This window comes from Amphibacillus cookii (genome assembly GCF_016908375.1).
GTDB lineage: Bacteria > Bacillota > Bacilli > Bacillales > Amphibacillaceae > Amphibacillus_C > Amphibacillus_C cookii.
On sequence record NZ_JAFBDS010000005.1, the window covers coordinates 57,672 to 115,342 of the forward strand.

Annotated in this window: 54 protein-coding genes, 1 pseudogene and 1 riboswitch (1 of these 56 only partly in view); of the genes and pseudogenes, 11 read left to right on the forward strand and 44 right to left on the reverse strand. The window is 37.5% G+C overall.

Annotated features, from left to right (window positions below; all coding sequences use genetic code 11):
* From JOE23_RS08370 to JOE23_RS08415, 10 genes and pseudogenes are all read right to left on the reverse strand, one after another.
* A pseudogene (locus JOE23_RS08370) lies at nt 1–909 on the reverse strand (IS1182 family transposase) (it extends 565 nt beyond the left edge of the window).
* 533 nt (nt 910–1,442) lie between these two features.
* A complete protein-coding gene (gene sufB / locus JOE23_RS08375) occupies nt 1,443–2,840 on the reverse strand; it encodes a Fe-S cluster assembly protein SufB (protein WP_204437535.1) in 1,398 nt (465 codons plus the stop codon).
* A gap of 27 nt (nt 2,841–2,867) precedes the next feature.
* Nucleotides 2,868–3,308 carry a Fe-S cluster assembly sulfur transfer protein SufU gene (sufU, locus tag JOE23_RS08380; RefSeq protein WP_204437537.1) on the reverse strand — a complete coding sequence of 147 codons (441 nt, stop codon included), beginning with the start codon at nt 3,306–3,308 and terminating at the stop codon, nt 2,868–2,870.
* On the reverse strand, nt 3,298–4,518 hold the full coding sequence (locus JOE23_RS08385) for a cysteine desulfurase (RefSeq protein WP_204437538.1): 1,221 nt from the start codon (nt 4,516–4,518) through the stop codon (nt 3,298–3,300). Before JOE23_RS08385 ends, sufU begins: the two co-directional genes overlap by 11 nt.
* Nucleotides 4,519–5,826: a Fe-S cluster assembly protein SufD gene (gene sufD, locus JOE23_RS08390; protein ID WP_204437539.1), complete on the reverse strand. Its 1,308-nt coding sequence runs from the start codon at nt 5,824–5,826 to the stop codon at nt 4,519–4,521.
* A gap of 16 nt (nt 5,827–5,842) precedes the next feature.
* Nucleotides 5,843–6,628, reverse strand: coding sequence for a Fe-S cluster assembly ATPase SufC (gene sufC, locus JOE23_RS08395; RefSeq protein ID WP_204437541.1), 786 nt, complete (start codon nt 6,626–6,628; stop codon nt 5,843–5,845).
* A gap of 479 nt (nt 6,629–7,107) precedes the next feature.
* Nucleotides 7,108–7,296 carry a YuzK family famiily protein gene (locus tag JOE23_RS08400; RefSeq protein WP_204437542.1) on the reverse strand — a complete coding sequence of 63 codons (189 nt, stop codon included), beginning with the start codon at nt 7,294–7,296 and terminating at the stop codon, nt 7,108–7,110.
* A 185-nt stretch (nt 7,297–7,481) separates the two neighbouring features.
* Nucleotides 7,482–8,303, reverse strand: a complete 822-nt coding sequence (locus JOE23_RS08405) for a MetQ/NlpA family ABC transporter substrate-binding protein (protein ID WP_204437543.1) — start codon at nt 8,301–8,303, stop codon at nt 7,482–7,484.
* Nucleotides 8,304–8,375: 72 nt separating this feature from the next.
* Nucleotides 8,376–9,041: a methionine ABC transporter permease gene (locus tag JOE23_RS08410; RefSeq protein WP_204437544.1), complete on the reverse strand. Its 666-nt coding sequence runs from the start codon at nt 9,039–9,041 to the stop codon at nt 8,376–8,378.
* Nucleotides 9,034–10,059, reverse strand: coding sequence for a methionine ABC transporter ATP-binding protein (locus JOE23_RS08415; RefSeq protein ID WP_204437545.1), 1,026 nt, complete (start codon nt 10,057–10,059; stop codon nt 9,034–9,036). Before JOE23_RS08415 ends, JOE23_RS08410 begins: the two co-directional genes overlap by 8 nt.
* 128 nt (nt 10,060–10,187) lie before the next feature.
* Nucleotides 10,188–10,299: riboswitch (SAM riboswitch) on the reverse strand.
* 120 nt (nt 10,300–10,419) lie between these two features.
* On the opposite strand from JOE23_RS08415, the gene JOE23_RS08420 reads away from it, so the two are divergent.
* On the forward strand, nt 10,420–10,833 hold the full coding sequence (locus JOE23_RS08420) for a redoxin domain-containing protein (protein WP_204437546.1): 414 nt from the start codon (nt 10,420–10,422) through the stop codon (nt 10,831–10,833).
* 384 nt (nt 10,834–11,217) lie between these two features.
* Here JOE23_RS08420 and gcvH read toward each other — a convergent pair whose 3' ends face one another.
* Together gcvH and JOE23_RS08430 are read right to left on the reverse strand one after the other, a co-directional pair.
* Nucleotides 11,218–11,604, reverse strand: coding sequence for a glycine cleavage system protein GcvH (gcvH, locus tag JOE23_RS08425; RefSeq protein ID WP_204437547.1), 387 nt, complete (start codon nt 11,602–11,604; stop codon nt 11,218–11,220).
* 11 nt (nt 11,605–11,615) lie between these two features.
* A complete protein-coding gene (locus JOE23_RS08430) occupies nt 11,616–11,969 on the reverse strand; it encodes a Spx/MgsR family RNA polymerase-binding regulatory protein (RefSeq protein ID WP_204437548.1) in 354 nt (117 codons plus the stop codon).
* 155 nt (nt 11,970–12,124) lie between these two features.
* On the opposite strand from JOE23_RS08430, the gene JOE23_RS08435 reads away from it, so the two are divergent.
* Together JOE23_RS08435 and JOE23_RS08440 are read left to right on the forward strand one after the other, a co-directional pair.
* Nucleotides 12,125–12,379 carry a spore coat protein gene (locus JOE23_RS08435; RefSeq protein WP_204437549.1) on the forward strand — a complete coding sequence of 85 codons (255 nt, stop codon included), beginning with the start codon at nt 12,125–12,127 and terminating at the stop codon, nt 12,377–12,379.
* 16 nt (nt 12,380–12,395) lie between these two features.
* Nucleotides 12,396–12,716, forward strand: a complete 321-nt coding sequence (locus JOE23_RS08440) for a spore coat protein (protein WP_204437550.1) — start codon at nt 12,396–12,398, stop codon at nt 12,714–12,716.
* Between the two features lie 277 nt (nt 12,717–12,993).
* Here JOE23_RS08440 and JOE23_RS08445 read toward each other — a convergent pair whose 3' ends face one another.
* The 4 genes from JOE23_RS08445 to JOE23_RS08460 all read right to left on the reverse strand — a co-directional run bounded on the left by JOE23_RS08445 (nt 12,994) and on the right by JOE23_RS08460 (nt 16,511).
* On the reverse strand, nt 12,994–13,998 hold the full coding sequence (locus JOE23_RS08445; protein ID WP_204437551.1) for an RnfABCDGE type electron transport complex subunit D: 1,005 nt from the start codon (nt 13,996–13,998) through the stop codon (nt 12,994–12,996).
* A gap of 1 nt (nt 13,999) precedes the next feature.
* Entirely contained in the window at nt 14,000–15,328 is a 1,329-nt protein-coding gene (gene rsxC, locus JOE23_RS08450) for an electron transport complex subunit RsxC (protein ID WP_338021906.1), read from the reverse strand.
* A 642-nt stretch (nt 15,329–15,970) separates the two neighbouring features.
* A complete protein-coding gene (locus tag JOE23_RS08455) occupies nt 15,971–16,174 on the reverse strand; it encodes a copper ion binding protein (protein WP_204437553.1) in 204 nt (67 codons plus the stop codon).
* Nucleotides 16,175–16,199: 25 nt separating this feature from the next.
* On the reverse strand, nt 16,200–16,511 hold the full coding sequence (locus JOE23_RS08460; RefSeq protein WP_204437556.1) for a metal-sensing transcriptional repressor: 312 nt from the start codon (nt 16,509–16,511) through the stop codon (nt 16,200–16,202).
* A 489-nt stretch (nt 16,512–17,000) separates the two neighbouring features.
* Between JOE23_RS08460 and JOE23_RS08465 the strand changes: the two genes are divergently transcribed.
* On the forward strand, nt 17,001–17,408 hold the full coding sequence (locus tag JOE23_RS08465; protein ID WP_204437558.1) for a Fur family transcriptional regulator: 408 nt from the start codon (nt 17,001–17,003) through the stop codon (nt 17,406–17,408).
* A gap of 141 nt (nt 17,409–17,549) precedes the next feature.
* Here JOE23_RS08465 and JOE23_RS08470 read toward each other — a convergent pair whose 3' ends face one another.
* The 11 genes from JOE23_RS08470 to JOE23_RS08520 form a co-directional block, all read right to left on the reverse strand.
* A complete protein-coding gene (locus JOE23_RS08470) occupies nt 17,550–17,969 on the reverse strand; it encodes a universal stress protein (RefSeq protein ID WP_204437560.1) in 420 nt (139 codons plus the stop codon).
* Between the two features lie 62 nt (nt 17,970–18,031).
* Nucleotides 18,032–18,952 (reverse strand): M14 family metallopeptidase, encoded by a 921-nt coding sequence (locus JOE23_RS08475; RefSeq protein ID WP_204437562.1) that lies wholly within the window; start codon nt 18,950–18,952, stop codon nt 18,032–18,034.
* Nucleotides 18,953–19,008: 56 nt separating this feature from the next.
* On the reverse strand, nt 19,009–20,172 hold the full coding sequence (locus tag JOE23_RS08480; protein WP_204437564.1) for an acyl-CoA dehydrogenase family protein: 1,164 nt from the start codon (nt 20,170–20,172) through the stop codon (nt 19,009–19,011).
* Nucleotides 20,173–20,599: 427 nt separating this feature from the next.
* The gene (locus JOE23_RS08485) at nt 20,600–21,832 is read right to left on the reverse strand and encodes a methyl-accepting chemotaxis protein (RefSeq protein WP_204437565.1); all 1,233 of its coding nucleotides are present in this window, start codon (nt 21,830–21,832) and stop codon (nt 20,600–20,602) included.
* 112 nt (nt 21,833–21,944) lie between these two features.
* Complete coding sequence (locus JOE23_RS08490; protein ID WP_204437566.1) at nt 21,945–22,301, reverse strand: response regulator; 357 nt, start codon at nt 22,299–22,301, stop codon at nt 21,945–21,947.
* Nucleotides 22,302–22,322: 21 nt separating this feature from the next.
* A complete protein-coding gene (locus tag JOE23_RS08495; protein ID WP_204437567.1) occupies nt 22,323–22,784 on the reverse strand; it encodes a chemotaxis protein CheW in 462 nt (153 codons plus the stop codon).
* 130 nt (nt 22,785–22,914) lie between these two features.
* Nucleotides 22,915–23,379, reverse strand: a complete 465-nt coding sequence (locus JOE23_RS08500; protein ID WP_204437568.1) for a chemotaxis protein CheX — start codon at nt 23,377–23,379, stop codon at nt 22,915–22,917.
* A gap of 194 nt (nt 23,380–23,573) precedes the next feature.
* The gene (locus tag JOE23_RS08505) at nt 23,574–24,557 is read right to left on the reverse strand and encodes a siderophore ABC transporter substrate-binding protein (RefSeq protein WP_204437571.1); all 984 of its coding nucleotides are present in this window, start codon (nt 24,555–24,557) and stop codon (nt 23,574–23,576) included.
* A 417-nt stretch (nt 24,558–24,974) separates the two neighbouring features.
* Nucleotides 24,975–25,733, reverse strand: coding sequence for an iron ABC transporter ATP-binding protein (locus tag JOE23_RS08510; protein ID WP_204437573.1), 759 nt, complete (start codon nt 25,731–25,733; stop codon nt 24,975–24,977).
* Complete coding sequence (locus JOE23_RS08515) at nt 25,727–26,674, reverse strand: iron chelate uptake ABC transporter family permease subunit (protein WP_204437576.1); 948 nt, start codon at nt 26,672–26,674, stop codon at nt 25,727–25,729. The genes JOE23_RS08510 and JOE23_RS08515 overlap by 7 nt, the downstream gene beginning before the upstream one ends.
* Entirely contained in the window at nt 26,667–27,617 is a 951-nt protein-coding gene (locus JOE23_RS08520; RefSeq protein WP_204437577.1) for an ABC transporter permease, read from the reverse strand. Before JOE23_RS08520 ends, JOE23_RS08515 begins: the two co-directional genes overlap by 8 nt.
* A gap of 261 nt (nt 27,618–27,878) precedes the next feature.
* Here JOE23_RS08520 and JOE23_RS08525 point away from each other — a divergent pair, with 261 nt between their 5' ends.
* Complete coding sequence (locus JOE23_RS08525) at nt 27,879–28,304, forward strand: BrxA/BrxB family bacilliredoxin (RefSeq protein ID WP_239585333.1); 426 nt, start codon at nt 27,879–27,881, stop codon at nt 28,302–28,304.
* Nucleotides 28,305–28,396: 92 nt separating this feature from the next.
* On the opposite strand, the gene addA is transcribed toward JOE23_RS08525, so the two are convergent.
* A complete protein-coding gene (gene addA, locus JOE23_RS08530; RefSeq protein WP_204437583.1) occupies nt 28,397–32,122 on the reverse strand; it encodes a helicase-exonuclease AddAB subunit AddA in 3,726 nt (1,241 codons plus the stop codon).
* The gene (gene addB, locus JOE23_RS08535; protein WP_204437585.1) at nt 32,122–35,589 is read right to left on the reverse strand and encodes a helicase-exonuclease AddAB subunit AddB; all 3,468 of its coding nucleotides are present in this window, start codon (nt 35,587–35,589) and stop codon (nt 32,122–32,124) included. Before addB ends, addA begins: the two co-directional genes overlap by 1 nt.
* 388 nt (nt 35,590–35,977) lie before the next feature.
* On the opposite strand from addB, the gene JOE23_RS08540 reads away from it, so the two are divergent.
* The gene (locus JOE23_RS08540) at nt 35,978–36,640 is read left to right on the forward strand and encodes a transposase (RefSeq protein WP_204437588.1); all 663 of its coding nucleotides are present in this window, start codon (nt 35,978–35,980) and stop codon (nt 36,638–36,640) included.
* 630 nt (nt 36,641–37,270) lie between these two features.
* On the opposite strand, the gene lepB is transcribed toward JOE23_RS08540, so the two are convergent.
* Together lepB and JOE23_RS08550 are read right to left on the reverse strand one after the other, a co-directional pair.
* Nucleotides 37,271–37,807 carry a signal peptidase I gene (gene lepB, locus JOE23_RS08545; RefSeq protein ID WP_204437590.1) on the reverse strand — a complete coding sequence of 179 codons (537 nt, stop codon included), beginning with the start codon at nt 37,805–37,807 and terminating at the stop codon, nt 37,271–37,273.
* A 27-nt stretch (nt 37,808–37,834) separates the two neighbouring features.
* On the reverse strand, nt 37,835–38,485 hold the full coding sequence (locus JOE23_RS08550; RefSeq protein ID WP_239585334.1) for a TVP38/TMEM64 family protein: 651 nt from the start codon (nt 38,483–38,485) through the stop codon (nt 37,835–37,837).
* A 176-nt stretch (nt 38,486–38,661) separates the two neighbouring features.
* Here JOE23_RS08550 and JOE23_RS08555 point away from each other — a divergent pair, with 176 nt between their 5' ends.
* A complete protein-coding gene (locus tag JOE23_RS08555; protein WP_204437592.1) occupies nt 38,662–39,087 on the forward strand; it encodes a YhjD family protein in 426 nt (141 codons plus the stop codon).
* A 169-nt stretch (nt 39,088–39,256) separates the two neighbouring features.
* Here JOE23_RS08555 and JOE23_RS08560 read toward each other — a convergent pair whose 3' ends face one another.
* From JOE23_RS08560 to liaF, 7 genes are all read right to left on the reverse strand, one after another.
* Nucleotides 39,257–39,793 (reverse strand): competence protein ComK, encoded by a 537-nt coding sequence (locus JOE23_RS08560; RefSeq protein WP_204437594.1) that lies wholly within the window; start codon nt 39,791–39,793, stop codon nt 39,257–39,259.
* A 385-nt stretch (nt 39,794–40,178) separates the two neighbouring features.
* A complete protein-coding gene (locus tag JOE23_RS08565) occupies nt 40,179–41,174 on the reverse strand; it encodes a lipoate--protein ligase (protein ID WP_204437597.1) in 996 nt (331 codons plus the stop codon).
* A gap of 69 nt (nt 41,175–41,243) precedes the next feature.
* Complete coding sequence (locus JOE23_RS08570) at nt 41,244–41,972, reverse strand: MBL fold metallo-hydrolase (RefSeq protein ID WP_204437598.1); 729 nt, start codon at nt 41,970–41,972, stop codon at nt 41,244–41,246.
* A gap of 703 nt (nt 41,973–42,675) precedes the next feature.
* Complete coding sequence (locus JOE23_RS08575) at nt 42,676–44,856, reverse strand: PBP1A family penicillin-binding protein (RefSeq protein ID WP_204437600.1); 2,181 nt, start codon at nt 44,854–44,856, stop codon at nt 42,676–42,678.
* Between the two features lie 147 nt (nt 44,857–45,003).
* Nucleotides 45,004–45,630: a response regulator gene (locus JOE23_RS08580; protein ID WP_204437602.1), complete on the reverse strand. Its 627-nt coding sequence runs from the start codon at nt 45,628–45,630 to the stop codon at nt 45,004–45,006.
* Nucleotides 45,627–46,685 (reverse strand): sensor histidine kinase, encoded by a 1,059-nt coding sequence (locus JOE23_RS08585; protein ID WP_204437604.1) that lies wholly within the window; start codon nt 46,683–46,685, stop codon nt 45,627–45,629. The genes JOE23_RS08580 and JOE23_RS08585 overlap by 4 nt, the downstream gene beginning before the upstream one ends.
* Nucleotides 46,686–46,699: 14 nt before the next feature.
* Entirely contained in the window at nt 46,700–47,467 is a 768-nt protein-coding gene (gene liaF, locus JOE23_RS08590) for a cell wall-active antibiotics response protein LiaF (RefSeq protein WP_204437606.1), read from the reverse strand.
* A gap of 173 nt (nt 47,468–47,640) precedes the next feature.
* Here liaF and JOE23_RS08595 point away from each other — a divergent pair, with 173 nt between their 5' ends.
* Entirely contained in the window at nt 47,641–48,804 is a 1,164-nt protein-coding gene (locus JOE23_RS08595; protein ID WP_204437608.1) for a M20 metallopeptidase family protein, read from the forward strand.
* Nucleotides 48,805–49,080: 276 nt separating this feature from the next.
* Here JOE23_RS08595 and JOE23_RS08600 read toward each other — a convergent pair whose 3' ends face one another.
* Both JOE23_RS08600 and JOE23_RS08605 read right to left on the reverse strand, forming a co-directional pair.
* Complete coding sequence (locus JOE23_RS08600) at nt 49,081–50,289, reverse strand: ABC transporter permease (RefSeq protein ID WP_204437610.1); 1,209 nt, start codon at nt 50,287–50,289, stop codon at nt 49,081–49,083.
* Nucleotides 50,290–50,293: 4 nt separating this feature from the next.
* On the reverse strand, nt 50,294–51,028 hold the full coding sequence (locus JOE23_RS08605) for an ABC transporter ATP-binding protein (protein WP_204437613.1): 735 nt from the start codon (nt 51,026–51,028) through the stop codon (nt 50,294–50,296).
* A gap of 312 nt (nt 51,029–51,340) precedes the next feature.
* Between JOE23_RS08605 and JOE23_RS08610 the strand changes: the two genes are divergently transcribed.
* The 3 genes from JOE23_RS08610 (at nt 51,341) to JOE23_RS08620 (ending at nt 53,132) form a co-directional block, all read left to right on the forward strand.
* Nucleotides 51,341–51,769: an HIT family protein gene (locus JOE23_RS08610; protein WP_204437615.1), complete on the forward strand. Its 429-nt coding sequence runs from the start codon at nt 51,341–51,343 to the stop codon at nt 51,767–51,769.
* A gap of 107 nt (nt 51,770–51,876) precedes the next feature.
* The gene (locus JOE23_RS08615) at nt 51,877–52,401 is read left to right on the forward strand and encodes a tryptophan transporter (RefSeq protein WP_204437617.1); all 525 of its coding nucleotides are present in this window, start codon (nt 51,877–51,879) and stop codon (nt 52,399–52,401) included.
* A gap of 365 nt (nt 52,402–52,766) precedes the next feature.
* Entirely contained in the window at nt 52,767–53,132 is a 366-nt protein-coding gene (locus tag JOE23_RS08620; protein ID WP_017472416.1) for a YtxH domain-containing protein, read from the forward strand.
* A gap of 317 nt (nt 53,133–53,449) precedes the next feature.
* Here the strand turns inward: JOE23_RS08620 and JOE23_RS08625 are convergent, their stop codons facing one another.
* The 4 genes from JOE23_RS08625 to JOE23_RS08640 all read right to left on the reverse strand — a co-directional run bounded on the left by JOE23_RS08625 (nt 53,450) and on the right by JOE23_RS08640 (nt 57,565).
* The gene (locus JOE23_RS08625) at nt 53,450–54,346 is read right to left on the reverse strand and encodes a glycine betaine ABC transporter substrate-binding protein (RefSeq protein ID WP_204437936.1); all 897 of its coding nucleotides are present in this window, start codon (nt 54,344–54,346) and stop codon (nt 53,450–53,452) included.
* A gap of 195 nt (nt 54,347–54,541) precedes the next feature.
* On the reverse strand, nt 54,542–55,465 hold the full coding sequence (locus JOE23_RS08630) for a glycine betaine ABC transporter substrate-binding protein (protein WP_204437620.1): 924 nt from the start codon (nt 55,463–55,465) through the stop codon (nt 54,542–54,544).
* A gap of 68 nt (nt 55,466–55,533) precedes the next feature.
* Nucleotides 55,534–56,376, reverse strand: coding sequence for an ABC transporter permease (locus JOE23_RS08635; protein WP_204437621.1), 843 nt, complete (start codon nt 56,374–56,376; stop codon nt 55,534–55,536).
* Nucleotides 56,369–57,565: a quaternary amine ABC transporter ATP-binding protein gene (locus JOE23_RS08640; protein WP_204437623.1), complete on the reverse strand. Its 1,197-nt coding sequence runs from the start codon at nt 57,563–57,565 to the stop codon at nt 56,369–56,371. Before JOE23_RS08640 ends, JOE23_RS08635 begins: the two co-directional genes overlap by 8 nt.
* Nucleotides 57,566–57,671 lie beyond the last annotated feature (106 nt).

Here is a 57,671-nt window from a genome sequence, read left to right on the forward strand (position 1 = left end):
GTATCAAATGCCATCCCATTTTCTTTACTCTTCTTGATAAGATCCTGCAAATAATTCGCATCACTTTTTTCTCCTGTTGTTACGGTTGCGGCTGTTATCATCCGTTCATCTGACATTGCCATATGGGTTTTATAGCCTAAAAAAGAGGAATCAGAAGATTTATAACCTTTACGAGCATCTGGATCAGAAGAATAGGTTATTTCTTCTTTTACATCTTCCATGACCTCCGTCACGACGTTTATTTTCTCTTTGATGGCTGGTAGATGGGGAAGGGTTGGATGTGCTTCAATGATCGTAAGGAGTTCCCTAGTATACGCCACTTCTTCATCTAAACCAGTAGTCGTTGGTTTTGCAGGAAACTTTTCTTTCATCGTATCATCATGACTATAAACCCGTTTGCGTAGTGCCTTTGATTTCCCTTGCAGGTATTCCGTAGCCGATTTCGAATGAAACCCGTGAGAGGGTATGCGTTGCATCTACCATGATCGTTTTACTTGATAAAAGGTTATGTTCCAGTGCTATTTTAACTGTTTTTTGGACTAAGATATCCATTAAGTTTTTATCATGAAGACGCAGTCTGCGAAACTTGGTTAAGGAGGTAGAATGAATCACGTGATCTTCAGGGGCTATATCTAAAAAATACTTGAAAGATAAATCAAATCGCGCACGTTCCACGAGGTCTGCATCAGACAGATTGTAAATCTGTTTTAACAATAAGTATTTAAACATGCGAATAGGTGGCTCTGCAGTTCGTCCGTTATCTAGACAATACTTATCTTCTAATTCCTCTTCAACAAAACGGAAGTCAACAAGATCGTGCATTTGACGAAGAAAGTTGTCTTTTGGAATAAGCGCATCATAAAGTTGCGTATAAGGACTTAACGAAAGGGATGTTTGTTGTTTTAACATCATTTTAACCGCTCTTTTCTTATTACTTTCTCTTTCTATTATACCAAAAAAAAAGAGATTAAAACGGATTATTGTAAGGTGTTTAGTAAGATTAGATCGCTAATAAAACGGAAGTGAAAGACGACGACTCCAGCGGGAATAGCACGCGTCCGAAGATCCACTTCTCCTCGCGTTCTTGGCTAGGAGAAGTTAGCTGAGGCCGTGCCCGCGGAAAGCGATCGTCTGTAACTGGAGTGGAATACACCATACTTTAATTATAAAATACCTCCATGGGTTAGTTTTTCAGCAGTCTCGAATAGCACGAGCTGAAGATCCACTCATGTGCGTGTTTTGTGCGCACATGAGTTAGCTGAAGCCGTGCCTGCGGAAAGCGAATCACTGGATGACTGAACCCATTTCTATTTTTAGAGAAATAGAAATGACGTTAACGAAAGTCTATCCCCCATTTCACAAACGCATGAAATGGAGAATTCCCTTCACCAACGTCAAATAGTATACAACCACTAAAGATATTGATATATAGGTTTTGTATATTAACCGATTGAACCTTCCATCTCAAACGAGATTAATCGATTCATTTCTACCGCATATTCCATTGGTAATTCTTTTGTAAAGGGTTCGATAAAGCCCATTACAATCATTTCAGTCGCTTCTTCTTCTGAAATCCCACGACTCATCAGATAGAATAGTTGTTCTTCTGATACTTTAGAAACTTTAGCTTCGTGTTCTAATGAAATATTTTCGTTAAGAATCTCATTATACGGAATTGTATCTGAAGCGGATTTATTATCCATAATTAACGTATCGCATTCAATATTAGAACGTGCACCTTCTGCCTTACGCCCAAAATGAACAATACCTCGATATGACACTTTACCACCTTGTTTAGCAATGGACTTAGATACAATCGTCGATGATGTATTCGGTGCAAGGTGCATCATTTTTGCCCCAGCATCTTGATGTTGGCCTTTGCCAGCAAGCGCAATAGAAAGCGTCATACCACGAGCACCTTCACCTTTCAGTAAAACAGCTGGATATTTCATCGTTAATTTCGATCCGATGTTTCCATCGATCCATTCCATCGTTGCATTAGCATCACAAGTCGCACGTTTAGTTACCAGATTATAAACATTATTTGCCCAGTTTTGAATGGTCGTGTATCGACAGTAAGCATCTTTTTTAACGAAGATTTCAACAACAGCACTATGAAGTGAGTTGGTCGTATAGACTGGTGCTGTACAACCTTCTACATAGTGTACAGAAGCTCCTTCATCAACAATGATAAGCGTTCGTTCAAATTGCCCCATATTTTCTGAGTTAATTCGGAAATATGCTTGTAACGGTGTATCTGTTTTTACACCTTTAGGCACATAAATAAATGATCCACCTGACCAAACCGCAGAATTTAATGCCGAAAATTTATTATCGGTATAAGGAATAACTTTACCAAAGTATTCTTTAAACAATTCTTCATTTTCCTTTAAAGCCGTATCGGTATCCTTAAAGACAATACCTAACGCCTCTAAGTCTTCTTTCAAATTATGATAAACAACTTCCGATTCATACTGTGCCGATACACCCGCTAAATATTTTTGCTCCGCTTCAGGAATACCAAGCTTATCAAACGTTTGTTTAATTTCATCTGGTACTTCATCCCAAGAGCGCTCTGAACGTTCTGATGGTTTAACATAATAAGTGATTTCATCAAAGTCTAGCTCAGATAAATCACCACCCCATTGTGGCATAGGTTTGCTATAAAAATGTTCAAGTGCTTTTAAGCGATAGTCCAGCATCCATTGTGGCTCTTCTTTCATTTTAGATATTTCTTCAACTACTTTTTTCGTTAATCCTCGTTCCGTTCGAAAAATCGATACGTCTTTATCATGAAAACCATATTTATATTCGCCTACTTCAGGTGCATTTTTAGCCATGATAGCTCCTCCTTATTTCATATAATCTTAATTCGAATCCTGATCAACAGCCTTCTCCATTGCCTTCCAAGCTAATGTTGCACATTTAATACGGGCCGGGAATTTAGCCACGCCTTGAAGGGCTTCAATATCTCCTAATTCTAAGTCCGCTTGGTCTTGCTCTTTACCAAGCATCATATTTGAAAAATATTGGGACATTTTCAACGCATCTTCTACAGGTTGACCTTTGATCGCTTGTGTCATCATAGACGCTGAAGCCAAACTAATCGAGCAACCTTCGCCTTCAAACTTTGCTTCCTTCACACGATCATTCTCAATCAGTAAATGTAATTGAATACGGTCACCACACGTTGGGTTATTCATTTCTAATGTTAAGGCCTCTTCAGATAATGATCCGCGATTTCTGGGATTCTTGTAATGATCCATAATCACTTGCCGATATAACGTATCCAAGTTATTAAAAGACATCTCCGAAAAACTCCTTCGCTTTCTTTAATCCATTAACGAAACGATCAACATCATCTTCGGTATTATAAATATAAAAGCTGGCTCGAGCCGTTGCAGTAACATTCAACCATTTCATTAAAGGTTGAGCACAATGATGTCCAGCTCGAACAGCTATTCCTTCACTATCTAAAACAGTCGCAGTATCATGCGGATGAACATCGGTTAGATTAAATGTAATTAAACCTGCGCGTTTTTTAGGACCATAGATATCAATCCCGTCTATTTGTTCTAACTGGTCAATCGCATAAGCCGTTAGCTGTTGTTCATAAGTCATAATTTGGTCAAGGCCTATCACTGTCAAATAGTCGATCGCTGCTGCCAGTCCAACCGCCCCAGAAATAATCGGTGTACCGCCCTCGAACTTCCACGGTAACTCTTTCCATGTTGAGTCATAAAGATCAACGAAATCAATCATCTCTCCACCAAACTCAATCGGCTCCATTTGTTCTAGCCATACTTTCTTTCCATATAACACGCCAATACCTGTTGGCGCACACATCTTATGTCCCGAAAAAGCATAGAAATCACAATCCAATGCTTGCACATCTACTTTCATATGTGGAACCCCTTGAGCACCGTCAACTACAACAATCGCCCCATTTCGGTGTGCAACCTCAGCTATCTCTTTAATTGGATTGATTGTACCAAGGACATTAGACACATGGGCGATCGCAACAATCTTAGTAGCTTGGGTAATCGTCTTTTCAACATTGGCTAGCGTTACGGTGCCATCATCCTCTAATGGAATGAACTTCAATGTTGCCCCCGTCGCCTTGGCTACCTGTTGCCAAGGGATAAGATTACTATGATGCTCCATTTGTGTAATGACAATTTCATCACCTTCAGTCAAATTGGCTCGACCATAGCTTGTAGCGACTAAGTTGATCGCAGTTGTGGTTCCACGTGTAAAGATAACTTCTTCAACATATTGTGCATGAATAAATTGCTTAACACGCTCTCTAGCCCCTTCATATTGCTCAGTTGCTCGTGTTCCAATTGTATGCACACCACGATGTACATTAGAATTATTTAAACGATAATATTGATTAATTGCATCAATCACCTGAGTTGGTTTTTGTGATGTGGCAGATGAATCCAAATACACAAGTGGATGACCATTAACTTCTTGATTCAAAAGAGGAAAGTCAGCACGAATCGCTTTCACATCCATTTAGTATACTTTCCCTTCAATAACATCGGTTAACTGCTCTCTCACCTCAGGAATTGGAATTTCATTAACAACAGGTGCGAGGAATCCATGAATGATTAAACGTTCTGCCTCTTGCTTAGAAATCCCTCTACTCATCAAGTAATAGAGTTGAACAGGGTCAACACGACCAACAGATGCAGCATGCCCTGCTGTAACATCATCCTCATCAATCAATAGAATAGGATTGGCATCACCTCGCGCATCTTTACTTAACATTAGCACACGAGATTCTTGCTCTGCGTTTGCCTTCGTTCCACCATGCTCGATCTTACCAATACCATGAAAAATCGCTGTAGCACTGTCTTTCATAACTCCATGTTGTAAAATAATCCCGTCTGATTGCTTACCATGATTAACGATCTTAGCGGTAAAGTTCTGTGTCTGATCACCACGCCCAACCGATACCGCCTTGGCATAACAAACCGAATGATCACCTAATAGGTGGGTAATATTTTCAGAAACCGTATTCCCATCATTCATTTGTCCAAGTGCCCACTCAATTTTAGCATCCCGTTTGGCCACACCACGGCGATTCATGTATGTCGTTGTTCCATGAGCAAAGTGATCAACAGAGCCAAATGATACCGTTGCGTTATTTTCAGCGATAACTTCTGTAATGACATTGGCTACTGTTTTTGTTTCATTGTGGCTTGATAAATAGTTTTCTACATAAGTCACTTGACTATTTTGTTCAGCCACAATAATCACATGGTTGAATAAAGCTAACTGCGGATCTTCCTGCCAAAAAATGGCCTGTAACGGTTCTTCAACCACAACATCTTTCGGTACATAAAGGAAGACACCCCCGTTCATTAATGCAGCGTGTAAAGCTGTCAATTTATGTTCATCAATTGATACGGCTTCTGTCATGTAATATTTTTGTACAAGATCAGCATGCTCATGTAAAGCTGTAAAAATATCTGTGAATATGACACCTTGTTGCTTTAATGTTTCAGACAGATGTTGATAGCTTTTTGATTGATTACGTAAAATAACTAAATTTTGTTGGTTCGCTTTCGTATTAACAAATTTTTTAATGTTTTCTGGTAGCTTATCTAAACTTGCAATAGCTTTACCTTCTGCTTCATGAGCAAAATCAGAAAAGTTCCAACGCGTTATATTCGTTTTATCCGGTTTTGGCATATCAAGCTGTTCCGCTTTAGTGAATGCATTTTTACGAAAACGTTGCATCCATTCCGGTTCATTATATTTATTTGAAAAATTTTCAACATATTCTATATTATACTGATTTGATACCTCAACAGACATACAATCCCTCCTTACTTTAAGCGTCTACGCCAACAGTTTCGTCTTCAATGCCTAATTCTTGTTTAATCCAATCATAGCCTTCACTTTCTAACCGTTCAACCAACTCTGGACCACCTGATTTAACAACACGTCCCTGCATCATCACATGAACATAATCTGGCGTCACATAATTCAATAAACGTTGATAATGTGTAATAATTAAACAACCAAATGCTTCATTACGTAATTTATTAATCCCTTTCGACACCACTTTAAGTGCATCAATATCAAGACCAGAATCGATTTCATCCAAGATCCCAATCGCTGGTTTTAATAACATCAACTGAAGGATTTCGTTACGTTTCTTCTCCCCACCAGAAAAACCTTCATTAAGGTATCGTTGAGCCATGTTTTTATCCATATCAAGATAATCCATGACTTGATCCATTTCTTTAATAAATTTCATTAATGGAATTTCGTCTCCTTCTTCACGATGGGCATTAATTGAAGAACGAAGAAAGTCAGAAGTCGTTACACCACTGATTTCACTCGGATATTGCATCGCTAGAAATAGACCTGCTTTAGCACGTTCGTCTACTTCCATCTCAAGCACATCTTCACCATCCATTAAAATGCTACCTTTTGTTACTTCGTATTTGGGATGTCCCATTATCGCCGAAGCTAATGTTGATTTCCCTGTCCCATTTGGTCCCATTATTGCATGGAATTCTCCACCTTTAACCGTTAAATTTACACCTTTTAATATTTCTTTACCTTCAATTTCTACATGAAGATCTTTAATTTCTAAAGTTGATCCACTCATACCTATACCTCCAAGAAAAATAATATATAATATTTTGAAGAATAGTTTAATTTTAACTTTAACCATTCTCACTTTATTCTCATTACAATCTTATACTATTTCAAATCTAATATCAAGATTTTAAAACGCTAATCAATCGCTTTTTAAACCTAAAAGTAAAAAAAGTTTTGTTATTTTCTATTTTAACATAGATACGTCTTTTGTTCTCTTTATTATACTATAAACTGAAACGATACATCCTATCCTTAACATAGTATCTTTGTTGAATGCTTGGATGATACTTATATATATGTATAGACACTATAACGACTACAGGGAAAGTCTTTTCACACCCGTTCACTTTTATTAGACCTCCACTTAGAAATTTCGACTTTATCACCCCCTCGCATTTTCTCCTTTCATAACGCACAAAAAAGGCTACTCCACTACAAAGTCATATTCGCTGACATTGTTGAGGAGAGCCCCCTTAAACTACATTATTAACGATGTACTTGCCGATTCATCTCTTTTACAAGATACATACCCTGTTGATGACTTTTTTCTCGTTTTTTTTCTACTTCGATACGCTTCTCAATATCTGCTTCATATTTAGCAAAGCAACAATTGTGTGTTTGATGCATTGCTTTTTCCATTTCAGTTGTATAATTTAGTTCTAATTTACTAACCATTGTGAGATAATCTTCCTTTCTTTTCACTGACAACAATTAGTATAACATTTAGAAAAACGATAGCCAAAGCGGATTAAGAAGCACTTGAACCGATTTAACTTATTAACCGTTCACTTAACAAAAATATAGATTGAATGGTTAGAAAATAAACATTTTCCTTTAATTTCGTTCGATTTTCTTACAAATTACCCTTCAGATCCTACAGCAACAACTTCACCATCGTACTTTTCAGTAATAAAATTCTGAATAGCTTCAGACTGTAAGACTTCGACTAACTTTAATAGATTTTCGTTGTCTTCATCCTCAGCACGTGCTGCTACAATATTTACATATAACGAATCAGAGCCTTCTACAAATAAGGCATCATCAAGCGGTGAAAGACCCGCTTCAATCGCATAATTTGTGTTAATAGCAATCAGGGCATCTTGATCGGATTGATAAGCCTCAACCAATAGTTCTGGATTGACATCTGGTGAGAATTCAAGCTCTAGTGGATTGTCAATAATATCATCTACTGTCGCTTCTGATCGTTCAACATCCTCAGCTAACGTAAGTAAGCCATTCGCTTCAAATAATGCTAAAATGCGACCATGATCAGGGACATTTCGACTAATAACAACCTCTGTTCCAACTTCTATATCGTCAATACTCTCTATATTTTGTGAATAGACACCCATAGGCTCAACATGAACACCACCTAAGTTAACAAGATCATAATCATTTTCTGCAATTGATGTCTCTAAAAACGGCACATGTTGAAAATAATTTGCATCTAATTCGCCTCTTGATAAATCTTCATTTACCAAACCATAGTCTGTATATGTTTCAATTGTTAAAGTTATCCCCTCTTCTTCTAAAATAGGTACAGCTTCCTCCAACACTTCAGCATGTGGAACACTTGTTGCTCCCACTTTAATTTCGTTTGTATCTACAGTATCTTCGCCACCGCATGCAACGAGTACTAAACTAATTAAAGCAAATACTAACACTATTAATCTTTTTTTCATTTTTCATTTCCCCTTTTCTGTTTTTTATCTATGTTTGCCCTCATTAAAAGGCTGACACACTATTGATCTTCACTAGCGCTTATCTAAACGCTTGGTCATCCAATCTCCAATAAATTGAAAGATAAAGACGATAATGACAATAAGAACGGTACAAACAAAAACAATATCGAAATTTCGGCGTGTAAACCCATAGAAATACGCATAATCACCTAAACCACCAGCTCCAATCATGCCTGCAATAGCTGTATAACCAACTAAAGCAATCGATGTCACAGTTAACCCTGACACTAGAGCAGGAATGGATTCTTTTAACAATACTTTAAAGATTATAGTTGACGTTTTCGCTCCCATCGCTTGAGCGGCTTCGACCACACCTTTATCAATTTCCCTTAATGCTATTTCAACTAATCGACCATAAAATGGTGCCGTTCCAACAATTAAAGCGGGAATGGCTGGTGTTGTTCCGCGAAACGTTCCAAATAAAAAAATAGTAACTGGGAAAAGCAAGAAGATTAAAATAGCAAATGGGATCGCTCGAAAAACATTGACAAATGTAGCAGTAATAATATGAATATATTTATTTTGCCAAAGCCCTCCTGGTGAGGTTAAATAAAGCAATAACCCTAATAGTAAACCAAGGATAAGTGCACCTATTAATGCAACTATTGTCATGTAAAAAGTTTCACCGGTTGCTATCATTAAATCGGGCCAATCTACATTTGGAAATAAATCAGTCATTTGCAACAACCTCCACTTCTATTGAAGTAGAATCCATATATGCGATTGCTTGACTAACCACTTCATCAGTGCCCGTGACTTGAATATATAGTGAGCCATAAGCACCGGCTTGAGTTTGTTTAATGTTACCTTGTAAAATATTAAGTTCAACATCATATTTTTTAGCGACTTGACTAATAAAGGCTTGATTTGTTGATTCACCAATAAATTGTAGCTTTAAAACTTTTCCTGAATTAACCTGTTGAATAAAGATGTCATCAGCAACTTCATTATCTGGCTTACCCATCACTTGCTCAACGAACTTTTTCGTTACCGGTTGTTTTGGATGCGAGAAAACATCGAGTACGGATCCTTGTTCAACAATACGACCATCTTCCATAACCGCAACATTATGACAAATCTTTTGAATGACATGCATCTCATGTGTAATTAGAATAATTGTTAATCCTAATTTTTCATTAATATCTACTAACAACGATAAAATTGAATCTGTTGTCTCCGGGTCCAGTGCTGAAGTGGCTTCATCACACAATAGAACTTTAGGATTATTAGCTAATGCACGAGCAATGCCAACACGTTGCTTTTGCCCACCACTTAATTGAGCTGGATAAGCGTCTTCTCTTCCTGTCAAACCCACTAATTGAATTAATTGATCGACACGCTCACTGCGTTCAGTTTTAGATAAGCCTGCTATTTCTAAAGGAAAAGCAATATTTTCTCTTACGGTTCGAGACCATAATAAATTAAAGTGTTGAAAGATCATGCCTATTTCCTGTCGTGATATGCGAAGATCTCTTTTACTTAATTTTGTAATGTCCTGATCATCAATTAAAACCGATCCAGCACTTGGTTCTTCTAAACGATTAATCAAGCGAATAAATGTACTTTTACCTGCACCACTATAGCCAATCATGCCAAATATTTCACCTTTATTTATTTGAAGGTCAATGTGATCAACAGCTTGAATCGATTGATTTGATGTCTGAAATACCTTTGATAATTGATCAATTTTTATCATTTGCCTTCCCCCCCACTTCTCTCTCTTTCAGCTAATTTGCACTACAATTGTAATTGAAAAGCGTCTCCCTGCTCTCCTTAAAGAGAACAGAAAGACGCTGGAATGACACAAAATATGGTCTACTTGTTCTCTTATCTGCCAAAGCATAGCTGCTTCGCAGGAATTGGCACCATTTTAAACGTATTGTTTAACGGTTGCCGGGCTTCTTCGGGCCAGTCCCTCCACCTCTCTCGATAAGAGTTCGAATTATTTAATTATTTAACAGTGATATTAGCATGTGTTTGGTCAAGTGTCAATTGGTTTTCAGCATTTTTTAAAAATGATATACTCGAGTCAACAACTAGAAAAGGATGAGATCCTGTGAGAGCCCCCGACTTTTGCTTACCATACATCGATAGAGATCAATATTATCAACTGAGTGACCAGCGCGGAAAAATTGTTGTGTTAACATTCTGGGCTTCTTGGTGTCCAGATTGCAGCAATGATCTACCTCTAAAAGAGCGTCTTTATCAAAGTATCGACCAAACAAAGATGTCCTTTATTACAATTAATGTTGTTGGTAGAGAGCGAGACCCCAATGAAGGGATACGTTATTATCAGAAATTTCTTAGTCAGCCTACTTTAATCGATCACGGAATCGATGTTTATCGCAAATACAATTGCTTAGGTGTTCCAACTACCGTAATCATTGATCAGCAAGGTTATATTATTAAACAATTTACGGATCAAGCAAAGCCTCTTGATATTATGGAAACCATTGGAGAGCTCATTTAATGTATCAATACCCTTAGGTACAGTCTTTCGGTGCACTTAAATAAACTGGTTGGGCATAACAAAAATATCTTCTGTAAATACGAGAGATGTTACAATATGTGTGTTGATAATGCGGTTACATCGCCTCCCCGAAAAATTTGTGCCCGCTAGAGCTGTTCATAATTCCTCTGTTAGATCTTAGCTAATGTAATAAAAACGAAGGATCCATTTATTTAAGAATGGATCCTTCATTTTTGATCTTATTTTCTTTTGTTTTTGACCGGGTCTCTGTTGTTCTACGTTAATTGAAAAAAGTGGAAAGTAACAAAATCAACGTTCTTAGTCTCCAATTACAACATGTCGACTTACTTGCTAAAAAACAAATCGCTGTACGCTTTTAAACGGTTACTCTGTTTCACTTAATTGCTTTTGATAACTTTGCGGGTCCAAAAGTTGCTTTAATTGATCAGGATTTGTCGGTCTGATCTGAATCAGCCACCCTTGTTGATATGGTGAGTCATTAACTAATTCAGGTGTATCTTCTAATGCTTGATTAACTTTAACCACTTCACCATCCACTGGTACATAAAGTTCAGATACAGTTTTAACGGATTCTACACTTCCGAAAGAATCATTTGCTAACAACTGCTCACCTTGTTCAGGTAGTTCGACAAACACCACATCACCTAGTTCATCTTGAGCGTGATCGGTTACACCAATACTAATGCTATCACCTTCTTCTCGAACCCAAATATGCTCCTCTGTATATTTCAAGTCATTTGGTAAATTCATCGCCATCCTCCTTATATCCATGTTTGTTCAAATTGCTTTTCATTAAATCCGACCGTTACAAACTGTTCACTTACTGTAAGTGGTCGTTTTATCAACATACCGTCTGAAGCTAATAAATTTATTTTTTCATCATCGGTCATATCAGCCAATTTATCTTTCAAACCCAGCTCCCGATATTTTTGACCACTCGTATTGAAAAATCTTTTAATTGGCAATTCACTCTTTTCAATAATAGCTTTTAACTCTCCTTTAGTGGGCGGTTGTTCAACGATATGTATATCATGGTAATCGACACCTTGATCCTCAAGCCACTTTTTAGCTTTGCGACACGTCCCACACTTAGGGTAACAATAAAAATTAATCACAGCTATCAACTCCTTCAATCGATAAATTCATTTTATTAACAGTATAGTTTTATGTTAAAGATTTTACCAATCATCTGCATATAGAAGAACATTGCATATTTTACCCGTTATAAGACACATTATGATTATAACGTTATTTTAAAGGAGGATGCATGATGCAACACTATAATCAAACGAACAATAGCTTAATGACACAACCCCCCGAGATGATAAGTTCCAAAGACCTTTTATATTTAACTGATATGATGTCTTGGAATTTATCAGTAATAAAAAAGGCTAATTTTCTAGCTAAGGATTGTAAATTAACCGAAACAAAACAGGCATTAGATAAACTATGCCAAATGCATGAGCGTCACTATCAAGTACTACTTAATTTCACCAAAAGCCAAAGCAACCAAATGGTTCACTAAAAGGAGGGAAACATAGATGCAAACAAATAAAATACAGAACCCGGAAACCCCAATTGAAAAGTCACCACAATTAAATGACCGGGATATTATCAATGATTTACTGGCTACTGAAAAATATATGACAGATGGTTATTGCACCGCTCTTAATGAAGCAAGTAACCATGCTTTATATGAAGACTTACTTCAGATATTTACTGAGACTCAAAATCAACAACGACACTTGTACAATCTGATGTTTAAAAATGGTTGGTATAGTTTAGATAAGGCAGACACCCAACAAATCACTCAAGCAGTTAATCAATTTACAGACTATATGAATCAATTTCCTGTTCATTAAATCAGAATAGGTTAGAATCAAAAACATACAAAGCAAAGCGATTGACTCAAGTGTAAACGATTTGATTGTAAAAAGGCGTGATTACTCACAATTGTTCGTGTGTATACACTATTTATCCGCGAGTCACGGCACTGTGCAGATAACACGTAGGAGACCGTGTGTTTGAAGTCGTTCGAACGATTTCAACCCGTCGTTTTGGAGTAGCATTAACTAAACCGAATCATCCTATCTTTGGGATGGTTCGGTTTAGTTTTTACTTATTTTCTATATATGATAATTATATTGGCCGTTTTTTGTGCCCATAGATGCGCGGTGGTAAATATTTATCTAACAATGGGACACACGCATTCATGATTAAAATGGCAAATCCGACACCGCCTGAATAATCAGAGTAATATCTGAATAAAACAGTTAGAATCCCGGCCCCAATAGCAAAAGCTATTTTTCCATGTGGTGTAAAAGGGGATGAACTGTAATCGGTAATCATAAATGTGGCCGCAAAGATTAATGCACCGCTTAGCAGATGTTGCATCATAAATTCCAGATCAAACCCACTTGTTACGAGCGTTATAACAGCGACAGGCAAGATAAACAGGAATGGGATAAACGGATCAATAATTTGACGAGCTATTAAATACACTAAAGCAAGTATAATTAATAGTTTTGATGTCTCTCCGATGTTACCACCCACCCCAGTACCAAGAAACATATCAACTAGATTTGGCATTTCTGCATCTACATAAGTTGCCGTACTAACTGCGTCTGCCCTGTCATTTGCTACCACTCCTAAGGGCGTTGCTTGTGATGTCGCATCAACAGCCTCACCGGGCTCAACCCAACCACTAACATATTCTCCAAAGAATACCGAGAGCATGATTCTTGCACCGACAGCTGGGTTAAACCAGTTACGACCAATGCCACCAAATAGTTGTTTAATGAAAATAATCGCAAAACCACTCCCCAATATAATTGTCCAAATTGGCGCACTCACAGGTAAACTTAAAGCAAGCAACAGTCCAGTAACTACAGCACTATAATCTTTAATAGTGATTTGCCGCTTGGTCAATTTTTGAAACAGATATTCAGATAATACACATGAACCAATCGCAACAACAATCATAACTAGCACACGCCAACCAAAGAAATATAAAGCACCAATAGTTGGCAGCATTAAAGCAAGAATAACTTGTTGCATAATCCAAGCTGATGTTCTTACTTGGCGTAAGTGAGGTGCATTTGACATCGTTAGTTGAGCGTCTGTTAGAGCTGTTACTTCACTCATTTTATGCTCCCTCCTTACTTGACCTAATCGCTTTTTTCGCTTTTTGAATATTTTCTAAAATAGGAATTTTGGAGGGGCAAATATATGAGCAAGCACCACACTCAATGCAGTCTAACGCTCCCAATTTTTCCGCCTTCTTTAGATTACCTTTTTCATAGGCGTTACTAATCATGATTGGCTGAAGGCTAACAGGACAAACATTTAGGCACTCTGAACATTTAATGCACGGAGAACGTTGATCGATTTCAGCTTCTTCTTCCGCTAAAAATGTTACAGTAGTTGTGCCTTTGCCTACAGGTACACGTCCGGAGTTTAAGGGACGTCCCATCATAGGTCCACCATGAATCATTTTCCCTGGCATTGACTGAAAACCACCACAATCTTCAATTAATGATTCAATAGGTGTGCCAATCCTCACCCATAGATTTTTAGGCTCTTTTAATGGTTGCCCACTTACTGTCGTAATCCGCTTCGTTAAAGGCTTACCTAGTCGAACGGCTTCATAAACAGCATAGGTCGTTGCTACATTAATGACAATCGTTTGGACATCAGCCGGCAGTTGCCCTGGTGATACTTCCCGTTTCGTTATTTTTTTTATAAGGTTCTTTTCTGAACCTTGCGGATAAATCGTTTCTAATTCCTTGATTTCAATATGCTCGGAATCAGCAATTGCCTTGTTCATAACTGCAACACTTTCGTGAGCATTGGATTCAATAGCAATATACACTTTTTCAACTGGAATTATTTCTTGGAGGACGCGAATACCTTCGATTAATTGCTCTGCGTACTCGACCATCAAACGATGATCAGCCGTCGCATAAGGTTCACATTCCGCACCATTAATAATAATGGTATCAATGGGTTTATCTTTTGGAGGTGACAATTTAACACGAGTTGGAAACGTAGCGCCGCCCATTCCTACAATACCTGCTTTGGCGATTATTTCGAGCTTTTTTTGGGGATCAAGCTCCTCGTCATTAGCATAGAGTGGGGCATCCCTTTGATCTTGAAAATCATTTTTAATAATAATACAGGGGGCTTCTCCATGAACAGTCGGACGGCTTCCTATTTCGATAACTTCACCTGACACTGACGAATAAGTGTTAGCAGAAATCGCGCCATTCTTTTCAGCGATTAGCGTACCTATCTTTACTGTATCTCCAACATTTACAACTGGGGAGGCTGGAGCACCGATGTGCATCGTAAGCGGGTAAACGAGTTCCGATGGTACAGAGGCATCTTCTATCCGCCTGTGTTCGGTTCGATCTTTTCGCTCTACTGTGTACGCACCTTCTTTCTTCCATTTTAGCTTTGAAAAGATAGCAAACACTTCCTTTCTATAATAAATGTATTCTATTTATTTTCCTTCTATGAACAGAAGGAAAGTATAAAAACCTTTTCATAGATAGCTAGACTCTGATAAAACGAACCCTCAATCAGTGGGCGGAGGGCTACAGGACGTAGGTCATGTAGACGTGGCCCTACAGGATTTAGGTCATGCAGACGTGGACCTACAGAATGTAGGTTATGCAGACGTTGCCACAAGACGTGGCGGCCTTAGTCTGTAATCCTTCTTAAGGACGTGGTTTTAGTCTACGATCTTACCCACCCACGGATTGGTCGTTGAGTGGACAGGACATTAGCATCCATTATCACCCACCTCAATCGATTTGCTTCTCTTATTTTGAGGGGAATTTACGGACGGTTATCTGTAATAAAAATAATAGTCTGTCTTGTTCAATCAACAAACAGGTTTAAAAAATTTAAGCTATAAGAAAAGATCTTTATAGGTACATCTTACAATATAAAAAGGCCCTGTACTATTCCGATTTGCGATTAAATTCGACAATTTCTACGCATTATTAATCGCAAAATTATTATTATTCTACTAATTGTAACTATCGCGGTAAATACTTCGTAAAACAATAGAACTAAAATTTGTCCCCACCTATTGAAAAGTGGGAACAAATGATTAGACCACTTGATAACCTTGCCCTTCTATCGTTTCTTCTAGTTGTTGTTGACTAATTTCACCTTCATCATATGTTACATTTACCTTACTAGTTTCTAATGTGACTTCAGCTTGTTTGACGCCTATTTCTTGCAATGCATCTTCAATATTTTTTTTGCAATGTTGACAAGACATACCTTCTACCGTTAATGTTAGTTCCTTCATCGCTTCCACACCTCCCTCATATTTTTTATGATTTATTAAATTGTTTAACAACTTGCATCAATTCAGTAATGGTCTCCTCTCCCATACCTGTCTTGATAGCGTCCGCAACACAATGATTAACATGATCCTCCATCATTGCGAAACCTACTTTCTTCAGAGCGGCATTAATTGCTGAAATTTGTACCATCACATCAACACAATAACGATCATTTTCAATCATCTTATGAATACCTCTAACTTGACCTTCTATTTTTTTCAGACGATTTAATAGCAGTTGCTTATCTTTATCAGATCGATGGTTTGTATAGCGTTCTTCATGATTGTTTACTTTCGTCATCACATCACCTCACTTCTTACTATACCCCCCTATAGTAGGTGTGTCAAATGTTAAAACGAAATTATTCTTATTTACAAAAAGTATCTATTCAGCTACAATCAAGACAAGGTCGATAGATTTGTCTATTTAAAAGGGTTATCAACAATTAAGTCGTACCGCAAGTTATTTTCTATCAACCATTATTTATGTTATTATTTAATGAAGAACTGACACTTCTCGATTACTATTCACCAGTCTAGGTGGAGATAAGCAAGGGGTGAGACTTCTGCGGGAATAGGATGAGCTGAAGATCCACTTGAGGAATTAGCTGAAGCCATCCCCGCGAAAAGCGAATCCCTTGCTTTTCGGAACGAAATAACGTGCTAAACGTATGAGAAGGTTGAATGACTATTTTCAGTGTGCAAAAGTTGAGTTACTATATAAAAATTAACGTTATTTTAAGGATTGGCATAACAAACTCGTTCATTTAACAAGAAAGAAGGTGATCTCATGAATGTCAATGAGGCATTAACTATTCTAAAAAAAGCAGGTTACAAGCATACGGATAAACGTGCGATTATTTTGGAGTATTTCGATAAAGAAGACCGTTACCGTACCGCGAAGGATCTATTGACTTATATGGAACCGCATTTTGAAGGAATTAGTTTTGATACCATTTATCGTAACTTACACTTATTTGATCAGCTTGGTATTTTGGAATCGACCGAGCTCAATGGAGAAAAACATTATCAAATCACATGTGCAAAACACCATCATCATCATTTTATTTGTAAAACGTGCGGGATAACGAAAGAAATTCACTCTTGTCCAATGGACAACTTATCTGGTGAACTCGATCAATTTATCATTGATGATCATAAGTTTGAAATTTACGGTTTATGCCCCGCATGCCAATAAGCAATAATTAACTTCCGTTTCTTTACCCGCCTTGTTAATATTTATGGACCCAGCAAATTAGCTGATTTTTTAAATCTATTAAGGGAGTTCTAAATGTTTATTCTTTAGGACTCCCTTTCCCTATTAAATAAAATTCTTCAATTATTTGACAATCATCACAGGGCAATTGGCACGCTTAGCGACTTTATGACTGACGCTACCAAGCACCATTTCTTGTAAGCTATTTAACCCTCTACTTCCAATTACGCAAATATCAACATTGTGATCATTAGCAAATTTAACAATCGTAGGTCCGGGATCTCCATGGAGAATTTTTATTTCATAAGCGATATGAGCTTGTTTAATTTTCCGTTCTGATATAGTCAGTTTTTCTTTTCGACTTTTATCCAATTCACTTGCACTCCAATAATGAGTAGCATCAGCTTTTGATGTTGCACCATCAACAACATATAGCATGGTTATTTTTGCATCTGGGTTATTCTCAGCAAGTATTAAAGCCTTTTCACAAGCACGTATAGCATATTCCGAACCGTCTGAAGCTAACAAAATATGATTGAACATAAAATCACCCTTTCCTACTATGATAATTATCTTTTACCTAAATGCAATGAAAATAAACCTGATTATACATCCTTTTCTTTAATAAGATGCTCAGCTATCGTATATAAAACCAATTCATTAGATTGGAATACTTGTTTATATAAATGTAATGGCACTGGCTGAGGTCCAACACTTGGTGCTATTTCGATCGTAAAGCCTGGTCTTTTGTAAGTGGTTAGAAACCAATCTGTAAATCCTCCACCACTTGGATGATCACTCGGGTTAATTAAACGATAGCCTGTTATATTCGCTAAAGCTTCTGCTAACGGTCGCAATTGCTTTTCGACAATTGTATCATTTAATCGATAACGCCAAAATATTTCTTCTCCCGATGAATGATATGCAATCGCTACATCAATATTTCGCTTTTTTACAAAGTGATAAACAGCTTGAACTTCTGGCTCAGATAATGGCTGGTAACCTTTAAAGTGACTAGAACTTGGTGCGCCTGGATTACCTTTAATGGATTCCCAATCCGTTGGGTATTGCCGATTCAAATCAACACCACGACTATTTGCTTTCCAACTTGTAAAATCAGTACTTTCCTTGTTCCATTTCAGTAGTGCTTCAGCATTGTCAAAGCGATTTAGTCCCTCTTGAACGAGTGTGACACCATCAGGATTAACCATTGGAATAAACCAAAAACTCACTAAATTCAACCAATCTTCTCTAATCGTCAACCATGGCCAACTATTATCTTGCAAAATATGAACAATAAAATCAACAAGTAGCGTGGTTGTCAACCATTCCCTTGCGTGATGAGTGCCGTGACATAAAATTATTTTTTTACCCGAACCTACTTTAACCGCTAAAATCTCTCGCCTTGTTACAGAATAGCCAATCGTCTCTAGTTTTACTTCATTAACATATTGATCAGCTAACCGCGTTAAATCATCTTTTAAACATTCAAAACTATAGATACGATCAGGATTAAATTTTATCATATAATAAAACACCCCTTTATATGATTATGAAATCATCTGGGGTGTTTAGTACGTTTTTATTCTGATATTGCCCGTTTAGCTAATATTTGAATAACCATATCATCCATCGGCGGATTATGTAAACCCGCTCTTACATCACGATAATATTGTTCAAAGCGATAAGCTTTGGACAAACCTCTACCACCAACGATGCGCATAGCAATATCTACGACTTCATTAGCTATATTAGTCGCAATCGTCTTTGTCGCTGCAAGTTCAGCACTTAATTCTTGGCGCTGATCTGATGAGCATTGATCCCATTCCTGAGCAACCTGATACATAAAACAACGCGCTTGCATCAGCTTAAGATCTATCTCTCCAATTTTTTGTTGAATATGAGGTACCTCAGCAATCGGGGTTTTCAAGCTATTCGGTTGGAAATTCTTAGCGAAATCAATCGCATCATTCCTTGCCGCCATTGCAATTCCTAGATAACAAGCTGGGATATGTAATAACCAACCTTTTGCTTTTTTAGTGTTAGCTTGCTTATTTAATTCAACTAGCATCGTTTCGTTAACTTTAACTTGATTAAACACAACATCGTCACTACCAGTACCTCGCATTCCTAAAGTGTCCCATGTCTTATCAATTGAAACCCCAGCTTGATCACTTTTAATTAAAAACGAACCCACCGTATCTTGATCTTCTACATAGGCCGAAACGATAAAGTAATCCAAAACTGAAGCCATTGTAGAGAAAGTTTTCCTGCCGGTAATCAGATAATGATCCCCTTCACGTTTAGCTATGGTCTCTGGTACACCACCACGTGTCGGGCTTCCTGTAGCTTTTTCAGAAGCAATACGATTGACCAAAATTTGCTTGTCTGCTACTTCTCTTGCAAACCAGTCAAATGTTTCATTCTCCCAAATTCTATCTTCTGCTAATTCTTTAACAATCCCTAGATGCCAGCCTATTGATAAAGCAGTCGCTCCATCTCCCATAGCTAACCTTTCTTGCATTAATAAAAATTCGTATAACGATAAAGCTTCACCATTATACTCTGTAGGTAAGGTTAGCGATAAATAGCGTTCGGCACGCAAATCATTGATGTTTTCTTGAGGGAATTGGGCTGATGCTTCAGCGATATGCACGCGTTGCTCAACTTTAGCTGCTATACGACCAGCCTTGTCAACTAATGTTCGGTGACGATCGTTTTTTATGTATGTTTCAAACATTTGCATTTGTTTTCCTCCTTTATCCTGTCCACTTTTATTTTATCACAGATAACCATCCGTAAAACACCCACCTCAAAATAGAGTAGAGAGCTCATCTAATTAGGTGAGAGACAACGGGGCTAATATCCTGCTTCACTCGGGCCAACAGGATGTTGGTCACACAAGCGTTTTCGCAGGACGCGAAGACGTTAGCTTGTGTTCCTCAGTTGGTGGGTAAGATCGTAGACTAAGACCGCCACGTCCTGTGGCAACGTCTGCATAACCTACATCCTGTAGGCCCACGTCTACATGACCTACGTCCTGTAGCCCTCCGCCCGCTGATTGAAGTTTCGTTTTATGCTATTTCACTTAAGAAACAAAACCTATTAAAAAAAGGGAGACTCATTTAGTCATTGAGCTCCCTTTTGTATAAAGTAAAAGTCAGTATTGTTCACTACATAAACAAATCGGCGATGTTTCTCTCGAAATTCTCCTGCATTTCTTTAATCTGATTAACTGATTGTGATAGGCGTTCAGCTGCTGAATCTGCTTCTGCAATACCAGCCGCTGACTCTTCAGATACACTGGCAATATTAGTAATCGAATCATTAATTAGTTTAGTCCCATCTAATACATCATAAAGGGAATTTGAAATACCTGTAATTTCTGATTCCATATTGTTAATGATGGTGTTTAAATCTTTAATGGTTTCACCTGTTGTTTGAATTTGTTGAGAGCCTTCAGTTACAGCTTGATAGCCTTCTTCTAACACCGCAACAGCTGCTGTTGATTCTTCTTGAATACCAGTTGTTGTTGTTGTAATATCATTAACAGATAAACTGACTTGTTCAGCTAGTTTACGAACTTCATCAGCCACAACAGCGAAGCCTTTACCATGCTCTCCTGCGCGAGCCGCTTCAATAGCTGCGTTTAAAGCTAATAAATTGGTTTGTTCCGCAACTTCCTGTATGACAGTCACAAGCTTAGTAATTTTTAATGTCATATCATCTAAACCTCTTACCTTATCTAGTGACTGTTTAATCGTCTTATCAATGATCATCATCTTATCTACAGATTGATCCATTAGCTCACGACCCTCAGTCGTTATATCGAGCATTTTCTTAGATTCGCCTTTAATGTTCTCTCCGTTTAATGAAACGTTCATGATCGTATTGGTAAACTGTTGCATCGTTTCCGTCAAGGTAGCAGCTGACTGCGCCTGCTCATCAGCACCGCTTGATATTTCTTGCATAGTAACCGAAATATTTTGACTATCTTCACTTAATACATTAACACTATTGTTTAAAGTATTTGTTTGCGTATTCATTTGGTCCGTTAATTTAGAAATAAAGCCGTACATTTTTTTAAAATTTTCATGGACGTCATTGATCGTCACATCTAAAGCATGAAGCTCCTTATTGCTAATCGTGCCCTCTGGCATATCCTCCATATTATCACTGGCTAAAACAGTTAGACGTTCTTCCAATAATTTAAGGTCTTTTTGTTGAGGCTTTCCTATTAAGAAAACGAGTCCATAGCTAATTATAATGGCAGCTACGATCACTAATACATGGTCTAAGCTTAATTGATCTAATATATTTAATGTGAATACGCCATAACCAAATGCTAAAAGGTAGAGAACGCTTACTATTGTAGTTAAAATAAATACATTTGATTTTGATTTCATTAATAACGCCCCTTTTTATATGTATATTTTGCTTAATAATGAATGAATAAAACGCAAAAGATTTCACTATTCTTTTGCGCTTTAATGATGATGAGTTTGCCTAACCTCTAATTTAGAAGATTTTTTCTAGAGCTTGTTTAATCCGTTCCTGATCAAAAGGTTTAACAATAAAATCTTTGGCACCTGCTTGGATTGCTTCTAACACCATTTGCTGTTGCCCCATCGCAGAGCACATGACAATCGTTGCATCTGGATGATTCTTTTTAATTTCTTTTACTGCTTCTACACCATTCATTTCTGGCATAGTAATATCCATTGTAACAAGTTCAGGCATAAGTTCATTGTATAAGTCAATCGCATGTTGCCCATTCTCAGCCTCACCTACTACCTCATGTCCGAGCGATTCAAAAATATTTTTCAATTGCATACGCATAAACGCTGCATCATCAGTTACTAATACACGAGCCATTTATATCTCTCCTTCTAAGTCTTATTCCTCTTCTACCACTTGTTTTACTTCATTTAATTGTTCGTAATTTAATACATAAGCTAAATCAATTAATAATAATAACCGATCATCTAATTTAGCTACGCCATTTAAAAAATTGGCATTTACACCTTTAATTGTCGTTGGTGCAGGTTCAATAATCGATTGATCAATATCAATTACATCAGAGGCTGCATCAACGATAAAACCAACCGAAAGGTCGTCAACTAAAGATACAAGCATCCGAGATTGGTCCGTTTGTTCTGAATCAGGTAAGTCCATTCTCTTCTTCAAATCTATCACGGGAATAACTTCACCACGTAATTTAGTAATACCTTCAATGAAGGCAGATACTTGAGGTAAGGATACGACTTCTTGTAATCTTTCAATTGAAACAATTTGCTGAATACTTGCGCCATATTCCTGGCCATTTAATTGAAAAACAATATATTTTTCAGTACTCATACATTTACTCCTTTACTATTAAAATAGTAGACCTTACTATCATCAATTTGACCTAGACATGTGTACTTATGTTTAAGGATAACCGCTTTAGCTTGATAAATCAATAATGATTTATGTCCTAGCTACTAAGTTATTGATTTAATAGTAAGTGAACAGCCATTTTTTTATCAGCTTGATAATTAATCTCCACCAATAGTGCACGTTTAAAGCCAGATAGCTTAGCATCCCCTTTTAATACTGTAGGGTGTGTAATATCTGTTACAATCGACACATCTGCTAAATAAGTCGCCAAACTACCCGCTATCATATTTCCAAGTTCACCAACAAATGACTCAAGCATATCGTCTGATAAAGGCATACCAAACATTAATTCGCCAATTTCACTAAAAAAAGCATCCGTTGATTGTAAAACGAGTTCTCCTTTAATACCACCAGTAAATCCGATCATAACACCAAACTTAACAAATAACGGTGGCTCTATTAATTGTGGTGCACCAACCTCTGGTTCAAGCGGGACAATCTTCTTTACTGCGTAAATCGTCCCATTATAGACTTCTTTAATAATTTCATTGATGTTCTTATCTCCAGCTGCCAAGATAATTCTCCTCCCCCTAAGACTTAATAGCTATTTTCATTAAGTCTTAATACCTATCTCTTTTTGTTGCTACTTCTATTTTCGGTAGAAAGGTCGGATAAATTAAGCTTTTTTTATGATTTTTTCAACAAATAAGCTTTTGGAACTAGTAAAAAGGGAGGTTAACCACATTTTGGGTTACCTCCCTTTTCTTTTTATTCTATGCCTTGTTTAATCTCTGCAATCATTTGTGTAACAGATTCGATTCCACCACTTGATAAATACCAATAATCTGGTGTTAAGTAGACAATTTGATCTTCTTGTGCTGCTGTTGTTTGATTAATTAACTCATTGTCTAACGTCGTTGAAGCTGTATAATCACCACCAGTTACAGCATTACGATCCATTACAAATAAGTAATCCGGATCCATTTCAGCAACATATTCAAAACTAATGTTTTGACCATGTGTTGCTGCCTCAATATCTAGGGCAACGGGTTCGATTCCAAAGTCATCATGAATAATACCAAATCGTGATCCAGGTCCATAAGCATTAAGTGCACCATCATTTGTTAGTACAATAAGTCCCGTTTCATCTTCCGGAACAACAGCTACAAGATCTGCTAAATCATCATTAACTTGTTCAACGGCTTCTTGCGCTTCATCTTGTTTATTGAAAATCTCACCAAGTAGTGACACATTACTAGCAAATGATGTCATATAATCACTTTCGTCAACCCCCATATAAATAGTAGGTGCAAGATCCGCTAAATCATCATAAGCTTCTGAAGTACGACCTGATATAATAATGAGATCAGGGTCAAGGTTAGCTAATGTTTCAAAATCTGGTTCAAATAGTGTTCCTGCATTTTCATAAGTATCCGCCTCAAATTGATTAAGATAACTTGGAATATTGGCCTGCGGAACAGCTGCAATATCAACCCCTAAATAATCTAATGTATCCACTGTACCAAAGTCAAACACTACTACTGTCTCTGGGTTTGTTGGAACGGTTGTCATTCCTAACTCATGTTCCACCTCAATTTCACTTGGACCTTCATCTACTTCTTCTTGGTCATTTGAAGCTTCTTGTGCTTCATCATTGTCTGTCGTATCTGTTGTATCTTCTGTATCTGAACCGCATGCTACTGCAAAAACAGCTAACATCGCTAGTAACATAAATAACATGATCTTTTTCATTATTAATAACCCCTTATTTCATAATATTTTATTTAAATAGATTGCATTGTTATCCAGTCTACACCCTTCAACATCAGCTTATTATTTGGGCCCAGCTGTTGTTTATATAGCTTGACTTTAAGAGCACAATCTTAATTTAAAACATAGTTCATAAAACGAATCTTTGATTAGTGGGCGGAGGGCTACAGGATGTAGGTCATGCAGACATTGCCACAGGACGTGGCGGTTTTAGTCTACGATCTTACCCTCCCACTGAGGAACACAAGCTAACGTCTTCGCGTCCTGCGAAAACACTTGTGTGACCAACATCCTGTTGGCCCGAGTGAATCAAGATATTACCCTCGTTGTCTCTCGCCTAATTAGATGAGCTCTACTCTATTTTGAGGTGACGTTTTAAGGAAAGTCAGATGTGATCAATCAAGAAAAATAGAGACATATACGACATTGGTCAATATCTTGGATCTTAATATCCATATCATATACTTGTTTTAATACCTCATTATTTATGATCGCACGTGTCTCTCCTTGTTTAATAATCTTGCCATTTCTTAAAGCGACAATATGATCAGAGTAAACCGACGCAAAATTAACATCGTGTAACACAATAATGACCGTTTTTCCTAGATCGTCTACAAGCTTTCTGAGTACTTTCATAATTTGCACAGAATGCTTCATATCTAAGTTATTTAAAGGTTCGTCAAGTAATATATAATCAGTATCTTGGGCAATGACCATCGCGATATAAGCACGCTGTTTTTGCCCTCCACTTAATTGATCTAAAAACTTATCTTCCATTTCGTGAAGTTCCATATAAGTTATTGCACTATCTATCATCTTTTCATCGAATTCTGTTAATTTCCCTTGAGAGTACGGGAAGCGACCAAAACTCACTAACTGCCTGACTGTTAGTCGAACATTAATATGATTTGATTGTTTTAGAATCGATAATTTCTTCGCCAGTTCTTTATTATTGGCAACACTCACTTCTTCACCATCAATTAAAACTTCCCCATGATCTTTAGCTATAAGTCGGCTCACAATCGAAAGGAGCGTGCTCTTCCCAGCTCCATTTGGACCGATAAAGGAAGTTATTTTACCTTGAGGAATGGTCATCGATACATGATCCACCACTAATGCTTCACCGTATTTTTTTACAACTTCTTTTATCTCTACCATGTACGATTCTCCTTTAATATGAGATATAGGAAATAGACGCCCCCAATTAAGTTAATAATCACACTTAAAGTTGTAGAAAAAGCGAATATTCGATCAACAATGAGTTGTCCCCCAACAAGTGCAATAATACTAATTAATATAGAACCAGATAATAACACAGCATGTCGATATGTCTTAAACATTTCATAACACACATTTACAACAAGGATACCAAGAAACATGATCGGTCCAACGAGTGCTGTTGCGATAGAAATTAAGATTGCAACCACAACCATTAATCGCCTCACCAAATAATTGTAGTCCACACCTAAATTAATTGCATGTTCTTTACCTAAAGATAGTACATCTAAATATTTATAGAAGCGTAAGAAATAGATAAATACAATCGCTAAAAAAAGAATCGACATATATAACAAATCTGTTTGGACATTGTTAAAACTGGCAAACATTCGATTTTGTACGTTTAAGAATTCGTTTGGATCAATCAAAACTTGCATAAAGGTTGATAAACTTTGGAAGAACGTCCCGAAAATTAAGCCAATTAGTAATAAGAAATAAATATTATGTCCTTTTTTAAATAACATCTGGAATAGTATTAAAGCAAAAAAAATCATAATTGCTACCGATAATAGATAGTTTATATTTTGGTCTGTCGCTGTTAAACTCGTAGACCCGTAAAAAAAGATAATAAAGGTTTGAATCAATTGGTACAAAGAACCTAACCCAATTAAACTAGGGGTCAGAATTCGATTGTTCGTAATCGTTTGAAAAACAACCGTTGCCACAGCTATTACAGCACCTGTGATGACAATTGCTAATATTCGAGTTGCTCTTCTTGATAAAATATAGCTCCAATTCCCTTGAAGTCCAACAAATAAATATATGCCAATAAATAATATAGCTAATCCAGCAAGCAAACTTAACTTCATTCGATTACTCATAAACATTTCTCCTCATGATGAGATACAGGAAGATAAAGCTTCCAATTACCCCTACCACAACACCGATAGCTATCTCATAAGGAAAAATAATTATTCTTCCTAAAATATCACATGCTAGTAAAAAGGTTGCACCTAATAAAGCGGTATGTGGCAAACTATTCTTCAAATGATCACCACGGTAAATAGATACTAAATTGGGCACAATTAAACCGAGAAATGGGATCATTCCGACAGTTAATAACACGACTGACGTAATGAGTGCGACAATCGTTAGCCCAACATTCACGACAAGGCGATAATTTAAGCCTAGATTTTTCGAGAAATCTTCTCCTAAACCAGCTATTGTAAAGCGATTAGCAAATAGATAAGCAAATATCACCAATGGGATACTCATATAAAGCATTTCATATCGCCCTTGAAGGATCAGTGCAAAATTCCCTTGTAGCCATGAAGTCATATCTTGGATTAAATCATTTTGATAGGCAAAAAAAGTTGTAATGGAGTTGATAATATTACCAAACATCAATCCAACGAGTGGAATAAAGACTGGATCTTTAAACTTGATTTTATCAAGTACTTTCATAAATATAAAAGTTCCTAATAGGGAAAAAGTAAATGCGACTAGCATGCGTTGCATCGGCGTGGCACTGCCAAACAACATCATCGCGAGCAGTATACCAAAACGGGCAGAATCCATTGTTCCAGCAGTAGTTGGTGATACAAATTTATTACGACTTAACTGTTGCATAATCAAACCACAAATACTCAGGCCAAAACCAGCCATCATTATACTTAACAAACGTGGCACACGGCTTATCCAGATAATTTGGATTTGTTGCTCTGATAAGGAAAATAGGTCTGATGGATTTAGAGGTACAACACCAATAAACACAGAAAGCACCGATAAAATGATCAAAATGGGTATAATATACTTCAGCATCATAAAAAATCCTTCTCAAAAATATTCACCTGATAATGAGATTCATTATCAATTAAGTGTCTCTATTTTATCATGTATTGAGACACTGTCAATAGCCTATTGATTTAAAATTTAAAAGTTTATTAAGTTTTTATACAATTGTGTTAGAATAAATGAAAGGGGAAATCTAAATGATCACCAAGCAATCTATGTGATGGTCATTTGGCCATTTCCTTTATCTTAACGATACATTAAGCTATGATGATAAAAGGAGTGAATGATTTAATGGATGCATACCAAGCTTACATGCGTGAAGTTTCACAACCTATGCGAGATGAATTGACAGATAATGGGTTTAAAGAGTTGACAACCGTAGAGGACGTTGATCAATTCATGACAGATGTAACAGGACGGTCGATTGTTCTTGTTAATTCTGTATGTGGCTGTGCTGGCGGCCTAGCTCGCCCAGCTGTACTCTATGCCGTTAATGAAGGCGGTGTTAACGCTGACCATTTAGTGACCGTATTTGCCGGTCAGGATCGTGAAGCCACAGCTAAAATGCGAGAATACTTCGGAGATATTGCACCGTCTTCCCCTTCGATTGCGATTTTAAATGACAATAAAGTACAACATTTTATTCCACGCGAAGAGATTGAAGGCGCTGATGTCGATAGTGTTATCGAAAATATTATCACTGGATTTAAGTCTTAATATCGATGACAAGATTATTATAATCGACAAGCAAATGTGCTAAACCATTAGAAAGGGGCTGGGACATAACAAAAATGATCCCAGCCCCTTTTCTATAGTTGAAGAACAAGAGCTTGTTCAAAAAAGTAAAGGTATCTTTCTTTTATTGTTATATTTAAGACGGTTTCTATTGCCCGTGTATAGAGATCAAGTTGTGTTTGATACCGCGATGTAAGCATCTTATCCCGCTCTTGTTGATTAGCATAATCAGGAATTCGATCTGTTTTGTAATCAATAATGATCCAACCATTTTCTGTTTCAATAAGCAAATCAATAATACCTTGGACAAACAAATCTTCTTGCTTTCTTTGGTCCCAACCTTGATAAATTTCATGCGCGGGAATCATCAGACTGAATGGAACCTCTCGTTCGATCACCTTCGCCTGTTTAATCCTATTAAAGAGCGCCGTGTCAAAAAAACGTGCAATCGCTAATTTATCAATTGCTTGCGCTTGAACACTTGTTAAAATTTCCTTATTCACCAATTGATTAATATATCCCTCAATGCGTTGCTGATCCCAATCTTGTCGAAAGGGAAGGTGTTGCATTACGGTATGGGTGACTGTACCAAGTTCAGTCACACTGATTTGTCGATTTTGTTGCATAAATAAAGGGCGTTCAACAATTGGGGGGCGAAATGAGCGAATGATATCCGTTGCTGCATTTTCATCGACCTGTTCTTGTTGACGTTTAATTTCTGTTACCGTCTGCTTAGCACGATGACGGGTCGCCTCTTGATAAGCGTATTGAAATTCCAAACGATCGTGCACTTTTTCATCATGTTCTTTTGATGTATGCTTAATGGATTTAGCTTGAGCGATCGTTGTTTCTAAATCTATTGTGCTTTGCTGTTCATCTCTTACAGGATCTTGATAATCTTGAACATGAGAAACTGTGATTTTCCATTGCGATTGATCTTCCCAAATTGGTAATGGAATGTCTTGTGTCTGTCTTTCACCACGAAGGAGATCAGCATGCCTGTGTCGAATCAGACTAACCCCAACCCAATCCATGTATGTGTTTAGTCCTAACCGAAGTGCACCTGGTAATGTCCATTCTTTATGTTCAAGCGCTTCTAACCACTTTTCCTGTTTTTTTTCAAACGCGTTAACTGTACCAACCATAACTAACTTTTCTTTAGCCCGTGTAAGCGCAACATAAAGGACACGCATCTCCTCAGCCCATAACTCTTTTTGAATATATTGTTTAATGCCATGATAGATCAACGTAGGATACATAATACGGTTAATTGGATCGATAAACTTACTACCAAAACCAAGATCCTTATGGAGCAGATAGCGTTGCCGTAAGTCTTGCATATTGAAAGGTTTGTCCATTGCACCTAAAATAACAATCGGATATTCAAGCCCTTTACTTTTATGGATCGTCGTAATCCGGACCACATCTTCTTGCTCCCCTAAGGCTCGAGCTGCACCTAAATCTTCGCCACGCTCTTCCATCCGCTCAATCATTCTAAGAAACCGGAATAATCCACGAAATGATGTCTGTTCATAACCTCTCGCCCGATCATATAATGCACGCAAATTTGCTTGTCTTTGACGACCACCTGGCATACCAGCTACAAAGTCATAATATCCCGTCTCTCGGTAAATTTGCCAAATAAGATCAGATAGACTCCCTTGTCTTGCTAATGAGCGCCATTTTGATAACTTCGATAGAAAGCCGATTAATTTCTGTTTCAAGCGACCTGCTTCAAGCGTTGTTAAGAATGTTTGTAATGCTTCATAGTAAGTTGCCTTTTTATCCGTTAAACGGATTTGTGCCAATGCTTCTTCATCAATGCCAACAAGTGGTGATTTTAGGACACTTGCTAGCGCAATATCTTGCTTCGCATTATCAATTACTTTTAGCAAACTTAACATGACTTGAATCTCAATCGCTTCTAAATAACCAGTAGCCAGTTCAGCATACACCGGTATCCCTTGTTTCTTTAACTCATCCATAATCGCCGGCGCCCATGTCATTGACCGCAATAAAATAACGATATCACGATAAGCGGTCGGGCGACTTATGCCCATCTCTTTATCAAAGATCAGCTTAGGCTTTTCACCATCCATTCCAATCCATTGTTTAATGCGCTTCGCATATGCTCGTCCTTCAATCTCTGCTTTAGCTAAGTCTTCATTAGACTCCATTTCCTCGTCATTAGCTGTAGGTACTGATTGATTGGATCGATCAATAATCATCAACTCTGCCTCTACATCCTCTTGGTTCGCCTCATCATAGCTTAAATTTCCATAAATTAATTCAGCGTCTTGGTCATAGTTTATTTCCCCCACTCGTTCATCTAATAATTGCTTAAAAATATAATTAGTCGCTGTTAAAATTTCTTTACGACTTCGAAAATTCTTAGCTAAATCAATACGATGACCTAAGTGGTGATCTTGAGCAAATTTTTTATATTTATTAATAAACAATGAAGGCTCAGCATGACGGAATCGATATATACTTTGCTTCACATCACCAACCATAAATAAGTTTCCTGGCGATTCTTTTGTAACAAGTGTTAAAATCGTTTCTTGAACCATATTCGTATCTTGATATTCATCGATTAATACTTCTGTAAATTTAGCACGAATGGTTTTAGCGATATTGGATGGCTCAATGACTTCCAGCCTTGCGTCATCATCAATTAGGACTGTTAAGGCATAATGCTCTAAATCAGAAAAGTCGATTAAACCTTTTTCTTTTTTTAACTGTTGATACTCCGCTTTAAATTGCTTCACTAAACCAATTAATTGCTTTATCGTTGGATAAAGCCCCCGCACATCAGTTAGATAAGTTTCAAGTGATCGAGTAAACAACTGTTCTTTTATATCAGTCAAGCGTTTTTTTACGCGATTGCGCATCACTTTCACTTGTTCTTTTTTACGCTCATCTCCATCTACTTTTTTCCTTGATAATGCTTTAAAAGTGAGGCTTTGAAAAGTTTGTTGGGTTTGATCCCATCCTAGCTTTAATTTAGCTTTCAATGTTTGTATTGTATTAAAATCTAATTCAAGTGCCTCTGCATAATGGTAGGGACCATCAGCTTCTCTTGTTATTTCTAGTGCATGATCGATATCTGCTTCTGCTGCCTGTAATTGTTGGTCAACACTATCCTTTAAAATAGTTAGCCATTCAAGTTGCTCCTCTTTAACATCGGTCGCTAGATCATATTGATCGGCGATCTCGTCTAGCCACCGGTCTGGCCAAGGGTTTTGTATGGCAAAATCATAAAGCTTTAAAATAAGTGTTTCCACCTCTTGATCACTGCGATCATTTGAGAAACGATCAATCACTTGAAAAAATGCCTCTTGTTCTTCAAATGATTTTCCATACCATTCTTCAAATAAAGACTCCAATACTTCTTGTCTCAATAAATCAGCCTCAATAGGATCGGCAATGCGAAATCCAGGATCAATATCTAATAAATAGCTATATCGTTTAATTAAATCAAGGCAAAAGGAGTGCAAGGTTGAAATAGAAGCTTGCTGTAATAATGTCAACTGCTGTTTTAATTGTGCTGAATCTGGTCTTTCCTCTAGCGCCTGCTCGAGTGCTTGCGAAATACGATGCCGCATTTCTTGTGCTGCTGCATTTGTAAAAGTGACGACAAGCAATTGATCAATATTAATCGGCTCTTTTTGATTTAATATTTTTTGAATAATACGCTCAACCAATACTGCTGTTTTCCCTGATCCAGCAGCAGCAGCTACTAAAGTATCCTTACCTGATATATGAATCGCTTGACTTTGCGCTTCCGTCCATTTTGCCATCAACTTTGCCCCCTCTCGATTATTTTTTTTATAATCATCTCATCCTTTACATCCAGCAATTTACGATAATGATGATTAGGTAAGCTCGCATCAAATTGACATACTGATTTAAAAGCACAAAATTCACAAGCTGTTTTTTGCGCCTGTTGATAGGGATTAAGTGCCACTTCACCCTCTGTGATCGCCAAGCCTGCTTGCGTTATTAACTGACGCACATAGTTTTGCAATGTTTGGAATGTTTCTGTACTTGCGATTTGCGAACCACTTCTAAATGTCCCATCTTTCTTTAAACCTGCCGGCACAACAGGACTCATTCCTGTCTCCAAATCGGCATCCATCATTTGTACAACGTGCTCCTGATCAACCAATAAACCCTGCATTTTATATTTTTTAAACAACTTTTCTTCTAATGTTGATTGACTTAATGCTTGTGGTTCGTTGAGGATAGGATCATGAACATGAAAATATAAAACACCGGCCGGTGAAGCCTTCATACCTAGCCAATTTTCTGAATTCATCAAAATCACATCAAGATATGCTAACATTTGCAATGCTAATCCATAGTACACTTCAACTAAATTTAAGCCTTTAGCACTTGATTTATAATCTATAATACGTAAATAAAGTTGGTCATCCCACTTCGCTTGATCAACACGGTCAATCCGACCGCGTAATACTATTTCATAGCCATTCGGGAGTGCCATTCGAACAGGAGATAGCGGGCTGTTAGGCAAGCCAAAGCCAACCTCTAAACCGACTGGTGAGAATTGACTTTTCCGTGATTGTTCACTCAAAACATATGTTGCTCTAGCAATAATTTGCTCAAGTTTCTTCTGCATATATTGATAGCGGTTCGAACTGTGCAAAATTTGATGTTGCAATACAGGAGCTAGCTGATTGATGGCCCGCATCGCATAATTGTTAGCTTCATCTTTACCTAAATCACTAAAAGAAAGGCCTTCTTGTTGGACCCATTCTGTGATTTTCTTTAATGCTTCATGAAAAAGTTGGCCTATGTCTGGCGCGTCGAGCTTATATGTTTTTCGCTCTGCCAAATTTAAGCTATACTGTGCAAAGTGTTGATAGGAGCACCGATGATACATCTCCATACGTGAGACGCTCGCCGTCAACTCTTTATTGTATAACTGTTTAGTTGTCTCCTTGCTTAAAGAAACGGGTTGATTTTTATAAAACAAACTTTCTAACGTGTTCGCAATCATTTCTTCTTGCTTTCGCTCTAAAAACCAATTTAATACACTCCACCAAATCGGATGGATTGGATAAGCACGTTGATACTTGGCGAGTTGAGCTGTCAAGGCTGATAAAGTCTTTGCTGGTGTCGTAATAAAGCGTTCAGCTTCAACCATCTCTTCTGGATCTTGTAACAGAACTGGATCGGCTATATCAGGAAATAAACTTTGGATACGTTTTATTAGTGATGCAGGTGTTTTGGCCTTTCCCTCCGTATCACTTAATGGATAACTAAGCCACAACCGCTCAGTAGCTAGAGTTACTGCTAGATAAATATAGAACCAATCATCAATGAGCTGTTGTGTTTCACTCTCTGCTAATGTGATGCCATATGTCCGTAATTGGAGGCGTTCATCTTCTGACAAGACCGTATCTACTCCCGGTTTCATCGGCCACATGCCTTCATTAACCCCAACTAAAAAACTAACTTTAACTTGTGTTAACCGTGAACGATCTATTGAACCTACGACTACTTGATCAAGTGTTGGTGGAACATGGGCATAGGTTAATGTATCTAACCCTGCCTCCAAAGTTTGCTGAAATAGTTGTAATGACAACTTTTCTTCGCCAATCATTTCAACTATTTCATCAAATAAGTGAATCACAGCTTGCCACACTTGTTCTTGCTCTCTTGCTTGTTCAACCTTCCCCTCTTGATCTAACTGCGTTTGCCATGTCTCTAGCACCTTGTTTACCCTTAATTGCTCAAGCCATTCATATAAGATAATAGTTCTTTCCTTGATCGTATCCGCTTCTCGAATCGCTTGATCAAAATCGCTCATTGATGCAACCACTTGATCCCGATAAGCATTAATTTTTTCTTGAATCAACCGCTCTTGATCTGTTTGAGTAGCTTGGTCAAAACCTTTAAAACGCTGAAACAGCCAAGGTTGATGACTTAACCATTGCTTTCTTCCTCTCATTCCATATTCTAAAACATAGTTTTCTAGTGTATCAATTGCATCTTGATCAAGGGGATAAACCTCATCTGCAGGAGGGATTAAGCCTGTTTTTAACACGCGAAAAACAGCGTCATAACGCCAATTGGTCAAAATAACATCAATTGCTGACCGAATCAACTCAATAAGCGGATGATGAAGCATTGGTTTTTTTTCGTCAATAAACACCGGAATTTGATAATCTTCAAAAATAGTCTTAATTAAATCATGGTAAAGCTCACCATCACGTATAAGAATGGCCATGTCTCGATAACGATACCCACGATCTCTAACCATACTTAAAATTTCTTGTGCTACACCTTCAATTTCGGCGCGTGGATGAACCGCACAAGCGAGTTGAATCGGTACTTTTCCACGATAAGGAGGTGATGGGCGTTGATCAAAATGGTTAGCTAAATGGTACATATATGGTGTAACATTTTCTTTAGCATCGATTTGTTCAATAGTTATAGGTTGTCCGTAGTCAGCGGCTAATGCTTGTAAAACACTTAAGGTTTCCTTTGTCTGACTAAAGATGTCAGCTTGGTTAATGGCCGTTTCTGTTGACATATCTAATGTTAAAGTAAACGTCATGTCTTGCGCTGACTTCACTAATTGACCTAGCACCTCTTGTTCTTGAGGTGTTAAACGATGGAAACCATCTACATAAACAGTAGCATCCTTGAGGTAATCAGACTCTGGAATCTTTTTAGCAAGTAAAGCTAAGCGATCCTCCGTATCTATGTATTGATGAGCTAACGCATCAGTTAATGATTGATAAAGATAATACAAATCTTCCAATTTATATTTTAAAGCTTGATGGTCTTGACTTTGTTCACCTTCGTTTAAATGTATCGATAGCATATCCGGGGTGATACGATAGCGTTTAAATTCAGTCAGCATCGCTTCAAGCTGTTCAATGAACCCTTTTTTTTCAATTGATTTTTGGAATATTTTCCAATCTGTTTTCTTTTGTTCGATAATCTTCCTTAACATCATCTGAATACCCGTTGAGCTAATAAATGCCTTGGTCAGTCCACCACATTCTTGCATCACACGAAAGGCAAGGCGAGAAAAGCTTAAAACTTGTGCTCGTATGCTTCCTTTAACACGGTGGTCCTGTAATAATTTATATTCTTGTTGAAAAGTCATCTGATCAGGAACCAAATAAATAATCGGTTTACCATACGGTTCTGTAATTAACTGTCTTCTTATTTCAGTAATACAATGATCACTTTTCGAGACAGTCGGTTTACCTACTAACACACGTAACGTCATATTAACTTCCCCCTCTCCTTCATCAGTTATAAGCTGCGTTTTTTCGACACTCGCTTCTCTCTATTACGATCTCGTAAAAAACGAATATTTGTTCTACTATGCATTATTTTAACATATTCTTTTCTTTGATACATCATCAAACCTTACCCTAAGTACTTATGCGATAACATATAAAGCAAGCTTCAATCAATGGGTGCTTTTGCTCTTCTCCCACTGATCGGTCGTTGCTTGAATCATAAAATAAAGCTGTGGATTAGTAACCCAGCCTACAGTACTTTTTAGTAACTGGTTTTTAGAGAATCTAACCACAGCTCCTTGTTTATCTGTTAATCAGTTAGATAACGCCAGACGTTTGATTTCATACAAGGATACAGGAGAACTTAAAGAATTGACGAGGTATAGAAGGAGGCTAGGCAAACATCAAACCCTTCTTAAAGTTCAGTACACACGTATTCTAGAAAGGAGCTTTCCTGAGTTAGCTACTTATGGTCAAGCTCGCCATTCGGCGTATATGATGCGATTACTAAAAAAGTACCCAAGCCCTCGAAAAATTGTAATGGCTCATGAAAAAACCCTTGTCAAACTATTGGGAATGAAAAGCATTAAACCCGCCTTATTTAAACAATTGGCAAGGGACAGTGTAAGGGGCTATTCCTCCATTACAGCGTTTGAATTAACCCAAACCATACAACAGATAGATTTGTATGACACACAAATAAAAGAAGTCGATAAAAAGATTCAAGAAATGATGGATACACTCGATTCACTAATCGTAACCATTCCCGGAATTTCCTATCGACTCGGTAGTATTATCATAGCAGAGATAGGTGTGATCTTCAACTTCCAAAACCCTGGTCAATTACTGGCGTTTGCAGGCGTGCAACCCTCCATTTATCAGTCAGGTAACTACCAAGGAAAGGGGAAGATGGTTAAGCGTGGATCGTCCCAGCTTCGATGGGCCATGTATCATGCTTCAAGATTGGTTTCGATCTATTCACCCACGTTTAAAACATATATGAGAAAAAAAGCTAGCAGAGGGAAAGCACTATAATGTCGTACTAAGTCATGTAGCAAAGAAATTAATAAGCGTCTATCAAAATGTATACCGACATGGGAGGAAAGATCATCGCTATCAGTATATGAGTTCTTTTGATATCTTAAATCTTACTTATGAACGAACGTTCAAAGCAGTATAGATGAATATTTGGGTTTTGCCAAAGCTTATTGTTTTTTAACTTTGTTGATTGGAGAGGAAGGCATTCGACTCCTGCGGGAAAAGCGAAGACGATGAGACCCCACAGTGAGCGTTCTGTGCGAACGAGGAGGCTCAGCGCGAGCCCGCGGAAAGCGAAATGCCTGGATCGCAAATCAACAGCCACTTTTAACAGCGTAATATTTTTTAAAAAAAGCAATAAAGTGGTTTTTACTAATCATGCACCGAATTGGAAAATAATATAATTTCGTGTAAAAATTATACGCTCTAGACTTGCTTTTTCTGTAATTGATCCTTAGCTTGACGGCTATGGGCCGTGCCCGCAGAAAGCAAGTCTATTTCACATTGCAATGACTTTTTGAAAGAACCGTTCGTGTTTTAGACAATCATTTTTGTTTCGTCCCAACCTCTTGGATTATATCTAGTGCTTAGTAAAGCACTTTGTTTTAGTACAATAATTATTAATAGTTAAAATAGAGTAGCTATTTGAGATATCGGCCAATAACGAATATCGACTTTGCCTAGCACATCAGTTTCATTAATAAAACCAAATGATCGGCTATCTAAACTTTTCATTCGATTATCGCCTAAAACAAACAATTGGCCTTCAGGTACTTCTGATTCACCGGTTAAATCCGCTAGCATGAAATCATCGATTAACATTTGTTCAGTTACACCGTCAGTATAGGGTTCATCGACTTTTTTCCCATTTAGATACAAGTACCCTTCTTTCATTTCTATTTGATCACCAGGCAAACCAATAACACGTTTAACAAAATAGCTGCCATTCTGGTGTTGAAATACAATCACATCAAAGTGGTCGATTGATTGATAAGTATATATCATTTCGTTCACCATAACCATATTTCCATCGGCTAGCGTCGGTTCCATCGACCGGCCATCTACAAGAAAACCGGTAAATACATATGTATTGAGAAAAAGGAAGAGAAGAATACAAGCCATCATAACTTTCATTATATGCCAATACTGATTCACTCTTTTCATGACTGTTTCTCCTCCTATCCCAATCAACTAACGGTTTTCTAGGGTATCAATCTCACCTTTTTTAAATAAGATTTTCTCTATTTGTTTGCCTAGCAACCAAAACAGTGAAATTCCTATTGCTATTAAAATGGTCCGTGTTGGGTGTTCGGCAAAAGATACGATACTACTTCCTACATAAGCTAACGAAAAAATCATCACTGTTTTCCCTAATAAAATAGCCAATGCAAATTGTAATAAACTTATCTTTGATAAAGCTGCGACTAAGTTAATAACGGATGAAGGCGAGAATGGGAAGCACAGCAACAAAAATAGCGGTCCAAAGCCACGCCTTTCTAACCAACCCGTCACACGTTGTACGTGTCTATTGGTATGAATCCACTTCAGTACAGCTATATGACGAAAACGGCGGATAATTAAAAATACAACTATCGACCCTAAAGACTCACCAATCCATGAATATAGAAACCCTCTTAACAATCCATACGCCGCAGCGTTCGTCATGACAATAACAGTTAAAGGTAAGAAGGGTAAAAATGTTTCAATAAACGGAATCAGAATACCTGGTAAAGGACCGAAACCTTCATAGATAAATAAAAGGCGTTCTACGAGGACATCGTACTGATTGGTTTCAAGGAGCTCTCGTACCTGTTCCATCGTAATTGTTTGCTCTGTTGTCAATCCATCCACCCCTCAATCCAATCGACCCTTAGATTTAACTGATTATTCAAACCCATCACTACCTTTTCTTATTATTATCTATTCCCCAAAAAAATAAAATTGTAACACTTTTCTTTTTGCTCTTTTTCGTGTATAATAAGAACACACGTTCCCAAAAAGAGAAAAGAGGTGGTTGTATGCGCTATTTAGCAGACCATGAATATGCACTAGCCACACGATTTTTATTTTTATCGATGGCTATTACCGTTATTAAGAGAGAAATTGATATGATCGAAAACAAAACCAAGCTAAAAATCAAAAGCCCTTATCTTCTCTTATTCAAACAAATGGAGGCAAAGGCTTTTCAAGAACGGCAACAACTACGCAAATATATGTACGATCAAAAAATACAAGTCCGACCATTAGAGAAAAACGATGCTTTCACGGCTTACCTATTTATTTGTGGAGAAAGAGAGGAAAAACGTAATTACTTTAATCCGACCCTTCGGAAGAAAGTAGAGCAGATTCTATCTGAGTTAATGATGCAGAGTTACCAAGACCACTCCAATCTTTTAACCAATGAAGATCAAGCAATCATGAGCTCATCATCACCCATTAAATAATGGGAGAACTGCATACCTTTACTACTTTTTCGGTCATTTTCACCAAAAGTTTAATGACTAATTCTCTCCCTAAACTTTTATCACTTTAAGACACCAATATTAATCATTAAACAAATAACCTCGTATCACGTTAATCGTGAGTACGAGGTTATTCATCCCAGAAATAAAGCTAAAATGTTGGATAGCCTAAAGCTTTAATAAGTGCATTTAATGCTTCTTTTTGGTGAACAGGTTTTAATTGTTCAGCGAGCATAAAACGATATTGGGCTGTCCTGTGTAATTGATTGAGCATAATACCTTCTGAAACAGGCACCATCAACTGACGCCCATCTCGGAACCATACTTCAGAACCGCCATATTTTGCTTTTTTTATCTTTCTTATATGCGTATGGGAAAACCACGAACAGTATGGGTTAGTAGATGAATGTGTTGGAAAAAAATAAAAATGATGGGTTACGCTAATCGCTATTGGGGGCTTATTATTAAAGTCACATAATATCTTGGCACCATCGAATCGTGCCACAAGTTCCTCTCCATGATAACGGTAAGCTGCTTCCATCAGCTTACCAGGGGGGGTGTTTACAATGATTGGATCCTCTCTATCTTCTTCGTAAATTAAAGTTCCCCATGACTCATCAATCTCAGTTGCGATAAAAGCCATTGTTGTATGTGATAGTTCATGAGATGTTTTCGTTTTTGCTGACATATTCAACATCCTTTCTCACACATAGCATTAATAGAACTTTTATGTAAAATATTCTATGGTTAAATTATACACAAATAACCATATAAATCCATAGTAATTTAAAAAGTTCAGAAATTAGTCAAATTTTTGAGTTAAACAGCGTTTTTATAATAATTTAAGCAGGAATTTAAGCAAAGAAATAGAGGCAGGAAAATATTGAGGTAAAAGAAGGAACACGCATTAATACAGGCAAAGCTAAATATTTTTTTAAAATAGGTTCCTGTTAAGAATGAACGGCGTGGGCGTTTTACGGGCGATTATCTGTGAATCTCTAAACCATAAGAAACCATGGTTCAGAGATTCGTTGCAAACTTACTACTTTACTATCCTGTTAAGCTACAAAGCATTAGTAAATCAAGTCAATTAACTCTTGCTGTGTAATTTTCCCTAAATAATGCGGAACGTCAATTTCAGACAAAGCATCCGTTAAGGCTTGTTTTTGGTAACGTATACCAATTAATTTATCTTCGATAACACTTATGTCTCCAACACCAAAGAAGTCCCCATAAATTTTACAGTTTTTGATTAATCCCTTTGACACATCCATCCTAACATCCACTAAACCAGCTGGAAATTTATGCGTTTTTTGAATATCAAAAGTTGGCGATTTACCGAAGTTCCATTCCCAATTCTGATAGCGATCTTTGGAGATTTGATGTATATTATCCCAATCCTCTTCTGTCAATTGATAGCGTGGAACATTTGCCAGATTATCCACATTAAATAAATGCTTAAGTAGATGTACTTTAAACTGCTCCATGGTAATGGGCTGATCAAGAAATTCAGTAATATTCGCAACACGACTGCGAATCGATTTAATCCCCTTTGATTTTATCTTTTCTGAATTAACATTTAAAGCCTCGACAACATGCTCAATTTCAGAATCAAGCATTAAAGTACCGTGACTAAACATACGTCCACGCTTAGTAAATTGAGCATTTCCAGAAATTTTCCGCCCCTCTGCCACTAAATCGTTACGACCACTAAGTTCAGCAGGTACACCTAATGTGTTTAAGGCATGTACAACTGGATCTGTGAATTTAGCGAAATTATGAAAACTGTTACCGTCATCTTTCGTAATAAAACTAAAATTCAAATTTCCTTCATCATGATAAACTGCACCACCACCAGAAAGGCGACGAACCACTTTTATATGCTGTTCATCTACATATTTAGTATTAATTTCTTCAATGGTGTTTTGATTACGTCCTATAATAATAGATGGACGATTGACGTAAAAAAGAAGATAGGTATCTTCTTCACCAAAATGATTGAGTACATATTCCTCAATAGCTAAGTTAATATACGGATCCGTAATGCCTTCATTATCGATAAACTTCACCCTGATTCCCCCTTAATTAAATGCTAATATCATTTTATTTGAAAAACTTGTCAAAAGCAAACAAATCACTTATTGCCATGTCAATCCAGAATAAGCTAATAATACATCACCCGAAAAATAACGCTTTGCCTCTATAACTAACTGATCACGCTCACCAAAATGGGGATGATGGCTTAAGATTAACGTGTTAACCCCTGCTTCAGCAGCAATCATCGCACACTCCTTACTGTTCATATGTCCAGCCGCCCTACCATCTTGGTCCTCATAAAAATTACAATCTGTAATCAACACGTCAGCCTGTTTACTAAAGGGAACAAATTCTTGCTTAAAACTTGAATCCGCAGTATAGACAACCACTTTCTCACCATCTGTAATACGCATCGCATAACAACTAACCGGATGATCCGTTGCCATAAAAGTTATTGTAAACGGGCCAATTGCTGTTGACTGTTCCGGGTTGTACACTACTGCCTCAGTATAATTATGTGTTAATTGATTAAATTCAGTTTTATCCTGCTGATGACCATAGATCGGCAATATTTTATCCTGTTTACGAATACCATTTTGCACAAGCATTTGGTATTGCAACACACCAAGATCAGCCTTGTGATCATGATGATAATGTGAAAGGATAACGGCATCCAAGTCATATGGATCGATGTATTTAGGTAACTGGGCTAACGCACCACTACCACAGTCAACCAATAGTCGAAAACCATCTTTTTCAAACAAATAACTTGAAGTCGCTTCACCGCGTTCCGGATAAGCACCCCAAAAACCGATAGCTGTAACCTTCATCTTATCACCTTTCCTCTCAATTAATAATGACATCACTGTAAATTAGTTTAACATAAATTCAGAAAAACTCGCATTCACTCGATCTTTAGCAAATAATACGTCCCTTCAATCAGTGAGGTTTTTGTTCTGCTCCCACTGACGGGTCGTTGCGTGAATCAAGACATGAGCGGAGCGTCCGTTAACCCGCCTAAAGAGATTTTCTCTTTACCCTATTCTTAAGCGGACGGTTATCTATGATAAATACCTACCCAAAAGTAAAGGTTCTTTGTCAAATGACGTTGGTGAGAATTATTGTCGATTTTATAAGTGAATGTTTGTTTGATTAGGTGCATTTTGGGCTGATTTCGAGTCAATAGATCTTAACTTAATTTAAATGTCTATCTACACGTAAATTCATGCGGGTTCGGTAAGGAAGTGATGAGACTCCTGCAGGAATAGCACGAGCTGAAGATCCACGCATGTGCGCGTTTGGTGCGCACATGAGTTAGCTGAAGCCGTGCCTGCGGAAAGCGAATCACTGGATGACCGAACCCATTGCTATTTTTAGAGAAATAGAAAAGACGTTAACGAAAGTCTACCCCCATTACACAAACGCATGAAATGGAGAATTCCCTTCACCAACGTCAAATAGTATACAACCAAAGTAAAAAAGGTAGTTGATCGTATGGTTTACCATATCAATCAACTACCAGATCAAAACGTATTAATCACTTAAAGACAGTGTAACAATATTCGAACGATTACCGCTTTGTCCAGTTAACGGATTATAAGGGACGATATAATAACTCGATTCACCAAACACAGGGGGCTCAACAATGGTAAAAGAAGCTTCCCCCTCAACTTGACCAATTAGTTCTTCGCCTTGTTCATTGACTTCGTAGATCTGGTAAATAATCCGCTCATCTTCAGGCGCACTCCAACTCAACTGTCCTATAACAAGGCGCCAACCTCCCCACTTATAAATAGCTTGTAAATCTTGAATAAGCGGTAATTCAATCGGAGCAGCTAAATCTTCCACCTGATCAGGTACAGTAAAAGTATTTGTAAGGGGCTGGTCCTGGTCAATCGCATTCAAAATTGATTTGGTCAACTCTGTTGCCGATTGACTGCCTTTAGTTAGATAGTGCTCGGCATCACTAACATCATAACCAATCCAAGTTGCTGTCACATAATCCGGTGTTATCCCAGCAAACCAAGCATCTTTTGCATAACCTAATGCATGTGGATGCTGAGTCGTTCCCGTTTTACCTGCTAAAGCTTTAGAAAACTCACCCGCTTGGCCGGTACCTTCTTCAACAACATTTTCTAACATCCGTAACATGTCCCAAGCGGCTTGTTCAGTAAAAACTTGCTCTTCGATTGGTGCAGCTTCTGCAATCACTTGACCATGGCGATCCTCGATTTTAGCAATGGTGTGTGCTGATATCCATTTTCCATGATGAGCAAAGGTCAGGTAGCCTTCCGCAACTTGAATGGGTGTCAAGCCCTCTGTCAATCCTCCAAGACCTAAGGCAAGACCTTGATCTGGAAGAGTGATATTCATTTTCGATAAATATTGTTTACTGGTTTCAATGCCTAATTGATCAAGTAACCAAACCGCGGATGTATTTTTAGAAACGGTTACAGCCTCATGCATTGAGACTTCACCTTGGTATTGCTCATCTATATTTCGAACCGTATAACCGTCATAATCTCGTTTAGAATCATCTAATAGCATGTAGGGTTGGTAACCTTCTGTTAGTGCCGGACCATAGACAGCTAACGGCTTCATAACAGAACCTGGTTGATGTGGCGATAAAGCACGATGCTGATCACCAATTGCATAATCACGACCACCGATAACGGCTTTTAACTGACCCGTTTCTTGATCGAGCATTACAAAGGCTGCTTCAATATTGTCTTGTGAGCCATGAAAAAACTGCTGGTCTTGAATTTGCTCATAAGCATGTTGTTGGGCGATAGCATCCATATACACCGTTATTTGATAGCCTCCACGCTGTAATTCCTCTCGTGAAATTTGATATAAAGATTCAGCTTCTCGAATCACCAGTTCAAGATAGTCATCAACCCATGGCACATTGATCTGATCTTGTTCTGTAACATTTAAGGTTCGACCTTGTAATGTTAACATCTCCTCAGTTTCCAAATAACCGATACGTTGCAATTGACCAAGGACAAGATTACGTCGTTCAAGAGCCAGTTCTTCATTATTATATGGTGAATATAAATTTGGGCCCTTGACCATTCCAGCAAGCAACGCCCCTTCTGTGATCGAAACTTCATCAATAGGTTTATCAAAAAAATAATGAGCAGCTGTTCCTACCCCATAAATACCATGTCCAAAATAAACCTGATTTAAATAAAGGGTAAGTATTTCATTTTTGGTATAGTGGCGTTCTAAATAAATAGAAGCCATGACTTCTTTTGTCTTTCTCATCCAAGATTGTTGATTATCCAAAAAGAGATTTTTAGCTAGCTGTTGCGTAATCGTACTCGCCCCTTCAACTTTATCAAAAGCAATAACATCTCGATAGACAGCACGCATAACCGATCTAAAATCGACACCGGCATGATTATAAAATCGTTGATCTTCCACAGCTATAAATGCCTGCCAAACGTGCTCAGGGATCTGATTAAATTCTACCAATTGACGATTTTCCGTATATAATCGACCGACAGCTTCACCGTCCTCAGTCACAACGGTTGTGGTGGCTGGCAAGACAAGGTCTCGCTCATCAACAATCAGACCACCACCATAAATAATAAATAGGAAGCCAACTACACTAAGAACGAGAATGGATAAGCCTACAAAAGCAGACCACTTTATCCATGGCCGTTTCATCACTTTTATCACACAATCTTTCAATCTATTTAACTTTTCCACAACATCACCTCGTATAAGATAGCACGACACTATCAATCAAACATTATACGACAAATATGGACAAAGCTAAAGTCATAACTAATTATTTTGATCATTAGAGCCCTATGATAACATAACGAACATTTTACTGTTCAATTTTGTCAGCCTCTACAAAAGATCGTGTCGGTGTGCATAAACGGCGGCTTGTGTACGGTCGTGTACATCTAACTTTCGCAAAATATTACTCACATGTGTCTTCACGGTCTTGATTCCAATAAAAAGCTGATCAGCAATCTCTTGATTGCTCGCACCATTAGCCAAACAAATAAGCACCTCTAACTCTCTTTCTGTTAATTGGTCATGTAATTGAGGTGTTTTATCTTGAAAACGTGTCATCACTTTATGAGCCACCTTATCTTCAATGACGTTCTCTCCTTGATGTGCCTTATAGATAGCTCGAGCAATTTCTTCAGCAGACGAGGTTTTAAGTAAATAGCTGAATGCACCGGCTTCTAAAGCTGGAAATACTTGTTCATCATCATAATAGCTCGTTAAAATAATGACTTTACAATTTGGTAACGCCTGCTTTATTACTTTTGTTGCATCAATACCATTTCCCTCTTCCATCATCAAGTCCATCAATACAACATCTGGTTTCTCAACTAAGACCTTTTCAATACCTGCTTTTCCATTGTTAGCTTCCCCAACAATATCAAACATTTCCTCTGTTTCTAAGTAAGCAATGACACCTTTTCTAACCACATCATGATCATCGACGACAACAATACGTATCATTTTATTTCCTCCTGACATGGACACGGAACCCGAATGTCAATATATGTCCCTTCTCCCTGTTTCGTTCTTAAAATAAACTGCCCACCAATTTCCTCACTTCTTTCACGCATCGTTTTCAAGCCATAGGAGGTTTGTTTCTGCTCAGCCAAATCCCAATCAAAACCTTTCCCATTATCTGCTAGGTGGACAAATATATGCTGTGCTTCTTGTAAGAGTAAAATCTTTACTTTGGTCGCATCAGCATGGCGCAATATATTTGACAATCCCTCTTGAATAATGCGGAATAAATGTTCTTCAGTAAACTTAGGTAAATGCTCGATATCATCCATCTTCATAGTAAATTCAATCGCACATTTTGTTTTAAGTTCAGCAATTAAATTTGCTATCCCATCTCGCAAGGACTGATCAGATAAATGGATGGGGCGTAAATGTAATAACAATGCGCGCATTTCTGTTTGTGCTTTCATTGCCGACTCGGCCACTTCCACCATCTGAACGCGTGCCTTTTCAGGATTTTTCCCTAGTGTTCTTAGCACCGCTTTAGACATCATCGTTAATGCAAAAAGCTGTTGACTAACAGAATCATGTAAATCTCTTGCCAAACGCTGTCTTTCCTCTATGGTTGCCATTTTATGAGCCGATTCAGCAAAAGCTGCCTTTTCATCAGCTAAACGTTGTAGATAACGGACTTGATCATCAAGTTTTTTTGCTAAATCATTTAGCTCTGTACCAATCCGAGCAATTTCACCGTCTGTTTCATAATTAAAGCGCGAACGATAATTGCCACGTGATAACTGCATAATCATAACAGATAAATCATCAATTTCTGATTTCAAGTGACCACTTGATCGAAAACCAATCAAAACAGCAATCAATGACCCAAGAAAGAAATACGCCCCAGAAAGTAAGACGATATTTAGCTGACTAAGCCAAATCGGATTAAAAATAACATCTATGAGTGTTAACACGACAAGCATAACTAATGAAGTGAATAATATCGTGTAAAGCTGTGCTTGAATAAATCGATAGCGGATTGAATTGAGCTTATAGTACAAAATAAGTGCCCCCTCTAAACACGATCGATCCGTATCGATCCAGCCTTTAATTTTAAATCAAATGTTAATTTCCTAGTGGCTTCATCATAACCTGGTGTACTGTGCGATAGTTTTCGATTAATCCCCTCTGATCCATTTTCAAGAACAGAAATATTCCCTGCCTTAACCGATGCTTTAACATAAAAATCTACATGATCAGGAATAATAATCTTAATATCACCTGCTAGACCATGGATCATAATTGGTGTGTCTTGATCGGGAATAAAAGCCTTCGTAAAGTCCAATGTATAATCGCCGACAGCATTCCACAGCTGAATGGGTTCAACTTTCCAATTTGGTGTATCATAACTATACTCACCGACGATAAACTTACTATATTTAGGCTTTTGGTTATCCTCTTCATGGGGATGCGAATCGTAAACAAATTCAAATGGCTTTTTTTTATGCTTACGGGGCCACCCTAAAAAACGTAAACCGACAAAGATTAGAATGAGGGGCCATAATTTATAAACATCCCAAAAACCAAATGTTAGATAATTAAATTGATCTAATAATAGTAAACTACCAAAAATAATGAGAAAAACGGGCGTACCATATCCATTAAACCCTTTATACGCTTGGTATATCCATTTCATTCCAAGTAGTATAAAAAAACTCGGATAAATATAATGCCACCAATCTCTAAATGACCAAGTTAGTGCTCCTATATTAACTAAAACTAAAAAAATACCTAGCAGAATAATACTTATTGCAAAGACATTACGAAAGAAACGTTGTCTCATCTTCACTCAACCTTTCATCAATCCATATTTATTTAAGTAGCGTTTTCTTAGTTTCTACTCTTCTTATTATACTCATTATACCACTAACCGTAACGACCGTAAGCATGGTTTCCTCTCCGCCTTAAGTTGGATATATGCTATAATAGTCATATTAATCAAAGGGGGAAGTCGAGATGTGGCAACAATTATTTAAGGAAGTTGATCAACACTATGATGAGATGGTAACGATGAGACGACACCTCCATCAACATCCAGAACTATCTTTTCAAGAATATGAAACAGCGACATATATCGCCTCATATTATGATCAATTAAACATCCCATATCAAAAGAACGTTGGTGGAACAGGTATAGTTGCAAAGCTTAAAGGAAAGAAACCAGGGAAAACTATAGCGCTCAGAGCTGATTTTGATGCCTTACCGATCCAAGACCAAAAAAATGTCCCTTATAAGTCTAAACGCCAAGGGGTTATGCATGCTTGTGGACACGACGGGCATACATCGATTTTGTTAACCGTCGCTAAACTATTAAAAAAAATTGAAAATGATTTATCAGGTACAATCGTATTCATTCATCAACATGCAGAAGAGTTAACGCCTGGAGGAGCGAAATCAATGATCGAAGCGGGTGCGTTAGCAAACGTTGATGTCGTCTTCGGTACACACCTGTGGTCAAGTACACCCCTAGGTACGGTGCAAACATCACCAGCAGCGTTTATGGCAGGTGCAGACAAATTTACGATAACCGTTAAGGGACAAGGTGGACATGGAGCAATGCCTCATGAAACAAAAGATGCGGTAGTTATCGGCTCGCAACTTGTTAATAACCTACAACAAATTATTAGTAGACGAATAAATCCACTTGATACATCTGTTTTAACCATAGGTAAATTTCAAGCTGGCGATTCCTTCAATATCATTGCCGACCAAGCTATCCTTGATGGAACCGTTAGAATATTTGATACCCAACTACAAGACCAAATCATCAACGAAATGGAGCAGATAATCAAAGGGACTTGTCACGGTTATCAAGCTGATTATCATTTTGATTACATTAAAGGCTATCCACCAGTTGTTAACCATCAACACGAAGCAAACCTTGTTCTTGAAGCGGCTAATAAAGTGGATGAAGTCACTATAGCCGAGTTTAGTCAACCTACCTTGACCGGTGAAGACTTTTCTTATTATTTATTAGAAAAACCTGGCGCCTTTTTCTTCACAGGTGCACAAATAGAAGGAAACTTCCAACCTCATCACCATCCAAAGTTTGACTTTGACGAACGCGCGATGGTTATTGCAGTAAAAACCTTTTTACAGCTGATTAAACACTATCAATAGCATGCGAAAACTTTTTTGTATCATTAAGACTTTACCATTTAGTTTATCTGCCCATAACAATAACCCCGGGACAAAACCAAAAAAGAATTCAGTCGATACTGAATTCTTTTTTTATTAACTCAACTTTCGCACACTGAAAATAGGCATTCAATAGGCTTGTTGGTTTCACTTCAGCATGGTAGTTGAGTGCCGTCCGTTATCATACACCTCAATCGATTTGCTCTACTCTCCATTTTGAATGGGGGGTTTACGGACGGTTAGCTGTGATAAAGACGACTAAGTCTTAGAAATTTTTTTAATCATATAGATACGAGAGAAGCCCATAATAAAGACAGTTCCTACTAAAAATATCGAAATAAACGCAAACCAGTTAGTCAACAGCAGAACGATCACCAGGTAAGCCAAAAGCTGACCAAATAACAAGCGTTCAACAACATGAACAAATGACTGCTTACGCCACCCATTTGCAACGGGATAAAGGTCAATCCATAAGCTCGTCCGATGATGGTACCAAAGTGAAATCAGTTGAATACCAGTCAAATAAAGAAATAATACGATTATCATTAAAATAAGTGGAAGATGCGTTAAATAAAGCAACGCTAAGCCACAAATGGCAGTCAATCGTAAATAAATGCCTAAATAATCTGCTGATCGTATAAAAGTAATCCGATATAAGTAACTGTACGTTTGTTCCTGCCGAAATGCGATCGATTGGGTTGCTAAACGAACTAACCATGTTCTCTTTTTCACAGATGCTTTAAAATGAGGGACATCGGTAAACATGCTGGCTAACCGGTAGAAGCTCTGCATCCGCTGCTGATTCATTACAATCAGTTGATCCCACGCCAGTAAATGCCGATGTGTGCGTACATATAAGTACAAAAACAACGTAAATAGTAGCAATGAGAATATCACCAGTAACCAAACAAAATCACTAATAAAACTATAAAAAATAAGAAATTGAATAACAAAACGACTAACCTTATCTAAAAATCGCCATTGTTTACTTCTTAATCTTAGCGACCACCAAGTCATGATAAAGTGCCAAGCTTTAAATAAAACAAATAATACCAACAAACCACTATACGATTGTGCTGGATAACTTGTTTGAAAAAGAGGGGCTAATAAAGCAGCAACCAATGCGACAAGATAGAGTTGAATCAAAAAACTATAGGCCAATGTATAATTAAAATAACGATACAACTGACTTTCAGCAGGTAATAAAAAAACCATATCCGCTTCTTTTAAGAAATTCTGAATCGGGTTATATAATACAACCATTGAAAAAGCAATACTAATAACGAAAACCGTTGGAAAATCCTCGGGTAAATCCGCAAGCAGCTGTTGATAAAAAACAGCACCCGCCCCAATTAGAAAAAACAAGGCAATAGCAATATGACCATTAAAAATGAATTGCAAATAACGAACCGTTTCTTTTAAATGGGCACGAATACGGCTTTTAAACAATGTTTTACTATCAATCATTGTGTCAACCTTCCTTTGTTAATTGAATATAGAGATCATCTAAAGTAGCCGCAGGCATTGCAAATTGTTTACGCAACTGGTCAATCGTACCCGATGCTTTAATCATCCCATCATGTAAAATGATAAATCGGTCACAATAACGTTCAGCTGTTGCTAATATATGGGTTGACATTAATATACCTGCACCTTTTTGTTTTTGCTCTACCATTAAATCTAAAAAAGCTTGGATACCTAAAGGATCTAAACCAACAAACGGTTCATCGACAATATATAAGGGGGGCTCGATGAGAAAAGCACACATAATCATGACCTTTTGTTTCATCCCTTTTGAGAAATGAACAGGAAACCACTTCAGTTGTTTTTCTAGACGAAAGGCTTTTAACAAAGGAGGTAATCGTTTTTCAAATGTTTTTTGGTCTAATTGATAAGCCATAGCCATCATCTGCAAATGCTCATATAACGTTAATTCCTCATATAATAAAGGCATTTCTGGGATATAGGCAAACTGGGTGCGATAATAATCTGGTGCTTCACGATAAGTTTGACCGGATAATTTAATTTGACCAGATCGCGGTTGCATCAAGCCAATCACATGCTTAATGGTTGTACTCTTACCCGCACCGTTCAAACCAATCATGCCCACAATTTCTTTTGGTTTAACCTCAAATGATACCCCATGCAATACATCTTTTTGTGTATAACCACCCGTTAGCTCTTCAATATGTAATAAAGCTGTCATGGCTAGTCATTCCTCCTATATTAATCAAATCCGTAAAACGAACCTCTAATCAGCGAGGGGTTCGTTCTTTCCCACTGATTGGTCGTTGAGTGAATCAGATCATTAGCGTCCGTTAATGGCCATCTAAATAGATCATCTCTGCTCTCTATTTTGATCCGGTTATATTATGGACGGCTATCTGTGATAAACACTCATGTCTATTTGAATTTTACCATCTTTTAGTATGAATGCAAATGTTAATCAGGAGATACTTTGCTATCCATCAGTCATTAATGATAAAATAGGCTCAAACGAATCTGAGGAGTGAATGTTATGATAGCAGAATCCAATTGTATTTTTTGTAAAATCATTAATGGGGAAATTCCATCAGCTAAAATATATGAAGATGAGGAAGTTTATGCCTTTCTTGATATAAGTCAAGTAACAAAAGGACACACCCTTATTATTCCTAAAACACATACGAAGAACATATTTGAAACCAGTTCAGCAATAGCAAGTAGTTTGTTTGCTAAAGTACCGATGGTTGCTAATGCTATTAACAAAGCCTTTAGTCCAGCTGGGATTAATGTATTAAGTAACACAGGTGAAGCAGCCGGGCAATCCGTCTTCCACTTGCATCTTCATTTAATCCCTAGATATGATGAACATGATGGTTTTAATCCAAACTGGATTACACACAACGAGCAGTACACGAGCAACGATTTAGCCGAAATAGCAGCGACAATTACGAATAATATTTAACATTTACAACACGGTGGAATATGTTATACTATTTAAAATCCTTCGCATTTGGCAATAAGTGCACAAATGGAAGAGAAAATGTTGAGTTGAGGAGAGGAGAGACGAGAATGAAAACAAAAGAATTGGTATTAATGGCATTATTTATGGGAATTGGTGCTGTGTTGCATATGGTTGCCCCACCGATTTTATTTGGGATGAAACCTGATATTATGCTACCCATGATGTTTCTTGGGATACTCTTGTTTCCAAAAATACAATATGTTCTTGTATTAAGTTTGGCTACAGGCGTTATTTCCGCTTTAACCACAAGTGCACCGGGAGGACAAATATCCAACCTTGTCGAGAAGCCCATAACAGCTGTTGTCTTTTTTATCTTATTATTAATCATACCTAAACAAATCAATATGAAGATAACCGCACCTATTTTAACTGCCATTTGTACAGCAATAAGCGGTGTAATCTTCTTAACCATGGCTTTATATGTCATTGGTTTAATGGAAGGCTCTTTTATCGCCTTATTTATCGGTGTTGTTTTACCTGCAGCTTTGTTTAATGTGATTTTTACTATTATTCTTTATCCAATCATACAAAATATATTACAACGTTCTCATTTTACTTTTGCTTTAAAATAATTACATGTAGTATAGTAGCTTGAGATAGCGTTTTTCTATAGTTTAACGCGAGCTAAAACGAACCTTCAACTTCAATCCATGGACGCGGTCCGTTATCTCCCGCCCAAATAGATTATCTTCGCTTTCTATTTTGAGGCAAAAGTTTTACGGACGCTTATCTGTGATAAAAAACTCCTTTTTAATTTCAAGGGAGATTTTTTTATACATGGATCAGTGGAATTTAATAAAAAACAAGTACAAGAAAAGGGAATCCATTTGCTACAAAACGAGCAAATACGCTTTTTTCTAATTTTTTTAAATAAATTATGTTTGACCAGAAGAAATAAAGAGAAGATAATAGAATAGAGGAGAAAGGAGTGTAAGCGATGACTAACAGTAAATCATTACTACTTGGAATACTAGCTGGAGGGGTTGTTAGTGCAGCCGCTACTTTATTAAGCGCACCAAAATCCGGTCAAGAAACACGTGAAGATATTAAAAACCATGCAGAAAGTGTCAAACATTCTTTAGAAAAAGTAAAGGTCAGTGGAAAAGTTTTATCAGACCAAATTATTAATACATCTAAAGAAGGAGCAGCACTTATCAAAGAACTTTCAGCAGATATGAAACATTCAGTTGAAAGCTGGAAAAACACGATCGAACCCCACCAAAAAAATATTCAACTTTACTTAACACAAATTGAAGATCGCTTAAAAGAGCTAGAAGAACAAACACAGGCCACTGAACAATAACAACTGAGCTATCCTTTATCGTAGCTCTAATAGGATCCCCCCTTATTCAAATCGCTCGAGCTATTGAATAAGGACGGATTGATTATTTAACGTTTTTACAACTATGAGCTATAAAACGAACCTTCAATCAGTGGGCATTTTCGTTTCTTCGCTCACTGATTGAAGGTTCGTTGAATGAGAATCAGGACATTAACGTCCGTTATCACCTACCTCAATCGATTTGTTCTACTCTCTATTTTGAGGGGATTTTACGGCCGATCACCTATGACAAAAACTACCATATAGGTCAGATTTCCTTTTTGTTGGATTTTTTATCATTAATTGGTTGATTCCAAATCCTCAATCGATTCGATATCTACATAAGATGGCACAACAAACCCTATCTTTGCTCCCTCTAAATTTGCACCTAGATCTACAATATCATCTTGATATTGTTCATAGAAAGCTGCGTGTGTTGCTGGTAACCAAGGCGCTGCCGAAGCATCTCCATCACCAGATGCTAATGCTTGGAACATCACAGATGGGTCAACCGGTGTCTCAATTACTTGATAACCTTGACGTCTTAATACTTCTGACAATACAGCGGCTGAGGCTAGTTCCGTATCCCAAGGTGTCAATACCAGTTCAAAAGACTCCCCATTAACTTGTTCAACATCGTCGGTCCATTCTGAAACGGTTTCTTCGTTCTCTTCAATCCAGACTTCAGCCGCTTCTTCAAACGACAAACCATCTTCATGCGTCATCAACATCACTTGTTCCATATCATCAACTTCCCAATAAAAACGATCTAAAATAGTAAAGGCTTCAGGCATATCTTCTTCAAGTCCTTGCCTTGTCATGGTATGAATCGATTCGACACCACCAAAAGTTTCTTTTGGATCATCTAGAAATTTTAAATCATACATCGCAAATTTCCAATGGGGTGTCCACCCCGTTACAACAATCGGCTCATCTTGAGCAATAGCTTCATTTAATGCAGCTAACATAGCTGCCGTGGAAGATTCTTCTAATGTATAATCAGTCAAATTTTCATATTCTTCTAACGCCTCTCTAGCTAATGTCGTCGTACCCGCACCCGGTTCAATTCCCGTAATGGTATAGTCAATCAACGCACCCACGTTATCATCACTCGTATCATCATTAGCCCCACAAGCCGCAAGCAAGATAACTAAAACAAGAAAAATGAGTAATAAACGTAATTTGCTTATCTTCATTAGCACAATGATACACCCCTTTTCAGTTAAACTTAAACGGACGATAGCTTCGTTTTTAACCATATGCCTTTTTCCTGATACTTGGTTTATTTAAAATCTCCACTTTGACACTTCTTATTCTTTAGTTCTTTTCACATACATGATGAAAAAAGTGAAGCTATCTATTCATAGATAGCTTCACCCCATTAAATTAAATTATTCAATACCTGCTAACCACTCATCAACCTTGTCTTGGTTGTCTTCAACCCAAGCAGCTGCAGCATCTTCTGGAGATGTACCTGCATAAATATCAGCCATTACAGCTTCTAAGTCTGCTGGTTCCCAATAAAATTGGTCTAAAATTTGATAAGCAACTGGACTATCTTGTTCAAGTCCTTCACGAACCATTGTATCGATCGTCTCAGCTTCACCAAATGAACCTTCTGGATCTTCTAAATATTTAAGATCATACTCAGCAAACTTCCAGTGTGGTGACCAACCTGTTACAACGATTGGCTCTTCATTTCCATAGGCTTCACCTAAAGCAGTTGCCATCGCACCACTTGAAGACGTTTCAACAGACCATCCGTCAAGACCATAGTCTTCTACAGCATTCTCTGCACTTTGAACAACACCAGCACCAGGCTCGATACCTGTAATCGTTCCATCAAATTCATCAGTTGCATCAACTAGGTCTTCAATAGAATTAACGTCTTCCATGTATTCCGGTAGAACTAAACCAATTCTAGCGCCTTCTAAATTATGACCTAATGACACAAGCTGATCTTGATATTGATCATAAAGTTCACCGTGTGTGTTTGGTAACCATGCTGCTACCATACCATCTGCATCACCTGTTGCAACAGATTGCCACATCACCGCATTATCAAGTGGCGTAACGTCAACATCGTAACCTTGAGATTCTAAAACATGAGCAATCACATTTGTAGAAGCAATTTCCGTATCCCATTCTACATAGACAAGCTCAATATCTGTCTCACCTAAATCTCCACCGGCAACATCTTCATCTCCATCTGTAACATCGTCACCATCATCTGCAGCGTCACCGCATGCAGCAAGGACAAGTGATACAGCTAGTACTAATACTAAACCTAAATGTTTCCATGATAGTTTTAACATTTAAACGTCTCCCCTTTTCTTTGATTTATCTATGGTAAACCTTATATCCATAAGGTTGCCAATCATAATTAAGATTTACTTTTGTTCAAATTCTGCGTAATTCGATCGATGATAATGGCTAAAATAACAATCGATAGCCCCGCAACAAAACCTGGACCTGCTTGAGCACGTTGAAGTGCAGACAGAACCGGTCGTCCTAGACCAGGCGCACCAATCATCGATGCAATAACTACCATTGACAATGCTAACATAACTGTTTGGTTAATACCAGCCATGATGGTTCCTTTTGCCATCGGCAATTCTACTTTAAATAAACGCTGGAAGCCTGTACTACCAAAGGCTTCAGCGGCTTCTACAAGTTCAGTTGATACTTGACGAATACCTAAGTTCGTAAATCGAACAGTTGGCGGTGTTGCAAAGATTAATGAAGCAAACACCCCTGGAACCATACCGATACTAAAGAACGCAACAGCGGGAATCAAATAGACAAATGCCGGCATTGTCTGCATAAAGTCTAATATTGGAAGCATAATGGCTTCGACCACTTTACTTTTTGACATAAGAATACCAACAGGTACTCCGATAATAACAGATAATAAACTTGAAATAAGGACTAAAGTAAATGTATACATTAACTCATCCCATAATCCTTGATTATAAACTAATATTAAACCTACGATTGAAAATATAGCTAAACCAAATCGTTTTCCCGTTATAAAAAATGCTAAAACAGCGACAAGTAAAATAATAATTACCGCAGGAATCGATGAGAGTTGATCAGCTGTCCATGACATAAAATCACCGAATTGGTTTCGGATTGGATTAAAAATAAATGAAAATGTACTTGTTATCCAGGCGGTAAAATCATCGACCCAATCCGCTAACGGGAGCTGTGGTAAAAAATCAAACATTAACTTGCACCTCACTTTCACCAGCTAAAGCAGCTAGTATTGACCCTCTTATAATAATGCCAACTAATTTCCCATCGTCAACAACCGCAATCGGAACCGGGGAATCATGAATCAATTCAAAGATTTCTTGCATCGGTTTATCACGTTCAACGGTTGGAACGTCGGTTTTTAAAATTTCATTTAGATCTCGAATCTCATTTTTACGTGCTCTTGAAGCATCCTCTGCTGTGACGTATCCTTTTAACATCCGCTTACTATCCGTTACATAAATACTTGATAGTCCTTCTTCACCCATACGTTCTAATGCAACACGCGGGCCATGTTTATCAATATTAATCGTTTCAGGACGTCGCATAATATTTTCAGCCGTTAAAACTTTTGAGCGATCAACATCTTCAACAAATCGCTCAACATAGTCGTTAGCTGGATTAACTAAGATATCTTCAGGTGTACCAATTTGGACAATTGAACCATCTTTCATCAAAGCAATCCGATCTCCTATACGTAATGCTTCATCTAAATCGTGCGTAATGAACAGAATCGTTTTCTTCATTTTTTGTTGTAGCTCTAAAAGTTCATCTTGCATGTCTTTTCTAATTAATGGGTCTAAAGCTGAAAAAGCTTCATCCATTAACAGTACTTCTGGATCATTTGCAAGTGCACGCGCTAAACCAACGCGTTGCTGCATACCACCAGATAATTGGTTAGGGTATTGATTTATGTAATCACCTAAACCAACTAAATCTAAAGCATTTTTAGCCTTTTCAGCGCGTTCTTTTTTATCAATTCCTTGGACTTCTAAACCATATTCCGCATTTTCTAAAATCGTTCGAAACGGGAATAAACCAAAATTTTGAAAGACCATACTTAGCTTTTCACGACGAACACGCCGTAAGTCTTCTTTATTCATGCTTGCTAAGTTCTCACCATCAATCATTACACTACCTTCAGTAGGTTCGATTAAACGATTGACTAACCGAATTAATGTGGATTTACCACTACCTGATAAACCCATAATAACAAACACTTCACCTTGTTCTACTTCAAATGAAACACGGTTAACCCCCACGGTATCCCCTGTTTGCTTCAATATTTCGTCTTTCTTCTTACCATCATCTAAAAGTTGCAAGGATTCTTTGACATTTTTACCAAATACCTTTGACAAACTTTTCACTTCTATGATTGGCATTGCTTTCACCTCTCTTAATTCAATAGGTACTAGAACATTAACAAATACCTTTATTATGATCTAGAACACCTTTATCCGTCATTCTAACCATGGCACAATTTGATCA

Bases quoted from the DNA above. Each gene is read 5' to 3' on its own strand.
- lepB (WP_204437590.1), bottom strand. From the start codon at position 37,807: ATGAAAAGAGTGAATCAGTATTGGCATATAATGAAAGTTATGATGGCT.
- JOE23_RS08475 (WP_204437562.1), bottom strand. From the start codon at position 18,952: ATGATAAAATTTAATCCTGATCGTATCTATAGTTTTGAATGTTTAAAA.
- JOE23_RS08605 (WP_204437613.1), bottom strand. From the start codon at position 51,028: ATGACAGCTTTATTACATATTGAAGAGCTAACGGGTGGTTATACACAA.
- sufD (WP_204437539.1), bottom strand. From the start codon at position 5,826: ATGTCTGTTGAGGTATCAAATCAGTATAATATAGAATATGTTGAAAAT.
- JOE23_RS08385 (WP_204437538.1), bottom strand. From the start codon at position 4,518: ATGGATGTGAAAGCGATTCGTGCTGACTTTCCTCTTTTGAATCAAGAA.
- JOE23_RS08595 (WP_204437608.1), top strand. From the start codon at position 47,641: ATGTGGCAACAATTATTTAAGGAAGTTGATCAACACTATGATGAGATG.
- sufC (WP_204437541.1), bottom strand. From the start codon at position 6,628: ATGAGTGGATCAACTTTAGAAATTAAAGATCTTCATGTAGAAATTGAA.
- JOE23_RS08400 (WP_204437542.1), bottom strand. From the start codon at position 7,296: ATGGTTAGTAAATTAGAACTAAATTATACAACTGAAATGGAAAAAGCA.
- addB (WP_204437585.1), bottom strand. From the start codon at position 35,589: ATGACGTTACGTGTGTTAGTAGGTAAACCGACTGTCTCGAAAAGTGAT.
- JOE23_RS08620 (WP_017472416.1), top strand. From the start codon at position 52,767: ATGACTAACAGTAAATCATTACTACTTGGAATACTAGCTGGAGGGGTT.
- JOE23_RS08485 (WP_204437565.1), bottom strand. From the start codon at position 21,832: ATGAAATCAAAATCAAATGTATTTATTTTAACTACAATAGTAAGCGTT.
- sufU (WP_204437537.1), bottom strand. From the start codon at position 3,308: ATGTCTTTTAATAACTTGGATACGTTATATCGGCAAGTGATTATGGAT.
- JOE23_RS08640 (WP_204437623.1), bottom strand. From the start codon at position 57,565: ATGCCAATCATAGAAGTGAAAAGTTTGTCAAAGGTATTTGGTAAAAAT.
- JOE23_RS08405 (WP_204437543.1), bottom strand. From the start codon at position 8,303: ATGAAAAAAAGATTAATAGTGTTAGTATTTGCTTTAATTAGTTTAGTA.
- JOE23_RS08525 (WP_239585333.1), top strand. From the start codon at position 27,879: ATGGATGCATACCAAGCTTACATGCGTGAAGTTTCACAACCTATGCGA.
- JOE23_RS08470 (WP_204437560.1), bottom strand. From the start codon at position 17,969: ATGTTCAATCATATTTTGTTAGCTTCAGACGGTTCGGAATATGCTATA.
- JOE23_RS08520 (WP_204437577.1), bottom strand. From the start codon at position 27,617: ATGATGCTGAAGTATATTATACCCATTTTGATCATTTTATCGGTGCTT.
- JOE23_RS08435 (WP_204437549.1), top strand. From the start codon at position 12,125: ATGCAACACTATAATCAAACGAACAATAGCTTAATGACACAACCCCCC.
- JOE23_RS08560 (WP_204437594.1), bottom strand. From the start codon at position 39,793: ATGTCAGCAAAAACGAAAACATCTCATGAACTATCACATACAACAATG.
- JOE23_RS08570 (WP_204437598.1), bottom strand. From the start codon at position 41,972: ATGAAGGTTACAGCTATCGGTTTTTGGGGTGCTTATCCGGAACGCGGT.
- JOE23_RS08630 (WP_204437620.1), bottom strand. From the start codon at position 55,465: ATGTTAAAACTATCATGGAAACATTTAGGTTTAGTATTAGTACTAGCT.
- sufB (WP_204437535.1), bottom strand. From the start codon at position 2,840: ATGGCTAAAAATGCACCTGAAGTAGGCGAATATAAATATGGTTTTCAT.
- JOE23_RS08610 (WP_204437615.1), top strand. From the start codon at position 51,341: ATGATAGCAGAATCCAATTGTATTTTTTGTAAAATCATTAATGGGGAA.
- gcvH (WP_204437547.1), bottom strand. From the start codon at position 11,604: ATGAATTTACCAAATGACTTGAAATATACAGAGGAGCATATTTGGGTT.
- JOE23_RS08490 (WP_204437566.1), bottom strand. From the start codon at position 22,301: ATGGCTCGTGTATTAGTAACTGATGATGCAGCGTTTATGCGTATGCAA.
- JOE23_RS08625 (WP_204437936.1), bottom strand. From the start codon at position 54,346: ATGAAGATAAGCAAATTACGTTTATTACTCATTTTTCTTGTTTTAGTT.
- JOE23_RS08600 (WP_204437610.1), bottom strand. From the start codon at position 50,289: ATGATTGATAGTAAAACATTGTTTAAAAGCCGTATTCGTGCCCATTTA.
- JOE23_RS08440 (WP_204437550.1), top strand. From the start codon at position 12,396: ATGCAAACAAATAAAATACAGAACCCGGAAACCCCAATTGAAAAGTCA.
- JOE23_RS08615 (WP_204437617.1), top strand. From the start codon at position 51,877: ATGAAAACAAAAGAATTGGTATTAATGGCATTATTTATGGGAATTGGT.
- JOE23_RS08635 (WP_204437621.1), bottom strand. From the start codon at position 56,376: ATGTTTGATTTTTTACCACAGCTCCCGTTAGCGGATTGGGTCGATGAT.
- JOE23_RS08515 (WP_204437576.1), bottom strand. From the start codon at position 26,674: ATGAGTAATCGAATGAAGTTAAGTTTGCTTGCTGGATTAGCTATATTA.
- JOE23_RS08410 (WP_204437544.1), bottom strand. From the start codon at position 9,041: ATGACTGATTTATTTCCAAATGTAGATTGGCCCGATTTAATGATAGCA.
- JOE23_RS08460 (WP_204437556.1), bottom strand. From the start codon at position 16,511: ATGACGAAAGTAAACAATCATGAAGAACGCTATACAAACCATCGATCT.
- JOE23_RS08510 (WP_204437573.1), bottom strand. From the start codon at position 25,733: ATGGTAGAGATAAAAGAAGTTGTAAAAAAATACGGTGAAGCATTAGTG.
- JOE23_RS08555 (WP_204437592.1), top strand. From the start codon at position 38,662: ATGCGCTATTTAGCAGACCATGAATATGCACTAGCCACACGATTTTTA.
- addA (WP_204437583.1), bottom strand. From the start codon at position 32,122: ATGGCAAAATGGACGGAAGCGCAAAGTCAAGCGATTCATATATCAGGT.
- JOE23_RS08455 (WP_204437553.1), bottom strand. From the start codon at position 16,174: ATGAAGGAACTAACATTAACGGTAGAAGGTATGTCTTGTCAACATTGC.
- liaF (WP_204437606.1), bottom strand. From the start codon at position 47,467: ATGAGACAACGTTTCTTTCGTAATGTCTTTGCAATAAGTATTATTCTG.
- JOE23_RS08505 (WP_204437571.1), bottom strand. From the start codon at position 24,557: ATGAAAAAGATCATGTTATTTATGTTACTAGCGATGTTAGCTGTTTTT.
- JOE23_RS08465 (WP_204437558.1), top strand. From the start codon at position 17,001: ATGAATGTCAATGAGGCATTAACTATTCTAAAAAAAGCAGGTTACAAG.
- JOE23_RS08445 (WP_204437551.1), bottom strand. From the start codon at position 13,998: ATGAGTGAAGTAACAGCTCTAACAGACGCTCAACTAACGATGTCAAAT.
- JOE23_RS08415 (WP_204437545.1), bottom strand. From the start codon at position 10,059: ATGATAAAAATTGATCAATTATCAAAGGTATTTCAGACATCAAATCAA.
- JOE23_RS08495 (WP_204437567.1), bottom strand. From the start codon at position 22,784: ATGAGTACTGAAAAATATATTGTTTTTCAATTAAATGGCCAGGAATAT.
- JOE23_RS08480 (WP_204437564.1), bottom strand. From the start codon at position 20,172: ATGCAAATGTTTGAAACATACATAAAAAACGATCGTCACCGAACATTA.
- JOE23_RS08580 (WP_204437602.1), bottom strand. From the start codon at position 45,630: ATGATACGTATTGTTGTCGTCGATGATCATGATGTGGTTAGAAAAGGT.